Annotated in this window: 54 protein-coding genes (1 of these 54 only partly in view); 34 read left to right on the top strand and 20 right to left on the bottom strand. The window is 68.5% G+C overall.

Annotated features, from left to right (window positions below; all coding sequences use genetic code 11):
- The 8 genes from HUK68_RS13585 to HUK68_RS13550 form a co-directional block, all read left to right on the top strand.
- Positions 1-888, top strand: the 3' portion of a protein-coding gene (locus tag HUK68_RS13585; RefSeq protein ID WP_175504646.1) for a sterol desaturase family protein. Its footprint begins 90 nt before the window's first position; 888 of the gene's 978 nt are visible here — the last part of the coding sequence; its start codon lies off the left edge, out of view; it ends in the stop codon at positions 886-888.
- A 14-nt stretch (positions 889-902) separates the two neighbouring features.
- Positions 903-1,793, top strand: coding sequence for an EI24 domain-containing protein (locus HUK68_RS13580; RefSeq protein WP_175504645.1), 891 nt, complete (start codon positions 903-905; stop codon positions 1,791-1,793).
- 6 nt (positions 1,794-1,799) lie between these two features.
- Complete coding sequence (locus HUK68_RS13575; RefSeq protein ID WP_175504644.1) at positions 1,800-2,621, top strand: competence/damage-inducible protein A; 822 nt, start codon at positions 1,800-1,802, stop codon at positions 2,619-2,621.
- A gap of 183 nt (positions 2,622-2,804) precedes the next feature.
- Complete coding sequence (gene glnA / locus HUK68_RS13570) at positions 2,805-4,220, top strand: type I glutamate--ammonia ligase (RefSeq protein WP_175504643.1); 1,416 nt, start codon at positions 2,805-2,807, stop codon at positions 4,218-4,220.
- A gap of 184 nt (positions 4,221-4,404) precedes the next feature.
- Positions 4,405-4,917 carry a hypothetical protein gene (locus HUK68_RS13565; protein WP_175504642.1) on the top strand — a complete coding sequence of 171 codons (513 nt, stop codon included), beginning with the start codon at positions 4,405-4,407 and terminating at the stop codon, positions 4,915-4,917.
- Between the two features lie 8 nt (positions 4,918-4,925).
- Positions 4,926-6,005 (top strand): nitrogen regulation protein NR(II), encoded by a 1,080-nt coding sequence (glnL, locus tag HUK68_RS13560; protein ID WP_175504641.1) that lies wholly within the window; start codon positions 4,926-4,928, stop codon positions 6,003-6,005.
- Positions 6,006-6,044: 39 nt separating this feature from the next.
- Complete coding sequence (ntrC, locus tag HUK68_RS13555) at positions 6,045-7,616, top strand: nitrogen regulation protein NR(I) (protein WP_175504640.1); 1,572 nt, start codon at positions 6,045-6,047, stop codon at positions 7,614-7,616.
- Positions 7,617-7,799: 183 nt separating this feature from the next.
- The gene (locus tag HUK68_RS13550) at positions 7,800-8,645 is read left to right on the top strand and encodes a ferritin family protein (RefSeq protein ID WP_175504639.1); all 846 of its coding nucleotides are present in this window, start codon (positions 7,800-7,802) and stop codon (positions 8,643-8,645) included.
- A 36-nt stretch (positions 8,646-8,681) separates the two neighbouring features.
- Here the strand turns inward: HUK68_RS13550 and xth are convergent, their stop codons facing one another.
- The gene (xth, locus tag HUK68_RS13545; protein ID WP_175504638.1) at positions 8,682-9,458 is read right to left on the bottom strand and encodes an exodeoxyribonuclease III; all 777 of its coding nucleotides are present in this window, start codon (positions 9,456-9,458) and stop codon (positions 8,682-8,684) included.
- A gap of 226 nt (positions 9,459-9,684) precedes the next feature.
- On the opposite strand from xth, the gene HUK68_RS13540 reads away from it, so the two are divergent.
- Positions 9,685-10,320 carry a YbhB/YbcL family Raf kinase inhibitor-like protein gene (locus HUK68_RS13540; RefSeq protein WP_175504637.1) on the top strand — a complete coding sequence of 212 codons (636 nt, stop codon included), beginning with the start codon at positions 9,685-9,687 and terminating at the stop codon, positions 10,318-10,320.
- A gap of 95 nt (positions 10,321-10,415) precedes the next feature.
- Here HUK68_RS13540 and HUK68_RS13535 read toward each other — a convergent pair whose 3' ends face one another.
- Positions 10,416-10,976 carry a hypothetical protein gene (locus HUK68_RS13535; protein ID WP_175504636.1) on the bottom strand — a complete coding sequence of 187 codons (561 nt, stop codon included), beginning with the start codon at positions 10,974-10,976 and terminating at the stop codon, positions 10,416-10,418.
- Positions 10,977-11,284: 308 nt separating this feature from the next.
- Between HUK68_RS13535 and HUK68_RS13530 the strand changes: the two genes are divergently transcribed.
- Positions 11,285-12,727 carry an NAD-dependent succinate-semialdehyde dehydrogenase gene (locus tag HUK68_RS13530; RefSeq protein WP_175504635.1) on the top strand — a complete coding sequence of 481 codons (1,443 nt, stop codon included), beginning with the start codon at positions 11,285-11,287 and terminating at the stop codon, positions 12,725-12,727.
- Between the two features lie 74 nt (positions 12,728-12,801).
- Here HUK68_RS13530 and HUK68_RS13525 read toward each other — a convergent pair whose 3' ends face one another.
- Positions 12,802-13,536, bottom strand: coding sequence for an RDD family protein (locus HUK68_RS13525; RefSeq protein ID WP_175504634.1), 735 nt, complete (start codon positions 13,534-13,536; stop codon positions 12,802-12,804).
- A 333-nt stretch (positions 13,537-13,869) separates the two neighbouring features.
- On the opposite strand from HUK68_RS13525, the gene HUK68_RS13520 reads away from it, so the two are divergent.
- The 7 genes from HUK68_RS13520 (at position 13,870) to HUK68_RS13490 (ending at position 19,700) form a co-directional block, all read left to right on the top strand.
- On the top strand, positions 13,870-16,506 hold the full coding sequence (locus tag HUK68_RS13520) for a sensor domain-containing protein (protein WP_175504633.1): 2,637 nt from the start codon (positions 13,870-13,872) through the stop codon (positions 16,504-16,506).
- Positions 16,507-16,766: 260 nt separating this feature from the next.
- The gene (locus HUK68_RS13515; RefSeq protein WP_175504632.1) at positions 16,767-17,342 is read left to right on the top strand and encodes a hypothetical protein; all 576 of its coding nucleotides are present in this window, start codon (positions 16,767-16,769) and stop codon (positions 17,340-17,342) included.
- Between the two features lies 1 nt (position 17,343).
- Positions 17,344-18,288, top strand: coding sequence for a hypothetical protein (locus HUK68_RS13510; RefSeq protein ID WP_175504631.1), 945 nt, complete (start codon positions 17,344-17,346; stop codon positions 18,286-18,288).
- A gap of 122 nt (positions 18,289-18,410) precedes the next feature.
- Positions 18,411-18,656: a hypothetical protein gene (locus HUK68_RS13505; protein ID WP_175502331.1), complete on the top strand. Its 246-nt coding sequence runs from the start codon at positions 18,411-18,413 to the stop codon at positions 18,654-18,656.
- A gap of 32 nt (positions 18,657-18,688) precedes the next feature.
- Positions 18,689-18,847 (top strand): hypothetical protein, encoded by a 159-nt coding sequence (locus HUK68_RS13500; protein WP_175504630.1) that lies wholly within the window; start codon positions 18,689-18,691, stop codon positions 18,845-18,847.
- Between the two features lie 13 nt (positions 18,848-18,860).
- Positions 18,861-19,439 (top strand): NADPH-dependent FMN reductase, encoded by a 579-nt coding sequence (gene ssuE / locus HUK68_RS13495; protein WP_175504629.1) that lies wholly within the window; start codon positions 18,861-18,863, stop codon positions 19,437-19,439.
- Positions 19,440-19,484: 45 nt separating this feature from the next.
- A complete protein-coding gene (locus HUK68_RS13490) occupies positions 19,485-19,700 on the top strand; it encodes a TOBE domain-containing protein (protein WP_175504628.1) in 216 nt (71 codons plus the stop codon).
- Between the two features lie 219 nt (positions 19,701-19,919).
- Here the strand turns inward: HUK68_RS13490 and HUK68_RS13485 are convergent, their stop codons facing one another.
- Entirely contained in the window at positions 19,920-21,521 is a 1,602-nt protein-coding gene (locus HUK68_RS13485; RefSeq protein ID WP_175504627.1) for a rhodanese homology domain-containing protein, read from the bottom strand.
- Positions 21,522-21,550: 29 nt separating this feature from the next.
- The gene (locus tag HUK68_RS13480; protein ID WP_175504626.1) at positions 21,551-22,120 is read right to left on the bottom strand and encodes a cysteine dioxygenase family protein; all 570 of its coding nucleotides are present in this window, start codon (positions 22,118-22,120) and stop codon (positions 21,551-21,553) included.
- Positions 22,121-22,278: 158 nt separating this feature from the next.
- Here HUK68_RS13480 and HUK68_RS13475 point away from each other — a divergent pair, with 158 nt between their 5' ends.
- The 7 genes from HUK68_RS13475 to HUK68_RS13450 all read left to right on the top strand — a co-directional run bounded on the left by HUK68_RS13475 (position 22,279) and on the right by HUK68_RS13450 (position 28,800).
- The gene (locus HUK68_RS13475; RefSeq protein ID WP_175504625.1) at positions 22,279-23,307 is read left to right on the top strand and encodes an ABC transporter substrate-binding protein; all 1,029 of its coding nucleotides are present in this window, start codon (positions 22,279-22,281) and stop codon (positions 23,305-23,307) included.
- Positions 23,308-23,324: 17 nt separating this feature from the next.
- Positions 23,325-24,413, top strand: a complete 1,089-nt coding sequence (locus HUK68_RS13470; protein ID WP_175504624.1) for an ABC transporter permease — start codon at positions 23,325-23,327, stop codon at positions 24,411-24,413.
- Positions 24,407-25,264, top strand: coding sequence for an ABC transporter ATP-binding protein (locus HUK68_RS13465; protein ID WP_175504623.1), 858 nt, complete (start codon positions 24,407-24,409; stop codon positions 25,262-25,264). Before HUK68_RS13470 ends, HUK68_RS13465 begins: the two co-directional genes overlap by 7 nt.
- Positions 25,265-25,267: 3 nt before the next feature.
- A complete protein-coding gene (locus HUK68_RS13460; protein ID WP_244146170.1) occupies positions 25,268-26,326 on the top strand; it encodes a c-type cytochrome in 1,059 nt (352 codons plus the stop codon).
- A complete protein-coding gene (locus HUK68_RS23275) occupies positions 26,290-26,445 on the top strand; it encodes a hypothetical protein (RefSeq protein WP_244146169.1) in 156 nt (51 codons plus the stop codon). Before HUK68_RS13460 ends, HUK68_RS23275 begins: the two co-directional genes overlap by 37 nt.
- A 106-nt stretch (positions 26,446-26,551) precedes the next feature.
- A complete protein-coding gene (locus HUK68_RS13455; protein ID WP_175504622.1) occupies positions 26,552-27,652 on the top strand; it encodes an LLM class flavin-dependent oxidoreductase in 1,101 nt (366 codons plus the stop codon).
- Positions 27,653-27,654: 2 nt separating this feature from the next.
- Positions 27,655-28,800 (top strand): acyl-CoA dehydrogenase family protein, encoded by a 1,146-nt coding sequence (locus HUK68_RS13450; protein ID WP_175504621.1) that lies wholly within the window; start codon positions 27,655-27,657, stop codon positions 28,798-28,800.
- A gap of 126 nt (positions 28,801-28,926) precedes the next feature.
- Here the strand turns inward: HUK68_RS13450 and HUK68_RS13445 are convergent, their stop codons facing one another.
- From HUK68_RS13445 to HUK68_RS13425, 5 genes are read right to left on the bottom strand one after another with little or no spacing between them, the layout of a single operon-like run.
- Positions 28,927-29,703 carry an ABC transporter permease gene (locus HUK68_RS13445; RefSeq protein ID WP_175504620.1) on the bottom strand — a complete coding sequence of 259 codons (777 nt, stop codon included), beginning with the start codon at positions 29,701-29,703 and terminating at the stop codon, positions 28,927-28,929.
- Positions 29,700-30,941, bottom strand: a complete 1,242-nt coding sequence (locus tag HUK68_RS13440) for an ABC transporter substrate-binding protein (RefSeq protein ID WP_175504619.1) — start codon at positions 30,939-30,941, stop codon at positions 29,700-29,702. Before HUK68_RS13440 ends, HUK68_RS13445 begins: the two co-directional genes overlap by 4 nt.
- A gap of 33 nt (positions 30,942-30,974) precedes the next feature.
- A complete protein-coding gene (locus tag HUK68_RS13435) occupies positions 30,975-31,778 on the bottom strand; it encodes an ABC transporter ATP-binding protein (RefSeq protein WP_175504618.1) in 804 nt (267 codons plus the stop codon).
- Positions 31,775-32,851 (bottom strand): acyl-CoA dehydrogenase family protein, encoded by a 1,077-nt coding sequence (locus HUK68_RS13430; protein ID WP_175504617.1) that lies wholly within the window; start codon positions 32,849-32,851, stop codon positions 31,775-31,777. Before HUK68_RS13430 ends, HUK68_RS13435 begins: the two co-directional genes overlap by 4 nt.
- Positions 32,848-33,408 carry a carboxymuconolactone decarboxylase family protein gene (locus HUK68_RS13425; RefSeq protein WP_175504616.1) on the bottom strand — a complete coding sequence of 187 codons (561 nt, stop codon included), beginning with the start codon at positions 33,406-33,408 and terminating at the stop codon, positions 32,848-32,850. The genes HUK68_RS13430 and HUK68_RS13425 overlap by 4 nt, the downstream gene beginning before the upstream one ends.
- Positions 33,409-33,607: 199 nt before the next feature.
- Between HUK68_RS13425 and HUK68_RS13420 the strand changes: the two genes are divergently transcribed.
- The gene (locus HUK68_RS13420) at positions 33,608-34,513 is read left to right on the top strand and encodes an EamA family transporter (RefSeq protein ID WP_175504615.1); all 906 of its coding nucleotides are present in this window, start codon (positions 33,608-33,610) and stop codon (positions 34,511-34,513) included.
- Between the two features lie 122 nt (positions 34,514-34,635).
- Here HUK68_RS13420 and HUK68_RS13415 read toward each other — a convergent pair whose 3' ends face one another.
- Positions 34,636-35,340, bottom strand: a complete 705-nt coding sequence (locus tag HUK68_RS13415) for a helix-turn-helix transcriptional regulator (RefSeq protein ID WP_175504614.1) — start codon at positions 35,338-35,340, stop codon at positions 34,636-34,638.
- Between the two features lie 68 nt (positions 35,341-35,408).
- Here HUK68_RS13415 and HUK68_RS13410 point away from each other — a divergent pair, with 68 nt between their 5' ends.
- Together HUK68_RS13410 and HUK68_RS13405 are read left to right on the top strand one after the other, a co-directional pair.
- Complete coding sequence (locus HUK68_RS13410) at positions 35,409-36,830, top strand: MFS transporter (protein ID WP_175504613.1); 1,422 nt, start codon at positions 35,409-35,411, stop codon at positions 36,828-36,830.
- Between the two features lie 12 nt (positions 36,831-36,842).
- Positions 36,843-37,166: a tetratricopeptide repeat protein gene (locus tag HUK68_RS13405; protein WP_175504612.1), complete on the top strand. Its 324-nt coding sequence runs from the start codon at positions 36,843-36,845 to the stop codon at positions 37,164-37,166.
- A gap of 119 nt (positions 37,167-37,285) precedes the next feature.
- Here HUK68_RS13405 and HUK68_RS13400 read toward each other — a convergent pair whose 3' ends face one another.
- The 4 genes from HUK68_RS13400 to HUK68_RS13385 all read right to left on the bottom strand — a co-directional run bounded on the left by HUK68_RS13400 (position 37,286) and on the right by HUK68_RS13385 (position 41,097).
- Positions 37,286-38,353, bottom strand: coding sequence for a metallophosphoesterase (locus HUK68_RS13400; protein ID WP_175504611.1), 1,068 nt, complete (start codon positions 38,351-38,353; stop codon positions 37,286-37,288).
- A 105-nt stretch (positions 38,354-38,458) separates the two neighbouring features.
- Positions 38,459-38,968, bottom strand: coding sequence for a dihydrofolate reductase (locus tag HUK68_RS13395; protein ID WP_175504610.1), 510 nt, complete (start codon positions 38,966-38,968; stop codon positions 38,459-38,461).
- A 90-nt stretch (positions 38,969-39,058) separates the two neighbouring features.
- Entirely contained in the window at positions 39,059-40,090 is a 1,032-nt protein-coding gene (locus HUK68_RS13390) for an alpha-ketoacid dehydrogenase subunit beta (RefSeq protein ID WP_175504609.1), read from the bottom strand.
- Positions 40,087-41,097, bottom strand: coding sequence for a thiamine pyrophosphate-dependent dehydrogenase E1 component subunit alpha (locus HUK68_RS13385; protein WP_244146168.1), 1,011 nt, complete (start codon positions 41,095-41,097; stop codon positions 40,087-40,089). Before HUK68_RS13385 ends, HUK68_RS13390 begins: the two co-directional genes overlap by 4 nt.
- Before the next feature lie 314 nt (positions 41,098-41,411).
- Here HUK68_RS13385 and HUK68_RS23425 point away from each other — a divergent pair, with 314 nt between their 5' ends.
- From HUK68_RS23425 to HUK68_RS13350, 7 genes are all read left to right on the top strand, one after another.
- Positions 41,412-41,795, top strand: a complete 384-nt coding sequence (locus HUK68_RS23425) for a hypothetical protein (protein ID WP_279614229.1) — start codon at positions 41,412-41,414, stop codon at positions 41,793-41,795.
- 90 nt (positions 41,796-41,885) lie between these two features.
- Positions 41,886-43,142 carry a TolC family protein gene (locus HUK68_RS13375; protein ID WP_175504608.1) on the top strand — a complete coding sequence of 419 codons (1,257 nt, stop codon included), beginning with the start codon at positions 41,886-41,888 and terminating at the stop codon, positions 43,140-43,142.
- Between the two features lie 14 nt (positions 43,143-43,156).
- Complete coding sequence (locus HUK68_RS13370; RefSeq protein ID WP_175504607.1) at positions 43,157-43,693, top strand: hypothetical protein; 537 nt, start codon at positions 43,157-43,159, stop codon at positions 43,691-43,693.
- Entirely contained in the window at positions 43,690-44,787 is a 1,098-nt protein-coding gene (locus HUK68_RS13365; protein WP_208458668.1) for an efflux RND transporter periplasmic adaptor subunit, read from the top strand. The genes HUK68_RS13370 and HUK68_RS13365 overlap by 4 nt, the downstream gene beginning before the upstream one ends.
- Before the next feature lie 14 nt (positions 44,788-44,801).
- Complete coding sequence (locus tag HUK68_RS13360) at positions 44,802-47,921, top strand: efflux RND transporter permease subunit (RefSeq protein ID WP_175504605.1); 3,120 nt, start codon at positions 44,802-44,804, stop codon at positions 47,919-47,921.
- Between the two features lie 22 nt (positions 47,922-47,943).
- Positions 47,944-48,330, top strand: coding sequence for a hypothetical protein (locus HUK68_RS13355; RefSeq protein ID WP_175504604.1), 387 nt, complete (start codon positions 47,944-47,946; stop codon positions 48,328-48,330).
- Positions 48,331-48,614: 284 nt separating this feature from the next.
- Positions 48,615-49,358 (top strand): hypothetical protein, encoded by a 744-nt coding sequence (locus HUK68_RS13350; protein WP_175504603.1) that lies wholly within the window; start codon positions 48,615-48,617, stop codon positions 49,356-49,358.
- On the opposite strand, the gene HUK68_RS13345 is transcribed toward HUK68_RS13350, so the two are convergent.
- The 5 genes from HUK68_RS13345 to HUK68_RS13325 all read right to left on the bottom strand — a co-directional run bounded on the left by HUK68_RS13345 (position 49,345) and on the right by HUK68_RS13325 (position 54,158).
- Complete coding sequence (locus tag HUK68_RS13345; RefSeq protein ID WP_175504602.1) at positions 49,345-50,316, bottom strand: NAD-dependent epimerase/dehydratase family protein; 972 nt, start codon at positions 50,314-50,316, stop codon at positions 49,345-49,347. The genes HUK68_RS13350 and HUK68_RS13345 overlap by 14 nt on opposite strands.
- Complete coding sequence (locus HUK68_RS13340) at positions 50,313-51,299, bottom strand: fumarylacetoacetate hydrolase family protein (RefSeq protein WP_175504601.1); 987 nt, start codon at positions 51,297-51,299, stop codon at positions 50,313-50,315. The genes HUK68_RS13345 and HUK68_RS13340 overlap by 4 nt, the downstream gene beginning before the upstream one ends.
- Positions 51,300-51,308: 9 nt before the next feature.
- Entirely contained in the window at positions 51,309-52,085 is a 777-nt protein-coding gene (locus HUK68_RS13335; RefSeq protein ID WP_175504600.1) for an SDR family NAD(P)-dependent oxidoreductase, read from the bottom strand.
- A gap of 6 nt (positions 52,086-52,091) precedes the next feature.
- The gene (locus HUK68_RS13330; protein ID WP_175504599.1) at positions 52,092-53,087 is read right to left on the bottom strand and encodes a Bug family tripartite tricarboxylate transporter substrate binding protein; all 996 of its coding nucleotides are present in this window, start codon (positions 53,085-53,087) and stop codon (positions 52,092-52,094) included.
- A 138-nt stretch (positions 53,088-53,225) separates the two neighbouring features.
- Positions 53,226-54,158 (bottom strand): helix-turn-helix domain-containing protein, encoded by a 933-nt coding sequence (locus HUK68_RS13325; protein WP_175504598.1) that lies wholly within the window; start codon positions 54,156-54,158, stop codon positions 53,226-53,228.
- Positions 54,159-54,162: the final 4 nt, after the last annotated feature.

Genomic DNA, 54,162 nt, shown 5'->3' with positions numbered 1-54,162 from the left:
CATCTGCTCGAGGACGGCTATGCGGCCACGGGCTGGCTGCTGGTCGGGCTGATTCAGCTGATGGTCATGGTGCTGCTGATCGCGCCGCTGCAGCGGCTGTGGCCGGTCGAGGCCGTGACCGACCGGCGCGCGGTGCGCGTCGACATCCTCTACACGCTGGTGCACCGGCTGGGGCTGTTTCGCATCGCGCTGTTCTTCACGATCGATCCGCTGTGGGACCACCTGTTCGGCACGCTGCGCGTCTGGGGCCTGCCCACCTACCATCTCGACAACCTCTGGCCGGGTGTCACCGACCAGGCCTGGGTCAGCCTGCTGCTGTACCTGGTGGTGTTCGACCTGCTTGATTACTGGATCCACCGCGGCCAACACCAGTTCGGCTGGTGGTGGAAGCTGCATGCGCTGCACCATTCGCAGCGGCAGATGACGATGTGGAGCGACAACCGCAACCACCTGCTCGATGACTTGCTGCGCGACAGCATCATCGTGCTGGTGGCGCAGCTGATCGGACTGGCGCCGGGCCAGTTCGTGGCCATCGTCGCCATCACCCAGCTCAGCGAAAGCCTGCACCATGCGAACCTGCGCGTGTGGTTCGGCCGCATCGGCGAGCGGCTGTGGGTCAGCCCGCGCTTCCATCGGCGCCACCACACCATCGGCATCGGCCATGAGGCGCGGGCCGGCACGCGCGTGCGCCGCGGCGGCAACAATTTCGGCGTGCTGCTGCCGTGGTGGGACATGCTGTTCGGCACCGCCAATTTCGAGTTGCGCTATGACCCTACCGGTATCCGGGATCAGGTCGAACCCGATGCCCGGGGCCGCGTGCGCGACTATGGACAAGGGTTCTGGACCCAGCAATGGCGCGGGGTACTGCGTTTGCTCGGTCGCGCTTGAAGCCTGCAATCGGTATGCTAGGGGGTATGCGACTGCTTATCGACTCCTTCTGGCGTGCAGCAGCTTATTGCCTGCACAAACGGGTGATCCTCTGGTCGCTCGTCCCGCTGCTGTTCATGACACTGCTCTCGGCCGTGCTGGGCTACTTCTTCTGGGAGCCCGCGGTGCTGTGGGTGCAGGGCCTGCTCGATGGCACCCACTGGCTGCAGACCGTGTGGGGCTGGCTGCAGGCGCGCGGCGTCGGGTTCGGCTCGGCGGCGGTGGCGCCCGTGCTGGTGGTGCTGGTGGCCATGCCGATCATCGTCGTGCTGTCGCTGCTGCTGGTGGCGCTGTGCATGGCGCCAGCACTGGTGCGGCTGGTGGCCGAAAGGCGTTTTCCGCTGCTCGAGCGCAAGCATGGCGGGTCGCTTGCCGCCAGCCTGGCCTGGTCGCTGGGCTCGACGCTGATCGCGCTGATCGCGCTGGTGGTCTCCGTGCCGCTGTGGTTCGTGCCGCCGCTGGTCATGATCATCCCGCCGCTGATCTGGGGCTGGCTCACCTACCGCGTGATGGCCTTCGATGCCTTGTCGGAGCATGCGAGCAAGCGCGAACGCCGGGTGCTGTTCCTGCGCCACCGCTACAGCCTGATGGTGATGGGCGTGATCTGCGGCTACCTGGGCGCCGCGCCGGCCATCGTCTGGGCCTCGGGCATGCTGTTCCTGGCGGCCTTCTGGATCCTGATTCCGCTGGCCATCTGGATCTACGCGCTGGTGTTTGCCTTCTCCTCGCTGTGGTTTGCGCATTTCTGCCTGGCCGCGCTCGAAGGCATGCGCGCCAGCCCGCAGGCGGCAGAGCCCGAGGAAGTGGTGCCGCCGCTGGCGCCGCAGCCGTCCGGCATCCCTCCTTCCCTACCTCCCTCCAAGTGAGCCTTCATGGAATTGCAGTTTGGCGCCATCATCATTGGCGATGAGATTCTTTCGGGTAAACGGGCCGACAAGCACCTGGCCAAATTGATCGAGTTGCTGGCCGCGCGCGGCCTGTCGCTGTCATATGCCGAGTACATCGGCGACGACCGCCCGCGGCTCACGGCGGCGCTGGCACGCGCCTTCGACAGCGCCAGCGTGGTGTTTTCGTTCGGCGGCATCGGCGCCACGCCCGACGACCACACGCGCCAGTGCGCGGCGCAGGCGCTGGGCGTGCCGCTGGCCCTGCACCCCGAAGCCGTGGCGCTGATCGAGGAGCGCATGCGCGATGTGGCCGCGGAAAAGGGCGAGGTCTTCGAGCCCCGGCGCCCCGACAATGTGCATCGGCTGCAGATGGGCAACTTCCCGCAGGGCGCGCGCATCATTGCCAACCCCTACAACAAGATCCCGGGCTTTTCCTGCGCTGGCCGCGCGGGCGGGGCGGTGCATTTCGTGCCCGGTTTTCCGGTCATGGCCTGGCCGATGGTGGAAAGCGTGCTCGACCAGCACTATGCGCCGCTGTTCCACGGCCCCGCACGCCAGGAGCGCTCGGTGCTGGTGTTCGGCATTGGGGAAGCTACACTCACGCCGCTGATGCAGCAGCTCGAGTCGGCCCATGACGGCCTGCGCGTGTTCAGCCTGCCTAGCGTGGACCATCCAGTGCATGGCGCCCATGTGGAACTCGGGATCAAGGGCCTGGTTGCCACGGTGGACCAGGCCTGGCCCGCACTGATAGAGGGATTGCACTCTATTGGTGCAAAGTGGAGCACCGAAATGGTGCGTCAGGCGTGATTTTTTTCGGCATCTGCGGATTGCACCGTTTTGGTGAGATGCGCGGATGCTCCGGTACGGTGCTTCGTCCCGCCAGGGTGAAGGCCATGCGTGTAGGGCGAACAGGGGCGGGCCAAGTTGGCACGCAACCTGCTTGAAGTACCGCAACATTTTTTGTACAAGCCGTTTTTGCAGGAGACCCTGATGGCTAAGACCGTTGCAGATGTGATGAAGATGGTGAAGGAAAACGAAGTCAAGTTCGTTGACTTCCGTTTTACCGATACCCGCGGCAAGGAACAGCACGTGACCGTGCCCGTGTCGCACTTCGATGAAGACAAGTTCGCTTCGGGCCATGCATTCGACGGCTCTTCGGTGGCTGGCTGGAAGGGTATCGAAGCCTCGGACATGCAACTCATGCCCGATCCCAACACCGCGAACATCGACCCGTTCTTCGAGGAAACCACGCTGTTCCTGCAATGCGACGTGATCGAGCCCAGCGACGGCAAGGCCTATGACCGCGACCCGCGTTCGATCGCCAAGCGCGCAGAAGCCTATCTGAAGGCATCGGGCCTGGGCGACACCGCCTACTTCGGTCCCGAACCCGAATTCTTCATCTTCGACGGCGTGCGCTGGTCGAACGAGCCCGGCAACGTGAGCTACGAGATCGAAGAGTACGAAGCACCCTGGAACACCGGCACCAAATTCGACTCCGGCAACCGCGGCCACCGTCCCACGACCAAGGGCGGCTACTTCCCCGTGCCTCCGGTCGACAGCACGCAGGACATGCGCGCCGAAATGTCGCTGATCCTCGAATCGCTGGGCATTCCGGTCGAAGTGTTCCACCACGAAGTGGCGGGCGCAGGCCAGAACGAAATCGGCACGCGCTTCTCGACGCTGGTCGAGCGCGCCGACTGGACGCAGCAGCTGAAGTACGTGGTCTGGAACGTGGCCAACACCTACGGCAAGACCGCGACCTTCATGCCCAAGCCCTACGCCGGCGACAACGGCTCGGGCATGCACGTGCACCAGTCGATCTGGAAAGACGGCAAGAACCTGTTTGCCGGCGACGGCTATGCCGGCCTGTCCGACTTCGCGCTGTTCTACATCGGCGGCATCATCAAGCACGCCCGTGCGCTGAACGCCATCACCAACCCCGGCACCAACAGCTACAAGCGCCTGGTGCCCGGCTTCGAAGCCCCGGTGAAGCTGGCCTACTCGGCCAAGAACCGCTCGGCCTCGATCCGCATTCCCTACGTGGCGAACCCCAAGGGCCGCCGCATCGAAGCGCGCTTCCCCGATCCACTGGCCAACCCCTACCTGTGCTTCTCGGCGCTGATGATGGCCGGCCTGGACGGCGTGGAAAACAAGATTCATCCCGGCGAAGCCGCGACCAAGGATCTGTACCATCTGCCCCCGGAAGAAGACAAGCTGGTGCCCACCGTGTGCCACAGCCTCGACCAGGCGCTCGAAGCGCTGGACGCGGACCGCGGCTTCCTGACCAAGGGCGGCGTGTTCTCGGACTCGATGCTCGATGCCTACATCGAACTGAAGATGGGCGAAGTCACGCGCTTCCGCCAAGCCGTGCACCCCGTCGAGTACGACATGTATTACTCGCTGTGATCTCACGCCGGCCCGCAAGGGCTGGCGGCACGGAAAAGCGGCGCAAGCCGCTTTTTTTTCGCGTCCGTGGCCCAGGGGCAGGGCGCATGGCAACGGGTGAATTCACCGCTTTGCCATCGGATCAGGCGATACTGGAGGGCAGAGCGCCGGGCGGGTTGCAGGCGCCGCGAAATGAGGGAACGTCATGAAGAAACTGCTGGTACTGCTGTCGTTGCCGCTGCTGGGCTCGCTGGCCTGGTCGCAGAGCACCATCTACCGCTGTGGCAATGAATACACCAACAACGCAAGCCGCGCCAAGGAGCAGGGCTGCAAACCCGTCGATGGCGGCCATGTGACGGTAATCCATGGCGCGCCGCCGGCAACGGCCGTGCCTTCGGCGCCCGCGGCGCGCAGCAATGCACCTGCGCCGCGCGCCGACAACGCCGCGCAGCGCGCGCGCGATTCCGATGCGCGCGCCATCCTGCAGGGCGAGCTGGCCAAGTCGCAGGAGCGCATGGCCCAGCTGGAACTCGAATACAACAACGGCTACCCCGAACGCACGGCGCTGGAGCTGCGCAATCCGCAGGCGCATATCGAGCGCACCGCCAGCCTCAAAGCCCAGATCGCGCGCCACCAGAGCGATATCGACGGCCTGCGCCGCGAGATCGCGCGCCTGCCGGCCGAAGCCGCGCCCGCGGCGGGCGTTCCCGTCAATTGAAGAACTGCATGCTGGTCTCCCGCGAGAACGGGCGCGCCGAGAGCGCCTACCATGTGTTTGATTCGCTGTGCACGCTCACGGCGGTGCTGCTGCTCGACGGCTCGGTGCTGTTTGCCAATGCGGCGCTGGAGAATGCGCTCGGGCTGTCGCGGCGCATGCTCGAAGGCTGCGACTTCTCCGAGCACTTCGTCGACCCGGCGCTGCTGCACAAGGCCATGGACGGCGCGCGCGTGCAGGACTACGCGGCGCTGCGCTTCGAGGCCAGCCTGCGGCGCCAGGCCAAGGAGCCGATTCCGATGCAGGTCATCGTGTCGATTGCCGAAGGCTCGGGCCATGTGCTGCTCGAGATGTCGCCGCTGGAGCAGCAGGTGCGCCAGGACCGCGAGGAGCGTTTGCTCGAGCAAACGCAGGCGCACAAGGAACTGATCCGCAACCTCGCGCACGAGATCAAGAACCCGCTCGGAGGCATCCGCGGCGCGGCGCAACTGCTGGAGATGGACCTGGACTCGCCGGAGATGCGCGAGTACACGCAGGTCATCGTGCATGAGGCCGACCGGCTGCAAAGCCTGGTCGACCGGCTGCTTGCACCGCACCGCCATCCGCATCTGGTGGGCGATGTCAACATCCACGAAGTCTGCGAACGCGTGCGCTCGCTGGTGCTCGTCGAGTACCCGCAGGGGCTGAACGTGCAGCGCGACTACGACATCTCCATTCCCGAGTTCCGCGGCGACCGCGCGCAGCTGATCCAGGCGGTGCTGAACATCGTGCAGAACGCCGCGCAGGCGCTGTCGGGCCGCATTGCGCAGGGCGATGCCTGCATCACCTTGCGCACGCGCGTCGCGCGCCAGGTAACTTTTGGCAAGCAACGCTATCGCCTGGCATTGGAATTGCATGTGATCGACAACGGACCGGGCGTGCCAGAGACCATCAGGGACAGGATTTTCTATCCCCTGGTGTCTGGACGGGATGGCGGATCGGGTCTGGGGCTGACATTGGCCCAGACCTTTGTGCAGCGGCACGATGGCTTGATCGAATGCGACAGCCAGCCGGGATGCACCGATTTCCGCATTCTCATCCCCTTGCCCTGAGGTCCACGACACATTCACTGCGGAAGGAAGCAAGAAAGTATGAAGCCGATCTGGATAGTAGATGACGACCCCTCGATCCGCTTCGTCCTGGAAAAGGCGCTGGCCCGCGAAAACCTGCCGACCCGCAGCTTCACCAATCCGCGTGAGGTGCTGGATGCCCTGTCCGACATCGACAGCAGCGATGCCACGCGCCAGCCGCCGCAGGTGCTGGTCAGCGACATCCGCATGCCGGGCGGCTCGGGACTGCAGCTGCTCGAGCAGGTGCGCGCGCAGCAGCCCGGGCTGCCGGTCATCATCATGACCGCCTATTCCGATCTGGACAGCGCCGTGTCGGCGTTCCAGCGCGGCGCCTTCGAATACCTGGCCAAGCCCTTCGACCTGCCCAAGGCCGTGGAGTTGATCCGCCGCGCCGTCGAGGAAAGCCAGCGCGAGGAGATCATCGAGGACCAGGCGCCGCTCAACGCCGAGATGCTGGGCCAGGCGCCGGCCATGCAGGACGTGTTCCGCGCGATCGGCCGCCTGAGCCAGAGCCAGGTCACGGTGCTGATCACCGGGGAGTCGGGTTCGGGCAAGGAGCTGGTGGCGCGTGCGCTGCACAAGCACTCGCCGGTCGCGGGCGGCCCGTTCGTGGCCATCAATACCGCGGCCATCCCCAAGGACCTGCTGGAGAGCGAGCTGTTCGGCCATGAGCGCGGCGCGTTCACGGGCGCCCAGACCCAGCGCCGCGGCCGCTTCGAGCAGGCCGACGGCGGCACGCTGTTTCTCGACGAGATCGGCGACATGCCGTTCGACCTGCAGACACGGCTGCTGCGCGTGCTGTCCGACGGCCACTTCTACCGCGTCGGCGGCCACGCGCCGGTCAAGGCCCAGGTACGCGTGATTGCCGCGACGCACCAGGATCTCGAGCAACGCGTGCGCGAAGGCGGCTTTCGCGAGGATTTGTTCCACCGGCTGAACGTGATCCGGCTGCGCCTGCCCGCGCTGCGCGAGCGGCGCGAGGACGTGCGCATGCTGGCGCGGCACTTCCTGCAGCAGAGCGCGCGCCAGCTGGGCGTCGAGCCCAAGCGCATCGCCGAGGCGGCGCTGCAGCGGCTCGAGGCCTTCTCCTTTCCAGGCAACGTGCGCCAGCTGGAGAACATCTGCCACTGGCTCACGGTGATGGCTCCGGCGCAGCAGGTTTCGGTCAAGGACCTGCCGCCCGAAGTGCTGCAGGAGCCTGTGGACGCGGCCACGGCGGCGCCGGCACCGTTGCCGGACGCTGCGGTGGCCGCGCCGCGCGACGAAGCCGTGATGCCCGCCCTGGCTTTCGGCGCGCCGCCGGTCCCGGCAACGCCGGCGCAGCCCCCGGCGGTCGCCGAGGTCTCGGCCCAGGGCCACGCGCTGCCAGCCTGGGAGCCGCTGCTGGACACCCAGGCGCGCCAGTTGCTCGAAGGCGGGCAGGCGGACGTGTGGGACCTGCTGACCCGGCGCTTCGAGTCCCATCTGATCCGCACCGCCTTGCAGGTCACGCACGGGCGGCGCATGGAGGCGGCGCAGCGCCTGGGCATAGGCCGCAACACCATCACGCGCAAGATCCAGGAACTGGGTCTCGAGGCCGGCGAAGACCACTGAGCATGGCGCCAGCGTAGGAGGGCGGACGGGACGCAGGCGCGTGCGGATGCGAGGCGCAAGCCAGCGTCGACATCCGCGCCGGCGTCATCCAACTCCTACGGCCGCGCATGGGCCGCACTGACCTGATCGCTGGTGGAAACTGGCGACAATCGGGGAAAACAATTTCGTGTGCGGAGTGTGTTCATGCCAGCCCCCCAGATTGCCGATGCCCTTTTGTCCCGCCTCAATCCGCGCGCGCAGCGTTCCAATGAGGAAAAACAGCGCGAGCCAGTGAACGCGGCCAACGAAAGCCCGGATCTGCAGGCGCGCCAGGACGCACTTCAGGACGAGTTCTGGCACGACCACTACCACCTTGAATCGTATTACGTCAACGGCCGCGGCTATGACCAATACCGGCCTGCCTATGAACTCGGCTGGCGTGCGGCCATGCAGTACCCGGGCGACTTTGCTTCGGTCATGCCAGTGCTCGAGGCGCAGTGGCAGGGCCACAGCGGTGCGAGCCTGCTGGACTGGCGCCAGGTCTCGCGTGCCGTGCAAGCCGCGTGGGAGCGCATGCGCCATGCGGATCCGACCACCGGGCTGTCGCATGCCCAGCTGCTGTCGATGCTGCTGGCGCTGCAGCGGCTGAACGTCCAGACCGCGAAATGCCTGCGCGTGGCACTGGTGCAGGCGCCCACGGGACTGCTGCAGCAGATGCTCAAGCGCCATCTGCAGGATTTCGAGAACGCGTCCACCGAACTCACGCAGGAGTTTGCGCTGCCGGCCTTCGGCAAGAAGACCCGGCGTTTCTCCGGCAGCCTGCAGCGCGGCTGGGATTCGCTCAAGGCCGCCATCGGGCCACGGTCGACGCAAAGCCTGCTGGACGACAGCGAGGACGCGGAACGCATGCTGCTGCTGGGCTACCGCACCGCGCTGCGCGAAAGCCTGCCCGAAGCGGCGCGCGCGCTGCTGCTGCGCCACGCAATGGCCGTGCAGCGCGGCATCGAGGCGCTGCACTGGCTGCGCAGCATGCCCGCGCCCCAGGCTTGACGCACGGCCTGCCTGCTCAGGCCGGCTGCTCGAGGCTCAGCCCAGCGTGAGCACCACAGGCGTGTGGTCGCTGGGCTGCGGGTTCTTGCGCGGCGCGCGGTCGATCACGCAGGCGCTGACGCAAGGGCGCAATGCCTCGCTGACCAGGATGTGGTCGATGCGCAGTCCGCGGTTCTTCTGGAAGCCCAGCATCCGGTAATCCCACCACGAAAAGCTTTTCTCCGGCTGCTCGAACAGCCGGAACGCATCGCTCATGCCCAGTTCCAGCAGGTCGCGGAAATGCTGGCGTTCCTCGCTGGTGTGGTGGATGGTTTCACGCAGGCCCTCGGGGTCGAACGAGTCGCGGTCCTCGGGCGCGACATTGAAATCGCCGACCAGCACCAGCCGCTCGTTGGCCGCGAGTTCCTGGCGCACCCATTCGCGCAGCGCCTCGAGCCAGCGCATCTTGTAGGCGAATTTGTCCGTGCCCGGCGCCTGGCCGTTGACGAAGTAGCCGTTGATCAGGCGCAGCGGCCCGCTTTCGGTGTCGAGCGTGGCTGCAATGATGCGCGCCTGCGCGTCCTCGTGCTCGGGAATGTTGCGCACCACGTCGCGCACCGGCGTGCGGCTCAGGATCGCGACGCCGTTGTAGGTTTTCTGCCCATGGGTGACGGCGTGGTAACCCGCCTCCTGCAGGGCCTGCAGCGGAAACTTGTCATCGGTCAGCTTGAGTTCCTGCAGCCCGAGTGCGTCGACCGGATTGGCTTGCAGCCAGTCGAGCACCTGCGGCAGCCGCACGGTGAGGGAGTTGACGTTCCAGGTGGCAATTCGCATAGGGGGTTCTAACTTCAGGAAATCGGGAATGCCAAATCCTACGCCATAAGCCAGGCCAGCTCCTGCAATATCCGGCGGCGTCGCCGAGGCCATGCCGATGGGCCTGCGTGATGGAATTCGGCACTTCCTCCGACGGGATATGCCAGGCGGGCGCGGCGTGCAGCGCTTAGGATGCAGGCAGAGGTACAGGGGCCTGTACCTTGCTGTTTTCCAAGCTCACACTCCCATGCAACTCATCAGCCAAAGCTTCCTCGACGGCCACGCCATTCCCGGTGAATTCGCGTTTGCCGTGCCCGATGCGCGCGCCCAGGTAGCGCTGTCCTCGAACCGCAATCCGCACCTCGCGTGGAGCGATGTGCCCGAAGGCACGCAGTCTTTCGTCGTGGTCTGCCACGATCCCGACGTGCCCAGCCGCGGCGACGATGTGAACCAGGAAGGGCGCGAAGTGCCGGCTGACCTGCCGCGCGTCGATTTCTTCCATTGGCTGCTGCTGGACATTCCTGCGGACATGCTGTTCATTGCCGCTGGCGGCCAGTCGAGCGAGGTGACGCCGCGCGGCAAGCCGGGGCCCGACGCACCCGGCGGGCTGCGCCATGGCATCAACGACTACACCGGCTGGTTTGCGGGCGACGACGCGATGAAGGGCCAATACTTTGGCTACGACGGCCCCTGCCCACCCTGGAACGACAGCCTGGTGCACCACTATGTGTTCACCGTGTATGCACTGGGCACGCCCACGCTGGCGGTGGAGGGTGAACTGACGGGCGCCAATGTGCTCGCGGCATTGGCCAAGGCGCCGGTGCTGGGCAAGGCGAGCCTGACCGGCTTGTACAGCCTCAACCCGCGCGTCAAGGTGGACTGAGGCGCTGCAAAAGCGCAAGCCCGCAGCCACCAATGCAGTGGCTGCGGGCTTGCGGCGTGCCTGGTGGCGTGCCTTGCGGCACGGCGCCGAGGGGATCAGCCGGCGGTCTTGTTGCAGGCGTCGTCGCGGCTGGTGGCGTCGGGCAGGCGCAGCACGCCGGAGATTTCCACGGTGTTGTTGCTGCCGTCGCGAGCAACCAGGTTGTTGAAGGTGATCGTGCCCAGCGACAGGTTGACCGAAGCGCGCGAGAAGTTGGCGGTTTCCTTGACGAAGTTGTAGGTGCTTTCGCCGATCTTGATGCTTTGGCCGTTGAGCGGCGGCGTGTTGCTGCCGTTGGAGTAGGCGTAGCGGATATCGCCCAGCATGCCCAGCGTGCGGTCGCCCGAGACCTTGTTGATGTTCTGGAACGAGAACGCGCATTCGTTCGGGCCGACGCGGCCGTCGCCGGTGTCCTTGACGCCGGTCAGGGCCAGATTGGTGGTGCCGTACCAGCCGTTGAGCGCGGTGTTGGTGGCGTTGGTGATGTTCAGCGCGCCGACTTCGCCGCTGGGTTGCGGATCGTCATCGTTGCCGCCGCCGCAACCGGCCAGTGCGAGGGCCAGGCTGGCCGTGGCGACGTAGAAGAATTTTTTCCGCAGGGGAGTGATGGGGCTCATTTTGTCGTCCTTGGCAGATTTGAAAGGGGTTGCGTCATTGGCGAGAGTGCTTGAAGCAACTGAGCACCGATGCTCGCAAAATCCAGTGGGTCTGGATGGGGTCGAAAGCGCCTGTTTCATGACGGAGCGGAGAGCGCATGCGCGTAGGCTTGCTCTTACGGGTTAACGCGCATGTGCCACTGTTGCCGGCAGCGGCAAAAATGCCGGGTTGGCCGATGCCGGGCTTTCTGCGTTACAAACGATGGTGGATGCCGCCCTTCGCATGCCGCGCGACGGTTCCACGACCCATTTTTCCGAAGAGGATTTTCATGAGTTCCAACTACGCAGACACCCGTCTCCTGATCAACAACGAGTGGCAGGACGCAGCCGACGGCCGCACCCTGGCAGTCATCAATCCGGCGACGGACAAGGAAATCGGCAGGGTCGCGCGCGCCAGCATCAAGGACCTGGACCAGGCACTGGCTGCGGCGCAAAAGGGCTTCGAGATCTGGCGCGCGACGCCGGCCGTCGAGCGCCAGCGCATCATGCGCGCGGCCGCCGCCCTGGTGCGCGAGCGTGCCGACGCGATTGCCAACCTCATGACGCTGGAGCAGGGCAAGCCGCTGGCCGAAGCCCGCGCCGAAGCCCTGGCCTGCGCGGCCATGACCGAATGGTTTGCCGATGAAGGCCGCCGCGTGCATGGCCGCATCGTGCCGGGCGCGAACCTGGCAAGCCACCAGATGGTGCTCAAGCAGCCCATCGGCCCGGTGGCGGCGTTCACGCCCTGGAATTTCCCGCTGAACCAGGTCTCGCGCAAGATCGGCCCGGCGCTGGCTGCGGGCTGCTCCTTCCTGTGCAAGGCACCCGAGGAGACCCCGGCGTCGCCCGCTGCCTTCCTGCAGTGTTTCGTCGACGCGGGCCTGCCGCCGGGCGTGGTCGGACTGGTCTATGGCGATCCGGCCGAGATCTCGGACTACCTGATTGCCCATCCGGTCATCCGCTTCGTGACCTTCACCGGCTCGACGGCCGTGGGCAAGCAGCTCGCGGCCAAGGCCGGCGCGCACATGAAGAAGGTGGTCATGGAACTGGGCGGCCACGCGCCGGTGATCGTTGCCGAGGATGCCGACGTCGAGGTCGCGGTCAAGTCCATCGGCGCGGCCAAGTACCGCAATGCGGGCCAGGTCTGCATCGCCCCCACGCGCTATCTGGTGCATGAGTCGCTGGCCAACGACTTCCAGAAGGCCTATGTGGCCTTCTCCGAAAACCTCAAGGTCGGCGACGGGCTGGCAAGCGAGACCAAGATCGGACCGCTGGTCAACGAGCGCCGCCTGCAGTCGATGCAGAAGATCATGGCGGACATCGAAGCCAAGGGCGGCGACGTCGTGACCGGCGGCAAGCGCATTGGCGACGTCGGCAATTTCTTTGCCCCGACGCTGGTGGTCAATCCCTCGATGGATTCGATGCTGTTCAACGAGGAGCCGTTTGGCCCGATCGCCGGCATGCGCACTTTCGCCAAGCTCGACGATGCCATTGCCGAGGCCAACCGCCTGAGCTATGGCCTGTCGGCCTATGCGTTCACGCGCTCCTTCAAGAACGTGCAGTTGCTGTCGGAGCGGGTCGAGACCGGCATGCTGTGGATCAACCAGCCGGCGGCGCCCACGGCCGAGCTGCCTTTCGGCGGCGTCAAGGATTCGGGCCTGGGCACCGAAGGCGGCCACGAAGCCCTGGAAGAGCACCTGATCAGCAAGGTCGTGGCGGTCACCGGGATCTGAGCGCCAGGGGCCTGTGCCGGCCCGCCGCCGCTGGCTGCCGACAGGCTCCGGCAGCGGCCCGCGCACTGCCAGCCTCAGCGCCGCAGCCCGGTCAGCACCAGGCTCGCGGCGATGGCGGCGCAGGCGGCGGCGATGCACCACAGCCAGCGCTTGCGCTCCATGCGGCGCGCGAGAACCTGGTATTTCCCGGCATCGTATGCGGCTGGGTCGCCGTTTCGCAGTCCCAGGCCCTGCGATGCCATGGCAAGCAGGAAGATGACCGGCAGCCCCATCGCAAAGCCATAGAAAAAGACGCCCCACTGGCGGCGGAGGTATTGGCTGGCGGTGAGGCGCTGGCCGTCGAGCGTGGCCACTTCGAGCGCCAGCAGCGCCTTGCCCGGCGTGTTGCCAAAACGCGCGAAGATGCCCGCTTCGAGCAGCAGCAGCCACGGAAACAGCAGCCAGCCCAGGAGATTGGGTGCGAAGGGCTGTGACATCCAGCCATGGAACCCCGGCCACAGCCGCGGCAATACGGCCCAGGCCAGCACCATGCCCGGCAGCGAAAGCCAGCACAGGTCAAGCATGCGGGCGATGAAGCGCCGCCACGTCCCTGCCGTGGCCCGATCGGCGGGGGTGCGCGGAGCTTGCGGTGCCTCGGAATGCTGGCTCAGGGGCGGCAGTTCCGCCACGCAGATCCAGTGGGACAGGCCTTCCGCCCACACCAGGCTTTCCGGCGTGAGGATGCCTTCGATCAGCATGGCGTCCACCCATTCCCTGGATACCGGGCCTTGGGGGCTGTCGCCCACCAGATACCACCATACGTTGTGCATGTTTCTTCCTTTGTGCAGCTGGTATGCAGGCGGCACAAGGAATGCCACGAGAAGCCTCGCCGACTGATTGATAGCTATTAAATAACAAAGTTATTTGTTTGATAGTTTATTTAAATTGCTTCGCGTTTGCAATCAGGTTTGATGTTTGCGCCCCACATCCAGGCCCTTGGTCCGAGGCGGGTGCCATGCAGCAAGACGGCCTTCCTGTTTCCCCGGCCGCGACGCAAGCAATGCGGCTAGCTAAGAAACATCGTGAAACAATATGCGGCAAGCGTGGTTGAGCCGGATGGCTGGCAAGCGGAGCGGACGCTGTGTTCCGCAGAGGAAAAGAAGATGTGGGAAAGCCCGGGAGACGAGAATCTGGTCGCACTGCAGCTGGCGCAGTTGAGCGCATTGGACCGCGTGATGGCAATTGCCGAGTTCGACCTCGGCGGCGTGCTGATCCGGGCCAACGACAATTTCCTTGCGCTGCTGGGCTTCAGCCGTGCGCAGGCAGTGGGACGGCACCACAGCAGTTTTTGCACGCCGGCCTTCGCCGCAAGCGCCGAGTACCAGGAATTCTGGCCGCGGCTGCGGGGCGGCCAGGCCAGCGGCGGCGTGGCCGAGCGCGTGCGCAGCGACGGCAGCAGTTGCTGGCTGCAAGCCACCTACACGCCGGTGTTCGATGCCCGGGGGGAGATACGGCACATCCTCAAGATCGCCACCGACATCACCGGGCGGCTGCGCCGCGAGCAGGCGCAAAGAGAGCATCTGCGCCGCCTGTCGCTGGTGGCCGATGCCAGCAGCACCGCCGTCGTCATCAGCGACAGCGAATCGCGCATCGTCTATGTCAACGATGGTTTCAGCCGGATGTTCGGCTGGCAGCTCGATGAGATCCGCGGGCGCGCACCCATCGAGTTGCTGGCGCCGCACACGCCGCAGGACTTCACCGAGAAGTACCGCGCAGCACTGCGCGCGGGCAGGCTCGTGGAGCGCGAGGAGATCGTCGCCAGCAAGGAAGGCCGGCGCTATTGGGTCAAGGTTTTCAGCAATCCCGTGGCGGGCACTCCCGTGGCGGGCACTCCGGTGACGGGCACTTCCGTGGACGGCGGCAGCCGCACGGATTGGGGCCATACCGTGACCACGCTGACGGATATCACGCGCGCCAAGATGCATGAGGTGCTGCAGCACCGCGTGCTCGAGGCGATGGTGCGCGAAAGCCCGCTGTCGGAGGTGCTGGAACTGATCTGCAATGAGGTCGAGCGCATCGCGCCGGAGATCACCGCATCGATTCTCGGGGTCAGCGAGGAAGGCCGGCTTCAGTCACTGGTGGGGCCGCACCTGCCTGCGGACTACGCGCGCCAGCTCGACGGCATTCCCATCGGCCCGGCCGTCGGCTCGTGCGGCACGGCCGCCTGGCGCAACGAAACCGTGCGCGTCGACGATATCGCCACCGATGCGCTGTGGAAGGACCATGCGCACCTGGTCCTGCCCCTGGGCTTCGTCGCCTGCTGGTCCACGCCGATACGCAACAGCCAGGGCCGCGTGGTCGGCACCTTTGCGTTCTACTTCAAGCGGCCGCGCGTGCCGGCGGCGGAGCTTTTCCACCAGCTGATGGTGGACGCATGCGTGCACCTGTGCGCACTGGCGCTCGAACGCGAGCACACGCGCCAGCGCATCCGCCAGCTGGCCTTCTACGACGGCCTCACGGGCCTGCCCAACCGCAGCCTGCTGCAAGCCAAGGCCGACCAGGCGATTGCCGCGGCCAGCCGCAGCCATGACAGCCTGGCCGTGATGTTCATCGACCTGGACCGCTTCAAGCAGGTCAATGATTCCCTGGGCCATCCTGCGGGCGACGAGTTGCTGCGCCAGATCGCCCACCGGCTGCGCCAGGATCTGCGCGCCACCGATATTGCCGGCCGGCTGTCGGGCGACGAATTCGTGCTGGTGCTGCCGCAGTGCAATGCGGACCAGGCCACCGACCGGGTGGAGCGCCTGCTGGAGCTGTTGTCCAGCCCGGTCACGGTCGCCGGGGTGGCGCTGGCGGCTTCCGCCAGCGTGGGCATTGCCATGTTCCCCGACGACGGCCGCGACATGGAGACGCTGCTGCACCGCGCCGACATGGCGATGTACCAGGCCAAGAGCAGCGGCCGGGGCTGCTTCAGCTTCTTCAGCGCCGAGATGAACCAGTTGGCGCAGGAGCGGCTCGCGCTGGAGACCGCGTTGCGGCGCGCGATCCAGACGCGGCAGCTGCACCTGCACTACCAGCCCCAGATAGACCTCGAGACCGGGCAGCTGTGCGGCGTCGAGGCGCTCGCGCGCTGGACCCACCCCGAACTGGGCGAGATCTCGCCCGCGCGCTTCATCCCGCTGGCCGAGGAGTGCGGCCTGGTCGCGGATCTGGGCCACTGGGCCTTGCGCGAGGCCTGCGGCCAGCTCTCGGCCTGGCGTGCCCAGGGCCTGGCCGTGCCCTCGGTGTCGGTGAACCTCTCGCCGACCAGCTTCCACAACCTCGACCTGCCGCGCATGATTGCCGCGACGCTGGAGTCGAATGCACTCGCGCCGCAGGACCTGACGCTGGAGCTGACCGAAAGCGTGCTGCTCGACACCAACCCCAGCACCATGAAGACCATCGCCGAAGTGCATGCGCGCGGCATACGCCTGGCAATGGACGACTTCGGCACCGGCTACTCCAGCCTGAGCTATCTGCGCCGCCTGCCGGTCAATGAGCTCAAGCTCGACCGCAGCTTCGTCGCCGACCTTGAAAACGACGCCACCGCGCGCGCGCTCAGCGCCGCGATCCTGGGCATAGGCAAGAGCCTGCACCTGACGGTGGTGGCCGAGGGCGTGGAAACCGACGCCCAGAACCTGCTGCTGCGCGAACAGGGCTATCCCGTGGCGCAGGGCTATCTGTTCTCGCGCCCGCTCGATCCGCAGGCGTTTGCGCGCTGGCTGGAGGGGGCGACGGCGCAATCAACCCCTGCTTGCTGAGCCAGGTTGCCGACATGCAGGCGCCGTGCCTGGTGCGGCGGTGAGACATGCCGCAAACGGCCCGTCGCCAGCGCAGCCGATGCGGTTGGCTGATCGCCATGGCGTCCGTGCGGCAATGTTTACGGCTTGCCCATTTGTGCTGACCGGTTGGGTAGAGCGCTGGAATGTGCTGTAGGAAATTCCGCGTATGAAAATTGCATTTGCTCTTATCCGTTCTAACCATCAAATTTTTTGTAATTGGTGGAAAAGATGGAGGGTTTATGGATTTAATTTCTGCTTGCCGGAATATCAGTCATTTGAAAATTTCACGATTTCAATTGCATATATTGCTTGGGATGTTAAGCATGGGATTCAAATGCGGACTACATGCTCAACCTTTGCCGGAGGTCACGGTCGCTAGTAGCTTCGGCGGTTTTTCCAGCTTTTCCTCAGGAACAGGTTTGGATTTCTCCTCCGGCGCGCAACCATTCAGCGGTTATGCGAAAATGATGGGGCTATTGAGGTCAATCGAGCTGGCGGAAGATGTACGCTGTGTTGGAAAGAGCTTTGAGAACACAACTTCACACACAGAAGTGGCAGAAAGGTGGATGGCAGCAGAGGCTGTGTATAGACGAGTGACCAGCGGCAGAAATCTATTCGAAAAAATATTTGGATCCAGCCCTATCGATCCCAAGGCGGCTAAATTCCTGAACGTTACTTGCGCTGATGGCGGAACCGAGACTTGGTGGGTGGAAAATCCTACATTTTCGACAGCCCTTTCTCCACTGCCAGTTGCAAATTCGTTGAAGAAGGGCAATGGCATACCGCAGCCGCACCCTGTTTGCCGGAATTCCTGAAATGAAGAAATACTTGAAATCTGCTTTTCTTGGTGTGATCGTGATAACAGCCGTGATTTTTCTCTTGCATTTCTCGCAGGACGCAGAAATCCAGGCGGTAGTCAATAATCCGGAGGCCAGTACAAAGCTCGATGAAAAAGCGCTGGAGGCCGCTCTAACGGCGCAAGCTTTGCAGCCGTTGGCCGCGAAGGAGCACGCGGCGTCTTTGTCCAGATCGCAGGATGCAGCCGATATGCTGCGAGGCTCGCGCGACTATCGCGTTGTCCATGAGGCATTGACCCAGGCTGGAACCACCGAAGCGCGGTTCTATGCCAAGGATATCCTGCGGCGCTGTTTGGCAATGAGAAAACTCGGTTTCCAGCCAATTGCAGTCGTATCTGCGCAGCAAGAGTTTGCGAGGGAGCTTTTGCAGGCACGCTGCAGCTCATTCAGCGATGAAGAATTGTCTTTGGACGCTTTAAGACAGGTAGATTCGGACCCGCGCTATCCGCGAGGATTGTTTGAGCTTAGCCAGGAATGGACTGAGGCTGCAGATGCGGGCAACGAAACCAGGCAGAAAGACGTGTTCAGCAGGATCTTGCAAGCCGACGATGCGTTGCTCTTGCAGCATGTTGGGCTCTCATTGCTCGGCCAGTATCGTGACGCAGTCAGTCTGGGAGACGTGGAGTTCATTGGAAATGCGGCCTTGAACTCCATGCGTTGGGCCTGGATTGCTGCTGTATGCGAAGGCACGGGCACCGATTGTGGCGTGGGCGATGCCTACCTGGTGGAGATCTGCGCAAACATGGACATCTGCGAAAGCTCGCGCATACGTGCCTTGCGCGCACTGGTGGCGCGTGACGAAGGGGAAAAGCAGTTGGCGAAGTTTGACGCGGCGCATGCGATGTTCGTCAAAGCGATTCAATCCCGGGATGTCCGGCTGTTCTTCCCGCAGCATACGCAGTAGGCGCAACGTGATGCGGCCAAAGGCAGCGGCTTAGTTGGAAAACGTGTTTCCATAGTCCCAAACATTCGTGGCTGCAGCGCGGATGAATTCCTAGACTTGCCCTCGATAGCAACCTTCTGGGAATGGGCCATGTCTGGATCAGCAAACATCTTTCGCCGCCGCATCTGCTGGCCGCCAGCGCAGGCCTGGGTGCGTCGTGGGCGGCCGAAGGCAGCTGGCCGAACAACCCCATCATCCTGGTCGTACCCTATCCGGCGGGCGGCACCATGGACACCGCCAAGCTGCATGCGCTGGAGCATGCGGGCAAGTATTTCCAGGTCAAGGGGCCGCTGAATGCCATGCGTAGCCCGCAGGGCGAGCCGTGCTGATCCAGGCCGGCTCGTCGGTATCGGGCTAGCAGTTGGACGCGCGCTACGTCGAAGTGATCTTTCCGGGTGGCTTCGAGGAATTCACGCGCGGGATGGTTCTCATCCTGCAAGAGCGCGGCCGTTTTCGCCGCGAGTACCGCGGCAGCACGCTGCGCGCCCATCCAGGCCCCACGATCCCGTCCGACGTTTGAACCAAGGAGCCCCATGTCCGTCTTGTTGATCGCCGGCAGTCCCTCGCCGGTTTCCCGCTCCGCGGCCCTGCTTGATTCCGTGGGCAAGCGCCTTGCCAGGCAGCAGGTGGAGGTGGCGCAGCTGCAGATCCGCGACCTGGATGCGCAGGCGCTGATCCACGCCGATTTTGCCGATGCGTCGATCGCGCGCGCGCAGCAGCAGGTGGCCGATGCGCAGGTCGTGGTCATTGCCACGCCGGTCTACAAGGCGGCCTACAGCGGCGTGCTCAAGGCCTTTCTCGACCTGCTGCCGCAGACCGGCCTCAAGGGCAAGACCGTGCTGCCGCTGGCCACGGGCGGCAGCCCGCACCACATGCTGGCGCTGGACTATGCGCTGCGCCCGGTGCTGCAGGCACTGGGGGCCAAGCAGATCCTGCCTGGCATCTATGCCACCGATGCGCAGGTCTTCGTGCTGCCCGAGGGCGCGAGCACGCTGGCGCCCGAGCTGGCCCTGCGCATCGACGATGCGGTGCAGGTGCTGGTGTCCGAAGCCCTGCAACGGCCGGCGGCGTTTGCGCCGGTGCATTTTTCCCAGGTGCGCTGCAGCGTCTGAGCGCCACCATTTTTTCTTTCGACGGATTTCTATCAGGAGCGAGCCATGACGATTCAAGCCATCAATGTACGCAACCAGTTCAAGGGCAAGGTACGCGAGATCATCCGCGGGGATGTGGTCTCGGAGGTCGATGTGGAGACCCCCTGGGGCATCGTGACCTCGGTGATCACCACACGCTCGGTCAACGACCTGGGACTGGAGGTCGGGTCGGAGGTCGTGGCGCTGGTGAAGTCCACCGAGGTGTCTATCGCGAAGCTTTGAGGGGGGCACGCCGGTAGTTGGCGGGCAGGACCGCTACCCTTCGACAAGCTCAGGGCGAACGGGCAGGGGGCGTTCGCCCCGGGCCGGGCGCGGCGCGACCGCTCATTCCGTTCGTCCTGAGCTTGCCTGCGCGGCCCGGTCGAAGGATGTCAGGCCAGCCCTCCAGATAAAAAAACGCAGTGTCCTTGCGGGCACTGCGTTTTTCATTGGGGGGCGCGATCAGAGGGTGTTGAATCCGTGCGTTCCATCGGCCTTCAACTGGTCCACCAGGCCAAATTCCCAGTCCAGGTACGCCTGCATCGCGCTGCGCGGCGCCTGCGTGCCTTCATAGGGGCGGCGGTAGCGGTCGATGCGCGGCGAGGCGAGGCGGGTCTCGCCTTCTTCGAGCGGCAGGCCCGCGGCAATCCAGGCCTGGGTGCCGCCGGCCAGCGCGTAGACCGGCGCGCCCGTGGCCTCGGCCACGGCCCGCGCGGCGTAGCGCGCGAGCAGGCTGGTGCCGCAGGTCACGACATAGCGCTCGGCCTTGGGAATGGCTTCAAGCGCCTGCGCGAGCTGCGAGCGCAGCACGAACCAGGCGCCGGGAATGTGGCGCTGCACGTAGCTGGCGCTGCCGGTGAAGTCGAGCACCGCGGTGCGGCCGCTGCTGCCGTCGGCGTCGAGCCATCCCGCCAGCGTCTGCACCGTGATGTCCTGCACCGCGCCCGCGGGTTCGGGATAGGTCGTGGCGGCGGCGCCGGTCTCGTTCCAGTCCCCGGCATCGACGCCGTCCAGCACCCAGGCCTCCCAGCCCATCTGCGCGAGCCACGAGGCGCTCATGTTGGCGCGCACGCCATCGTCGTCGACGAGCACGATGCGCGCGCCGCGCACGGGGGCGGCATGGTCGGTTTCCTGAACCAGCTGGCCGCCGGGGTAGTTGCGGAAGCCGGCCAGATGCCCGGCCAGGTATTCCTCGGCGCTGCGCACGTCGAAGCGGTAGGTGGTGCGGGTGCTTTCCTCGCCGAACCGGTCCAGCTGCGCGCGCGTCGCGCGGCGCACGCCGGCGCGGTCGGCCACCGCGCGTGCGCGTTCGGCGGCCTCGCTGCGCGCGAGTTCGTCGACCACGGGCGCGCGGCGGTCGGCGCCATGGTCGAGCTGCTGGCCAGCCAGCAGCCAGCCTATCGTGCCATTGCGTAGCGCGCTGATACGGTTGGGCAGGCCGGCGTTGATCAGCGACTGCGTGCCGATCAGGCTGCGCGTGCGGCCCGCGCAGTTGACGACGATATGCGTCTTGGGATCGGGCGCCAGCGCCTGCGCGCGCAGCACCAGTTCGGCGCCGGGCACGCTCACGCCGCCCGGGATGCTCATGGTCTGGTACTCATCGAAGCGGCGCGCGTCGAGCACCACGACATCGGCGTTCGCGTCCAGCAGCTGCTGCACTTCCTCGGCGGCCAGCGACGGCGTGTGGCGCTCGGCCTCGAGCCATTCGCCAAACGACTTGCTCGGCACGTTCACGTCGATGAACAGCTCATAGCCGGCGTTCTGCCAGCCGGCGAGCCCGCCTTCGAGCACATGCACCTGGGTGTAGCCCAGCGCATGCAGGCGCTGCACCGCGGCTTCGACCAGGCCTTCGCCATTGTCATAGACCGCGATGCGCACGTCGCGCCGCGGCAGGCGCTGCCAGGCCTCGATCTCGATGCGGCCCGCGGGAAGGTTGGCAGCCCACAGGGGGTGGCCTTGCGCAAACGGCGCTTCCTCGCGCACGTCCAGCAGCGCGATTTCCTCGCCGGCCATCAGGGCCTGGCGGATGTCTTGGGGCGTCAATTGGGGAGTGGCGTTGCTCATGGGGAATTGCGGAGAGTGGAGAAAGGGGGTCACTGCGCGGCATTGGCGTAGCCGGAGACAAAGGGCTTGACGCCGCCGTCTTCGGTGAACACATGGCGCTGCACCTTGCCGATGTCGGCGCCGTAGACATGGATGCTGATCGACACCTGGTCGGGCAGCAGGTTGCGCACGCGGTGCACGTCGCCGATCGACGGCGACACGGCTTCGACCTGTCCCGGCCGCAGTGCCTGCGCCGGGCCGTCGGGCAGCCAGCGGCCTTGCGCGTCGCGCGCGTAGCGCTGGCCTTCCTCGGCGCCGCGCAGCATGCCGATCAGGCCCCATACGGTGTGGTCGTGGATGGGCGTGCCCTGGCCCGGACCCCAGACGAAGCTCACCACCGAGAAGCGGCCCGCGGGGTCGGCATGCAGCAGGAACTGCTGGTAATGCTGGGGGTGGGGCTGGGCAAACGCGTCGGGCAGCCAGTCGTCGTGCGCGACCAGCGCGCGCAGCAGCGGCGTGGCGCCGGCGAGCAGCGCGGCCTCGTCGGCGCTGTGCTCCAGGGTCTGCGACAGCTGCTGCACGAAGTGCTGCAGGCGGGGCGTGGGGGTGGATGAGGACATGCGTGGATTACAGCGTGGCGGGGGGGTGGGCGTAAACGGTAATTTCCGCATATGGAATTGCGTTTTTGTTCGTTCCCGCGGCGCGCGCTATTGACTTCAATCAGGGCTTGCCTGGTCGCCTGGACCAGCTTCGGATCGCCACGAAAGGACACTTCGGTATGCACAGCCTACAGAACCGGGACGGGTTGGAGAGTAAGACATGGTCGCGTCGCAAGCTGCTGCGCGCCGCCGGTGCCGCGGGCCTGGCCGGGGCCGCCGGCATCGCGGCGCAGCGGGCCACGGCGGCCGGGCCGCTGCGTCCGATCAAGCTGGCCTGGAATGCGAATGCGATCTGCCTGTCGGCCGCGCCCGTGGCCATCGAGCGCGGCATCTTCGAGAAGCACGGACTCAAGGTGGAGCTGGTCAACTTCGCCGGCTCCACCGACCAGTTGCTGGAAATCATCGCCACCTCCAAGGCCGATGCCGGGCTGGGCATGATCCACCGCTGGATCAAGCCGCTGGAGTCGGGGTTCGATGTGAAGCTGGTCGGCAGCTCGCACGGCGGCTGCTCGCGCCTGGTCGGCTATGCGCCCGCGGGCGTCAAGGAGCTCAAGCACCTCAAGGGCAAGACGATTGCGGTGTCGGACCTGAACTCGCCGGGCAAGAACTTCTTCTCGGTGCTGCTGACCAAGGCCGGCATCGACCCCGAGCGCGACGTGAGCTGGCGCCAGTTCCCCGGCGACATGCTGGGCCTGGCGGTGGAAAAGGGCGAGGCGCAGGCCATTGCCGATGGCGACCCGAACCTGCTGCTGGTGCAGCGCCGCACCCAGGGCCTGGTCGATCTGGCCAGCAACCTGTCCGGCGAGTACGCGGCCAAGACCTGCTGCGTGCTGGGCGTGAGCGGCGCGATGGTGCGCAACGACCGCCCGGCCGCGGCGGCGCTCACGCGCGCCATCGTCGAGGCCTCGGACTTCATCTCGGACAACCCGGCCGAGACCGCGCGCATCTTCAGCCCCTTTTCCAAGGTGCCCGAAAGCGAGCTGCGCGCGGTGCTGGCCACGCTCACGCACCGCAGCCACCCGGTGGGCAAGCCGCTGCGCGACGAGATCGAGTTCTATGCGCGCGACTTCAAGCAGGTCAAGGTGCTCAAGCCCAGCACCGACCCGGCGCGCTTCGCCGCCCATGTCTACGCCGACGTGCTGTCCTGAACCACGGGAGAAATGCCATGAGCACCCTTGCCGAACATATCCTGCCGGGGCACCCGCAGCGGCGGCGCCCGGATGCCGGGCTGCTTGATACCGACGCCGTGCCACTGGTGCCGGCGCCGGCCCACGTTGCCGCGCCGCGCACGCCCTTCTGGTGGCAGGGCACGCTGGCCGCGCTGGCCTGGGCGCTGCTGGCGCTGCTGACCCATCTGTGGCCCAACCTGCCCGCGGGCTTCACCGAATGGGCCTACACCACCGAGTTCGCGCTGGGCGCGGCCGGGATGTCGGGGCTGCTGTGGCTGCTGGTGCTGGCGCCCGAAAGCCTGCAGCCGCTGGCGCAGCTGCGGCGCAGGCTGCGGCCCGCGGGACCGTGGCTGGTGGCGCTGGCGCTGGGGTTGGCGGTCTGGGAGGTGCTCACCGCCAAGCTGGGCCGGCTGCCGACGCCGTTCTTCGCGCCGCCGCAGGCGCTGGTCGAGGTCTATGCCACCGATGCCGAACGCCTGGCCGAGAGCGCGGCCAACTCGCTGCGCCTGCTGGCCATCGGCATCGGCATCGGCGCGCTGGTCGGGTTTGCCACCGGCGTGCTGATCGGTTGGTCGCGCGCCGCGAGCTACTGGATCCATCCGGTGCTGCGCGTGCTGGGCCCGGTGCCGACCACGGCGCTGCTGCCGGTGAGCTTCTACTTCTTCCCGTCGAGCTGGTCGACGGCGGTGTTCCTGATCGCACTCGGCATGGCGTTTCCCGTCGCCATCCTGACCTGGTCGGGCGTGGCCGGCGTGCACAAGAACTTCTATGACGTGGCGCGCACGCTGGGCGCGTCGCAGTGGTTCCTGGTGTTGCGCGTGGCGATTCCCGCGGCATTGCCGCAGGTGTTCGTCGGCCTGTTCATGGGCCTGGGCGCGGCCTTCTCGACGCTGGTCGTGGCCGAGATGCTGGGCGTGAAATCGGGCCTGGGCTGGTATCTGACCTGGGCCCAGGGCTGGGCCGCGTATCCCAACATGTACGCCGCGCTGATCCTGATGGCGCTGCTGTTCTCGGGCGTGATCAGCCTGCTGTTCGCGTTGCGCGACCGCGTGCTGTCGTGGCAGAAAGGAACCCTCAAATGGTGAACACCGCCACCGCCGCGCGCGTGCCGCCGGCCACGCCGCAGCGCTTTCCCCCCGCCGCCAATGACGGTGCAGGCGCGCGCATCGAGGTCCAGGGCGTGAGCCACTGGTTCGCGCAGCGCGGCCAGGGCGGCGCGGGGGCAAGCGAAGCCGCGCGGCTGCAGGTCATCGAGGCGCTGGATCTGGAGATCGCTGCGGGCGAGTTCGTCGCGCTGCTGGGGCCGAGCGGCTGCGGCAAGAGCAGCTTGCTGCGGCTGGTCGCCGGGCTGGAGCCGGCCAGTGCCGGCCAGCTGCTGCAAGACGGCAAGCCGATCACCGACCCCGATCCCTCGCGCATCGTGGTCTTCCAGGACCCGACGCTGTTTCCCTGGCGCTCGGTCCGGGACAACGTGGCGCTGGGCTTGCAGGCGCGCGGCCTGCTCAAGACGCAGGGCCACCGCGTCGACGAGGCGCTGGCGCTGGTCGGGCTCGAGGCGTTTGCGCGCGCGCTGCCGCATGAGCTCTCGGGCGGCATGGCGCAGCGCGTGGCGCTGGCGCGCGCGCTGGTCAACGACCCGCGGCTGCTGGTGCTCGACGAACCGCTGGGCAAGCTCGATTCGCTCACCCGCCTGACGATGCAGACCGAGCTGGTGGCGCTGTGGCAGCGCCAGGGCTTCTCGGCCTTGCTGGTGACGCACGATGTCGAGGAGGCGCTGTTCATGGCGCAGCGCGTGGTGGTGTTCTCCGAGCGCCCGGCGCGCATCCGCGAGGTGCTGGTCAACGACCTGCCGTATCCGCGCCACCGCGGCGACCCGCGGCTGGCCGAGCTGCGGCGCCAGGCGCTGGCCTTGCTCGGCCTGGGAGACAGCTGGTAATCCATGGCCCTGCCGACGGAGATCGTCAACGGCGTTCTGGAAGCGCTGTACGCGGCGCAGCTCGCGCTGCGCGATGCCTGGCATGCGCTGGGACTGTCGGGCACGGTGGCGCAGCAGCCGGCCTGGCCGTTCGCGCAGCGCCTGGCCGCCGAGCGGCTGCTGCAGGAACCCGGCCACGCGCGCCGGGTCATCGCCACGCTGGCGTGCATTGCCGCCGCGGCGGCGTTGGTGCTGACCGCCTTGCTGCTGGCGGTGCTGCGGCGCCGCTCGGCGCGGCGCTGGCCGCTGGCCCTGGCGGCCGGCGCGGCGGCGCTGCTGGCTTTTGCGCCCTGGCCCAGCGCCATGCTGCTCTGGGCGCCCGCCGTGCCCACCAGCCTGCACCGCGCGCCGCAGGCGTTTTCCGCGCAAAGCATCGTCCAGGGCCAGGCCGTCTTCACGCAGCATTGCGCGCAATGCCATGGCGCGGATGCGCGCGGCGAAGGGCCGCTGGCCAGCCAGTTGAGCCGGTGGCCGCCCAATCTCGCGGGCGGCTTGCTTTGGAAGCGGCTTGAAGGCGAGCTGTTCTGGCGCGTGCGCCATGGCCTGCGCGATGCGCGCTCGGGCACGCAGACCATGCCCGGTGCGCCCGCGCTGTCGGATGCGCAGATCTGGTCGGTGCTCGATTTCCTGCAGGCCCGCGCCTCGGGCCAGATGCTGCGCGACATGGGTGCATGGGAGCGGCCGGTGCGGCTGCCGCAAAGCCTGCTCGATTGCCGCTACGGCGGGCGGCGCAGCAGCGACAGCCTGCGCGGCCAGCGGCTGCAGCTGGTGCTCGCCGCAGGGGACGCGGCGGCGCCGCCCGAGGACCCGCGCTGGGTCACGGTGGTGCTGGGCGCCTCGGGCGGGGCGGCCGCGCAGGCCGCGCCCGAATGCCTGTCCCGGGACCCGGCGCTGCTGCCCGCGCTGGCACTGCTGCTGGGCGTGGCGCCCGGGCAGGCAGCCGGCCACCGGCTGTTTGTCGACCGCGATGGCTGGCTGCGCGCTCGGTGCCGGGGCAGGCGGCCTGGTCGGAGGGCGACCTGATCTGCCGTACCGAGGCCGCGCCTGCGCCGGCGGCCAATGCCGCGCCCGGCGTCGACGGCCTGCTGCGGCGCATGGACGCGGACCGCATGCGCCTGGTGCGCGCCGGCTATCCCCACTGAGCCGCGCGGCGCGACGAATTCCGCGCTAGCAAACGCGTTTTTCTTCGTTGGCGGCGGCGCCCGGCGCGTCCGATCATGGGGTTTTGCAGCCTTCAAGGAGAACGCGATGTCCGTGCAGATCATTGGCCTGATTGCCCCCCAGGAAGCTTCCGAGACCATCGGCCGCAAGGGGCCGGCGGTGGACACCGACTACGTGCGCCTGCTGGCCCAGGCCCATGAGCATGCGGGCTTCGACCGCATCCTGGTGCCGGCCAGCGCCACCAGCCCCGATCCGCTGCTCACCGTCACCTATGCCGCGGCCCACACCCAGCGCATCCAGTTCCTGCTCGCGCACCGCCCGGGCTTCGTGGCGCCGACCCTCGCGGCGCGGCAGTTCGCGACCCTCGACCACTACACGGGCGGGCGCGTCGCGGTGCACTACATCAGCGGCGGCTCGGATGCCGACCAGCAGCGCGATGGCGATTTCCTGGACCATGACGAGCGCTATGCGCGCACCGATGAATACCTCGGCCTGCTGCGCCGCGTCTGGACCGAAACCCAGCCGTTCGACCACGAGGGCCGCTTCTACCGCGCCAAGGGCGTGAGTTCGGAAGTCAAGCCGCTGCAGCAGCCCCATGTGCCGATCTTCTTTGGCGGCGCCTCGGAGGCCGCGCTCAAGGTCGCGGGCAAGCATGCCGACGTCTATGCGCTGTGGGGCGAGTCGCTGGCGCAGGCCGGCGAGCTGGTGCGCCGCGTGCGCGCCGAGGCCGCAAGCCATGGCCGCGAAGTCGCATTCAGCATTTCCTTCCGCCCGATCATTGCGCCCACCGAGGAGCAGGCCTGGGCCAAGGCCGAGCAGATCCTGGCCGACACGCGCAGCCGCCAGGTGCCGATCTCGCACGCGCGCGGCACCGGCCCGCAGCAAAGCGAAGGCGCGCGCCGCCTGCTCGCCGATGCGGCCAAGGGCGACCGCGTCGATGAACGGCTGTGGACCGCGGTGGCGCGCGAGACCGGCGGCCGCAGCAACTCGACCTCGCTGGTCGGCACGCCGGAACAGGTGGCCGAAGCGCTGCTCAAGTACTACGACCTGGGCATCACCACGCTGCTGCTGCGCGGTTTCGATCCGCTGCTCGATGCCATCGAGTACGGCCGCGAGCTGATTCCGCTGATCCGCGAGAAGGTCGCGCAGCGCGAGGCCGCACGCACGCTCGAACGCAAGGCGGCCTGAGCATGAAACTCGAGATGAGCCCGGGCGATGCCGCGCGCACGCTGGCCGCGGAGTTCGGCCAGCGCGCGGTGGCGCATGACCGCGACGGCAGCTTTCCCCATGCGAACTTCGCCGATCTGCAGCGTGCCGGCTTGCTGGCGCTGGCCGCGCCGCGCGCCTGGGGCGGCCAGCAGGTCTCGGTGGCGGAACTCGGCGAGGTGATCGGCGCGCTGGGCTATGGCTGCCCGGCGACCGCGCTGGTGCTGAGCATGCAATACCTGCAGCAGCGCCAGATGGCGCGCCCGGGCACGTTCTGGCCCGAACACCTCGCGCGCCAGCTGGTGCAGGAGGCGGCCGCCGGCGTGTCGCTGGCGAACGCGCTGCGCGTCGAGCCCGAACTCGGCACGCCCGCGCGCGGCGGCCTGCCGGCCACGGTGGCGCGGCGCACGCCCGAAGGCTGGCGCCTGAGCGGGCGCAAGATCTATTCGACCGGCGCGCCGATCCTGCGCTGGTATGCGGTCTGGGCGCGCACCGACGATGCCGAGCCGCAGGTGGGCACGTTCCTGGTGCGCGCGGACAGCCCGGGCGTGCAGATCGAAGCCAGCTGGGACCACCTGGGCCTGCGCGCCAGCGGCAGCCACGACGTGATCCTCGACGCGGTGCTCACGCCGCTGGACCATGGCATGGGGCTCGTACCTGCGGGCGCGCAGCCGCGCGACACCAGCATGCAAGCCGAGATGACGGTGCTGCTGGGCGCGCTCTACTCCGGCGTGGCACTCGCGGCGCGCGACTGGCTGCTCAGCTTCCTGCGCGAGCGCACGCCCGCCAGCCTGGGCGCGCCGCTGGCGACCTTGCCCAGGGTGCAGGAAGCCGTGGGGCGGATCGAAGCGCTGCGGCTGTCGAACCAGCGGCTGCTGGCCAGCCTGGCGCGCGATCTCGATGCCGGCGCGCAGGTGCCGCTGGCCGACAGCGGCCTGATCAAGACCCTGGTGATGCGCCAGGCGGTGGAGCTGGTGCAGGAAGCGCTGGCGCTGACCAGCAACCATGGCTTGTCGCGGCGCAACCCGCTCGAGCGCCACCTGCGCGACGTGCTCTGCGGGCGCGTGCACACGCCGCAGGAGGACAGCGCGTTGGTATTGGCGGGGCGGGGGGTGCTGGGAGCCGTCTGAGGGCGGGATGTTCATCCTTCGACGGGACAGCCCAGGCAGACGCACCGCGAGCGGCGGCTCACGTTCGTCCTGAGTCCGTCGAAGGATGAACGTCCTCCCTCCAGTGGTCCCCTGGACCTTGGCGTTCTACCCCCGGTTCTTGCCCACCCACCTGGCCGTCACCGCCCGCGCCGCCACATCCAGCGCAAACCCCAGGCAGCCGATCACCACGATGCCCGCCATCAGCTCGTCATAGGCGAGCCGGTCGCGCGTGTCGAGGATGAAATAGCCCATGCCGGCCGATACGCCGAGCATTTCGGCCGGCACCAGCACGATCCAGGCGATGCCCAGCGCGAGCCGAAAGCCGGTGAGCACATGCGTGACGATGCCGGGCAGCACGATATGCCGCACGACCTCGCTGCGCGTGGCCGACAGGCTGTGCGCGAGCTGCAGCCAGCTCCTGTCGAGCGCGGCCACGCCGGCGGCGGTGTTGAGCAGGATGGGCCAGACCGCGGCAAAGGTCAGCAGGAACACCACCGGCGCCTCGCCCACGCCCAGCGCCATCACGGCCAGCGGCATCCATGACAGCGGCGAGACCATGCGCAGGAACTGGAACAGCGTGCCCGTGAGCTTGGCGAACAGCGGCGACAGCCCGACCCAGACGCCCAGCGGAACCGCGATCAGCAGCGCCAGCAGCAGCGAGATGCCGATGCGCTGCAGGCTCAGCAGGATATGCTCCCAGAGCGCGCCTTCGGCCAGCAGCCGGCCCAGCGCGGCAAAGCCGGCCGTGGGGGCGAACGCGCTGCGTATCGCCTCGACATCCGACAGCTGGCGCGCGCCCAGCGACCACAGCGCGACGGCCAGCGCCAGGCCGACCACGGGCCAGACCACGCGGTCCACGGCCCGCCTGATGCCCCGGCTCATGCCTCGATGACTTCGCGGCGCGTGAAGCTTTCGGCGTGGCCGAAGGCCTTGAGGCCGCCGACCTGCTTGAGCGCGTTCTTCACGAAGCGGTCATCGACCAGGTCGCGCGCGACGAACTTCGGATCGAGCTTCTCCAGGAAGGCGGCATTGCCTTCGACATGCGTGACCTGCAGCGCCTTGACCAGTTCCTCGGTGTACGAGGGATAGGGATAGGGCTGGAAGTCGATGCGCCGCTGGTTCCACTGCGGGTGCTTGATGATGCCGCCCTGCGTGTACTGCGCCATCTCGGTCGCGGCCAGCACCTTGGTCAGCACCGGCAGGCCGTGCGGCGTGTACTTGCCTTCGCCGCTGGCGGCCAGCAGCTTGGCGGTGTCGAGCTGGTTGTTGCGCGTCCAGAGCTGGGCCTTGACGATGGCGTTGGTGACCTTCTGCGCCCATTCGGGGCGCTCGGTGATGTCGCGCTCGGCCAGCGTCAGCAGGCAGCACGCATGGTTTTGCCAGACGTCGCCGACGAAGCGCAGCACCTTGCCCACGCCCGAGACCTCGGCCGCGGCGACGAAGGGCTCGGCCACGATGTAGCCCGACACCGCCTTCGAGGCCAGCGCCGATACCATTTCCGCGGGTGCCATCACGATCAGGTTGACCTCGTCGGAGGCCAGGCCCGCGCTGCGCGCGCGGCTCACGGCCTTGAGGCCGTTGGCGCGCAGCAGCTGCTGCAGCACCACGTTGTGGATCGAGTACCAGAACGGAATCGCGACCTGCGTGCCGCCCAGGTCCTTGACCGAATTGATGTGGCGCGCGACCGCCAGCGCCGAGCCGTTCATGTGGTTCCAGGCCACGACCTTGGCGCCGAACTGCGAGCCGTAGCGCACGAACATGGTGGTCGGCGACAGCAGGTGCACCACGTTGACCTGGCCCGCGACAAAGGCTTCGGTGATCTGCGCCCAGGAGCGAAACAGCCGCGGCTTCTCGGTGCGCAGGCCCTCGGCCTCGAACAGCTGGCGGCTGTGCGCCACCAGCAGCGGCGTGGCATCGGTGATCGGCAGGTAGCCGATGCGCACCGGCACGTCGTCGCCGCGCTGGGCCTGGGCGGCGGCGTCGCCCGCGCGCAGCAGCGGCGCGGCCGCGGCGCCGGTCAGCGCCGTGAGGCGCAGCCAGTCGCGGCGGCTGATGCCGCAGTCGCAGGCCGAGGAGGCGCAAAGGTGTTGGTAACTCGGGCGTTGGTCAGGTTGGTCCATGGTGCGGCTTGGGAAAGGTAAAGGGGTCGGGGTTCAGGCGGGCTGCGCGCCATGCCGGCGCGCATGCAGTTCGGCAAGGATCTCGAGCCGCAGCGCGGTGAGTTCCGCGGGGTGCGCGTGGCGCGGGTGCGGCAGATCGACGCGCCATTCGCGCACGATGCTGCCGCCCTGGTCGCCGGGCTGGCGCCCCATCAGCAGGATGCGGTCGGCCACCAGCAGGGCTTCATCGATGTCATGCGTGACGACCAGCGCCGCGGTGTGCCACTGGTGCACGACATCGACCAGCAGTTCCTGCATCTCGCTGCGTGTGATCGCATCGAGCGCGGAGAACGGTTCGTCGGCGAGCAGCAGCCGCGGCTCGCGCGCCAACGCGCGCGCCAGCGCCACGCGCTGCGCCATCCCGCCCGACAGCTGCGCCGGGTGCAGGTGTTCCTTGCCGGCCAGGCCCACGGCGGCAATCGCCTGCCGCACGCGCGCCTGCAGGCGCTCGGCATCAATGCGCGGCTGGTGCTTGAAATCCAGACCGAAGGCCACGTTCCTGGCCACGCTGAGCCAGGGCAGCAGGCTGGCCTGCTGGAACACCACGGCCGCGCGCGGGTGCGGCTGGGTCAGCGGCGCGCCCAGGAAGCGCACGCTGCCTTCGGTGGGTGCCTGCAGGCCGGCGAGCGCGCGCAGCAGCGTCGATTTGCCGCAGCCGCTGCCGCCGAGCAGGCAGACGATCTCCTGCGCACGGATCGCGATGTCGATGCCGCTGAAGATGCGGGGACCCAGGCCGTAGGCGCAGGCCAGGCCCTGGCCCTGCAGCGCGAACTCCGCATCGGCGCCGGCGGCGTTCATTGCGCCCCGCCCGCCAGCTTGCTGAGTTCGCCCTGCAGTTGCGTGAGGCTGGGGGTGACCACGGGAATGAACGCGCTTTCCTGCAGCCGGCGGCCGAAGTCGGGCAAGTGGTCGCCCAGATAGGCGCGGCCGCCCGAACCCTGGAGTTCGAGCTGCACGCTCTCCTGCACCACGGCCGCCAGTTCCAGGCGCACGCGGAACAGCGCCGGGGCATCGGTGACGAAGCGGCCCGATTCCAGGCCCGCGCGGATCGCTTCGCGCAGCGTCTCGAGCTGGGCGCGCGCGCGCACGATGCGCGGCTGCAAGACATCGCGCGCCGAGCCCACCTGCTCGGCCGCCAGCAGGCTCGCTCGCGCCAGGCCCAGCGACATGCCGCACTGCAGGCTCAGGAACATCGGCCGCGCGCGCTTGAGAAAGGACAGGCCGTCGCGCCCCAGCACGGCTTCGGGGCCGACCTTCACGGAATCGAGCTGGATGGCCGCGGTATTGCTGGCGCGCAATGCCAGCAGGTCGAGGTCGGCGCTGCGCGCGACGCCATCGAGCCGGCCGTCGATGGCCAGCACCATCGGCATGGGCTGCTGCAGCGTCTGCACGGCCGCGGCCACCACGAAGGGCGAACGCAGGTTGGTGACCCAGGGCAGGCGGCCCGACACGCGCCAGCCATCCTGGCCCTCGGGCGTGGCCTCGACCTGCAGGGGTTCGAGCTGCGACAGGAACTTCATCGCGTTCGACAGGCCGGTGGCGCCCGCGATGCGTCCTTGCAGCAGATCGGGCAGCCAGGTCTCGCGCGCCGCGGGGTTGTCCGAAACGCACAGGTAGTCGATGAACGCGCGGTGGCTCCAGAGCACGAAGGCGCAGGTCAGAGAATGTTCGGCCACGTGGGCAATGGCGTCGACCGCATCGATGGCTTCGCCGCCGTCGCCGCCCAAGGCCTGGGGCACGCCGATGCGGTGCAGGCCCGCGGCCACCAGCTGCGGCAGCACCTGCTGCGCGGCATCGGCCGACTGGTTGAGGCTTTGCGCGTGGGACTGCAGCCAGGTCAGCAGCGCGGGCGCCAGCTGGGCGCCGCTCATGCCTGGAACACGCCGGGCGAGAACGGCTTGAGTTCGGGGTTGATCTCGGGCTTGGCCAGGTTGTTGGCGAAGTTGCACAGCGTGGCCAGGCTCACCCCCAGCACCACTTCGAGCGCCTGCTGGTCGTTGAAACCCGCGGCCTTGAAGGCCGCCAGCGCCGCATCGGAGGCCGCACCCCGCGTGGCGATGACTTCCTTGGTGAAGGCCTGGACCGCATCGAGCCGGGCATCGCCCGTGGGCTGGCCGGTCTGCAGTTTCAAGGCCGTGGCCGCGCCGAGCTGGGTCTTCTTGCTGACGATGGCGGTGTGGCCCGAGAGACAGAAATCGCAGCCATGCACCGACGCTGCCGTGAGCTGCACCACCTCGCGCTCGGCCAGCGTGAGCGAGGCGCGGGCATTGATGCCCGAGACCGTGAGGTAGGTTTCCAGCGCCACGGGCGCATTGGCCAGCACGCCGATCAGGTTGGGCAGGAAGCCGTTGTTGGCCAGCGCCTTTTCCACGAAGGGCTTGCTGTCGGCGGGGGCGGAGTCCACGGTCTGTAGAGGAAGACGGGGCATGGGAGGGCCTTTCTGGGCAAAGCGGCAAGGCTCTGCACGGTGTTGCGCGCTGGGATGAAAATGGCATCCCACGATGCCAGTGATTTCGGTGATCCACTAGTATCCCTTCACTGGGTGTGGTCTACAAACAATAAATCGTAATGTGCAAATCCATTGGTCGGAACCCCAGGGCGCGCGCCCGTCTTGTCGAGGAGTCCGCATGAGCCACGCGCACTTTTCCGGCCGCGATCTGCTGGCCGCGCTGTCCGTGGTGGTGATCTGGGGACTGAACTTCGTGGTCATGAAATGGGCGCTGGCCGACTTCACGCCGTTCCAGCTCGGCGCCTGGCGCTATGTGTTCGCGGTACTGCCGCTGGTGCTGATCGTGCGCCGGCCGGCCGTGCCCTGGCGCTGGATCATTGCCTACGGGCTGTGCCAGGGCGTGGGGCAGTTCGGCGTGCTGTTCATCGCGCTGCAGGTCGGCATGACGGCGGCACTGGCCTCGGTGCTGATGCAGACCCAGGTGTTCTTCACCGCCTTGCTCGGCGTGCTGCTGCTGGGCGAGCAGCTGTCGCGCCCGCTCAAGTGGGGGCTGGTCTGCGCGGCCATCGGCCTGGGCTGTTTTGCCATGAACTATGTGGGCGGCGCGGCGGCCGCGGGCACGACCTTGCTGGGCTTCGTGCTGAACCTGGCTGCGGCCGCGATGTGGGCCGCCTCGAACATCGTCGCGCGGCGCATGCAGCAGGTGGCGCACAGCTATGACGCGCTGGGTTTCGTGGTCTGGAGCGCGCTGGTGCCCATCGTGCCCTTCGTGCTGCTGAGCCTGGCGTTCGATCCGCCGGCGCAGCGCTGGCGCTGGCTCGACGCGCCGCTGTCGAGCTGGCTGTCGGTGGCTTACCTGGGCTGGTGCGCCACGGTCATGGGCTATGCGCTGTGGACCAGCCTGCTCAAGCGCCATGCCGCCAGCCGGGTGGCGCCGTTCAGCCTGGGCGTGCCGGTCATCGGCCTGGGCGCGGGCATCGTGCTGCTGGGCGAGCGCGTCACGCCCTGGCAGTGGGCGGGTGGCGCCTGCATCGTCATGGCGCTGGTCGTGGTGCTGCTCGGCGCGCGCAGAAGACCGCGCTGAACTGCTGCCTGTTTTTTGGGCATGCCCCGCAAACCCAGCGCTGGCGCCGTTTGCGCCAGTTGTTCCGGCAGTTATGCACAAGCTTGGGCACGGTTTTCGGGATAACTCCGCGGGCCATGGCTTCAGCCATTTGCGCGCGTGATGCGGTAGGCGCAGCGCGTCGCGCCGGCCAGCAGATGCTGCTCGCGCGTGACCTGTGCGCCCGGCCCGACGATCTCCTGGAACAGCTGCAGCTCGGAGCGGCAAAAGCCCTGGCAACTGCGCGCCGCCACGCAAATGGGGCAGTGGTCCTCGATCAGCAGCCAGTCCGCGCCATCGGCCTCGGCACGCGCCATATAGCCTTCGGCGCTGCGCACGGCGGCCAGCTGCGCGAGGCGTTCGGGCAGGGCGGGCGCGTCGCAGGCCTGCTGGTAGAGCTGGCGCGCCTCGGCTTCGCGCTGCGCGATCAAGCGCTCCAGCCCGTCCTCGCCAAACAACTGGCGCACCGAGCCCAGCAATTGCGCCGTGAGCTGCGCATGGGTGTCGGGAAAGCGCGCGTAGCCGGCGTCGGTCAGCGCCCAGCACTGGCGCGGCCGGCCGAGGCGCGGCCGGCCGGGGCGTGGAGTTTGCTTGTCGTCAGCGGGCTCCTGCCGGGCTTCGATCAGCCCCGCCGACACCAGCTTCTGCACCTGCAGGCGCGCGGCCTCGGCGCTGGTGTCGAGCCATTGTGCGAGCGCGCTGGTCGAGGCCGGACCGCGGGACTTGAGCAGGAACAGCAGGCGGTCGGCCGTGGCGGCAGGCGCGGCCACGGGCGCTGGAAATGCAAAGCCCTTGCTTGCGTATTGCATGGTGGCCTTATTATCCAAAGAATTTCTTGGATAATAATCCAGGCCTGCCTGTCTGTCGAGAGCGCTTCATGTCTGATATCTCCCTGTCCTCCCCGGCCACCGCGTCGTGGGCCAGCCTGTTCCAGGGCCGCAACGGCTTGCTGGCCGTTGCCCTGACGGGCGGCGTCGCATTGCATGCGGTCAACGTGCATATCGTGACCACGGTGCTGCCCTCGGTGGTGCAGGACATTGGCGGGCTGGACTGGTATGCGTGGAGCACCACGCTGTTTGTCGTGGCGTCGATCATCGGCGCGGCGCTGTCGGTGCGGCTGCTCGCGGTGCTGGGCCCGCGCGCGGCGTGCATCGCGGCGCTGGCGGTATTCGCGCTGGGATCGGCGGCATGCGCGTCGGCGCTGTCGATGCCCTGGCTGCTGGCCGGGCGCAGCGTGCAGGGCCTGGGCGGCGGCGTGCTGGCCGCGCTGAGCTATGCGCTGATCCAGGTGGTGTTCGTGCCCGCGCTGTGGCCACGCGCCGTGGCGCTGGTGTCGGGCATGTGGGGCATTGCCACGCTGTGCGGGCCGGCCGTGGGCGGGCTCTATGCGCAAGCCGGACACTGGCGCTGGGCGTTCTGGACGCTGCTGCCGCTGGCGCTGGCGCAGGCCGCGCTGGTCGCGGTGCAGCTGCGCCCCGCGCCGGGCGCAAGGCCTGCCGCCGGTGGCCGGCCGCTGATTCCGGTGGCGCAGATAGTGCTGCTGGCCAGCTCGGTGCTGGCCGTGGCGGCGGGCAGCCTGTCTGCCGGGCTTGGGGGCCAGGCCCTGGGCGTGGCCTGCGGATTGGCGCTCGGCGCGGCCGCGCTGGCCATCGACCGGCGCGCCGCGGTGCGCATGCTGCCGTCGGGCGCGGCGCGCTGGGGCTCGCCGCTGGGCGCGATCTATGCGGCCGTCGCGCTGCTGCTGGTCGGCACCACGACCGAAATCTACATTCCCTATTTCCTTCAGACGCTGCATGGCTATACGCCGCTGGCCGCGGGCTACCTGACGGCCGCGATGGCCGCGGGCTGGAGCTGCGGCTCGCTGCTGTCCTCGGGCCGCGAAGGCGCGGCGGCCACGCGCCTGCTGCGCGGCGCGCCGGTGCTGGGCTTCGCGAGCCTGCTGGTGCTGGCGCTGCTGCTGCCGACCACGCTGCTGTCCGCCGGCCTGCACATGCTGCTGTGCGGCCTGGCGCTGGCTGGCGTGGGCGCGGGCGTGGGCGTGGGCTGGCCGCATCTGCTGGTGCGCGTGCTGACGCTGGCGCCTGCGGGTGAGGGCGGCATGGCATCGGCGGCGATCACCACGGTGCAGCTGTATGGCATGGCGATAGGCGCGGCCATTGCCGGCCTGGTGGCCAATGCCGCCGGGCTGATCGCGCCGGGCGGCGTGGCGGGCGCGCAGTCGGCAGCCATCTGGCTGTTTGCCGGGTTTGCACTGGCCCCACTGGGTGCGGCGCTGCTGCTGCGCGGCATTCGCAACTGACCAGGAGACGCCATGACACAGCGTGAAGAATTGGAAAAGCTGCTGGCCGCGGGCCGCGACAGCGCGCTGCTGCGCTTCGGGCTGGGCAATGCCTGCCTGCAAGAGGGCGATGCGGCCGCGGCCGCCGAACACCTCGCGCAGGCGACGCGCCAGCAAGCCAGTTATTCGGCGGCGTGGAAGTTGCTCGGCAAGGCCTTGCTCCAACTCGACCGCGTCGATGCAGCGCAGGCCGCGTGGACCACGGGCCTGGCCGTTGCCGAGCAGCAGGGCGACCAGCAATCGGCCAAGGAAATGGCGGTGTTCCTGCGCCGCCTGCAGCGCCCGTCGGCGGAATGAAGCGCGCCTTGCCTGTTTTTTGGGCAACTGCCGCAAACCCAGCACTGGCGCGGCTTGCGCGGGTTGTTGTGGCAGTTATGCACAAGCTTGGGCACGGCCAGCAGGGATAACCGGCTGCGCTATCCGCCCCAGTCCTGCGTGGGCATCTCGCGGCCGTCTTCGAACATCAGCGTGCGTTCGGGCCAGCGCAGCGCGGCCAGGTTGAAACGCTCGTCACGGGGTTCGCCCGCGCGCCGTGCGACCCAGCGCCCGCCGACCGAATAGTCGACGCAGAACACATTGCCGCGCGGACCGTGCCAGGCCAGCGGCGCGGTCTGGCCAAACAGGTTTTCCTCCTGCTTGCCATGCACCGGCACGCGCGGCGGGTGCAGCCGGCGCCAGTAATGGCCGATCACCACGGCCTGCGCATCGCGGTAGTCGTTCCACCAGGCCATGCGCTCGACAAAGCGCCATTTGCCGCCCGCATAGAACGGCTCTGTGCAGCGCCGCTCCAGGCCCGTGGTCAGCACCTTGAGCGGATTGAACACCGCCTTGTTGAGCTCGCTTTCGGAATGCGCGGGCAGGAAGGGCGGGCGCTCGCGCGCATCTTCGAGGCTGTGCGGCCAGGCGCGCGCCTCGGCTTCGCGGCGTTCCTTGAGCTGGCTGGCCCGGGCCTGGCTTTCGGCAACCGCCTCCCAGTGGTCGTATTGCGCGCGCAGGCTGCCCAGCGGCATCGCGCGCGCGGCCGTGATCTGTGGCTCGACCCAGGCGGCATGCACGATGCGCAGGTCGGAGCGCTCCAGCGCCACCGGCAAGCCGGCCGTGAAATCGGCAATGGCCTGGCGCTCGGCCGCGCTTTCGGGCTGCGCGAACGGCGCGTACTTGGGTTCGTCGGACACCGTGCGGCTATCGAAGTACCAGCCAGACCCGTCCTTGGCGTCCTCGCGCAGCAGATTGATCTCGTGGTTGCCGGCCACCGCCAGCGCGCGCCCGCTGCCCAGCAGCCGGCGCGCCAGGGCCAGCACGGCGGGACTGTCGGGGCCGCGGTCCACGAAATCGCCAACGAACACCAGCCGGCGCTGCGCGGGATGCCGGCCCTCGGCGTCGTAGCCCAGATGCGACAGCAGCGACAGCAGGGCGTCGTATTCCCCATGGACATCGCCAACGATGTCCAGGGGGCCGGGAGGCAGCGGTTGGATCAGGCTCATGCGCAGAGGGGAGAAGAAAGGCGGAACGGGGCTTGTGGCCCCCGCCGCATTATTTCGGGGAATCGCGGTGGCTGGGCGCGGTCGGCATGTCGCAATAGCGACAGATTACAGGGTGGTCGGCGCCTGCGGACGGCGGACATAGCGCACGAAGGCATAGCGCAGGCCGGTGCGGCTCTCGCCTTCGCTGCGCGTGGCGGGCACCCACTCGTCGCCCAGCTCGGGCGCGAAGGCATCGCCTGCGAAGTCCTGCGCGATCTCGGTGACTTCGACGGCATCGGCCAGCGGCAGGGCCTGGGCGTAGATCTGCGCGCCGCCCATCACCCAGACATCGGCGCTGTGCTGCGCGGCCAGTGCCAGCGCTTCATCGAGGCTGCCCGCGCGCAGCGCGCCCGGCGCCTGCCAGTCGCTCTGGCGCGTGACGACGATGTTGCTGCGCCCGGGCAGCGGGCGAAAGCGCTCGGGCAGCGAGTCCCAGGTCTTGCGGCCCATGACGACGGCGCTGCCGCCCGTGAGCTGCTTGAAATGCGCGAGGTCTTCGGGCAGGTGCCAGGGCATGGCATTGTCGAGGCCGATGGTGCCGTTGGCGGCGCGGGCGTAGATGAGTTGAACGGACATGGGCGCGGTGGCAGCAGGAACAGCCGCCCATTGTCCGCCAAACACCGCCATCCCTGCAGCCGCAGGGGCGCAGCGTTCAGCGCCCCGCGCTCAGCGCTGCAGCAGCTTCAGCGCCGCGGCCACCACCTGCGCGGCGCCGATGCGCGCGACGCTCTCGAGCGTCGGCGCGTAGCCCACGGGAATGCGCGGCGCGCCCAGCCGCGCCACGCGTGCCGCCGTGTGCTCGGCCACGGTGGCCGCGATCTCGCCGCCAAAGCCCGCGGCCTGGATGGACTCGTGCACCACCAGCAGCCGGCCGGTGCGCCCGGCCGACTCCAGCACCGCCGCGCGGTCCCAGGGCCAGATGCTGCGCAGGTCGATGACGTCGGCGCCCACGCCCTGGGCCGCCAGTGCATCGGCCGCTTCCGTGACCGCATGCACCTGGCGCGACCACGACACCAGCGTGATGTCGTTGCCGGAACGCAGCTGGCGCGCCTTGCCCAGCGGCTGGTGCACGCCGGGCGTGACCGGACCCTGCATCGACCACAGCTCCTTGTGCTCCATGAAGACCACCGGATCGCCCGAGGCCAGCGCCGCGTGCAGCAGCCCGTAGCTGTCGGCCGGCGTCGCGGGCGCCACCACCGTGAGGCCGGGCACGTGCGCGAACCAGGCCTCGAAGGATTGGGAATGCTGCGCCGCCGAGGCCGTCCAGATGCCGATCGGCAGCCGCGCCACCAGCGGCACGCGGCCCTGGCCGCCAAACATGAAGCGGTTCTTCGCGGCCTGGTTGACGAGTTCGTCGATGGCGCACAGCGCGAAGTCGGCCACGCGCAATTCGACCACGGGGCGCATGCCCGCCAGCGCCAGGCCCACGCCCGCGCCCATGATGGTCGACTCGGAGATCGGCGTGTCGATGATGCGCTCGGGCCCGAAGCGTTCGACCAGCGCCCGGCCGTCGGCGCCGCGGTACTGGCCGAACACGCCGCCGCGGCCCAGGTCCTCGCCCAGCGCCACCACATGCCGGTCGGCCTGCATGGCCTCGGACAGCGCCAGCGCCGCGGCCTGGGCATAGCTCAGCGTCAGCGCGCTGGTATCGGGCGTGGCATCGGCCACGGCGGGTGGATTCACGACGGCGCTGCTCATGCCCAGGCTCCTTCGCCGGTGGTGGCGATGTCTTCGAAGGCCTCATGGGCTTCGGGAAACGGCGCGGCCTTGGCAAAGGCCACGGCGGCCGCGATCTCGGCCTGGGCCTGCGCCAACACATCGGCCGCGGCATCGGCCTGGCCGCGCGCCGCGAGCAGTTCGCGCGCGCGCGTGACCGGGTCGGTCAGCAGCGCGGCCGCGACCTCGGCCGGGTCGCGGTAATGCGCCGGATCGACCGATACATGGCCCTTGTGGCGATAGGTCAGCGCATGCAGCAGGCGCGGCCCGCTGCCCGCGCGGATACCCGCGACGAGCTGCGCCGCGGCCTCGCTCACGGCCAGCACATCGTTGCCATCGACCTGCGTCGCGGCAATGCCCAGCGCCTCGGCGCGCGCGCTCGCGGCCTGCGTGCCCGCGGTCATGGGGGCCGAGCGCGTGGTCGCGGAGATCTGGTTGTCCTCGCAGACGAACAGCACCGGCAGCCGGTAGATCTGCGCCCAGTTCAGCGCCTCGAGAAACGGCCCGCGGTTGATCGCGCCGTCGCCGAAGAAGCACACCGCGATCGCCTCTTCGCCGCGCAGCTTGAGCGCATGCGCCGCGCCCACGGCAATCGGCAGTCCGGCGGTGACGACGCCGTTGGCGCCCAGCATGCCGACCGAGAAATCGGCAATGTGCATCGAGCCGCCCTTGCCCTTGTTGTAGCCGTGCGCGCGGCCGAACAGCTCGCACATCATGCGCGTGCTGTCGGCGCCCTTGGCCAGCGTATGGCCGTGGCCGCGGTGGGTGGACGTCAGCAGGTCACGCGCGTGCAGATGGGCGCAGACGCCCGCGGCCACGGCCTCCTGGCCCGTGGACAGGTGCAGCGGCCCCTTGACCAGCGCCGGCTCGGCATCGGCCGCGGCGCTCTGGCCCCAGATCTGCACGCCGCCCTGGCTGGCGCGCTCGGCCGCATCTTCAAAGGCACGGATCCGGACCATGGTCCGGTAGAGGGATAGCAGGTCGGTCATGTGGCAATCAGGCAGCCGGGCCGACGCGCTCAGGCACGGCCGGCTTGGAAAGGATGGACGGGGACCGCCAGCCACCTGCTTGGGGTGGCTGTTGCGCCGGGTGCGATGAAGGCGCGGCACGGGTGCGGACGCTGCCTGCGGTCGGTCCATTGTGCGGACCGGCCGCGGGTTTGCATCCTGGGAATGTCACCTAGTCGGGCCGCCTGGCGCAGACGCAATGCAATGCCTCGAGCAGGGCGCCGCGGCAAAGGGCCTGCGCCGCGAAGGCATTGCCGAGAACTATTGCTGCCAGTAGCCGTTAGACTTCGACCTCGATGCGCCGCTTCCTCCTGATCTTCATGCTGTGCCTGCTGCCCCTGCAATGGAGCTGGGCGGCCGCGGCGCGCGTGTGCGAGCACGAGCGGGCCGCCGCGCATTTCGGCCACCATGAGCATCAGCATGGTGCGGGCGCCGCGCTGGAGAGCGCCTCGCTGGAGAGCGCCGCGCTGGAGAGCGATGCGGATGCATCGGCGCATGCGGCATTGCAGCCCCATCCCGATTGCCATACCTGCCATGGCATGGGCGCCGGCTTCCTGACCGGGCTGGATGCGCCCGCTGCGCAATGGTCGGGTGCTTCCCTGCGGCCCTACCACGGCGCCGCGTTGCCCGAGCCGCCGCCCGGCAGCCTGCTGCGTCCGCCTTCCTCCTTCGTCGCCTGACGCCGGCGAAGCTGCGCCCCTGCGTAGGGGGACCGCCTTCGTCGACCTTTGGATCCGCGGGCAACTGCCTGCATTCACGACGAACATTCCATGAAACGCAAGCGCTGGGTCTACCCCGGCATTTTGGCGGCCGCCTTGTTGGCGGCCCTGCCGGGCCATGCCCAAACCTCTGTCTCCCTGACGCCGCTGCGCCAGGGCTTTGAAACCGCCTGGGCTAGGCAACCGGAACAGCGTGCCGCCGCACTGCGCCGCGATGCCGCCGCCGCAGGTCTGCGGGCCGCGCAGCGCTGGACGCCCGAGACTGCGGCACTCGATCTCGCAGCGCGCACCGACCGCTGGCACCGCAACGACGGCACGCGCGAGTACGAAGCCGCCGTGTCCGTGCCGCTGTGGTCGCCAGGCGAGCGCGCGAAGTCGCAGGCCGTGGCGCAGTCGCTGGCGCAAGCCGCGGATGCGCTGCTCGACGCCGCGCAGTGGCGCGTGGCCGAAGAAGTGCGTGAAACCTACTGGGCGCATCAGCGCGCGCGCATCGAGCAGGAGGTCGCGCAGCAAAGGCGCGCCAGCGCCGAAGGCATTGCTCGGGACGTGCTGCGCCGCGTGGCCGCGGGCGATCTGGCGCGCGCCGATGCGCACCAGGCGCAGGCCGCGCTGGCGCTGGCCGACAGCATGCTGGCCGAAGCCGCCGTGGCCGAGGCGCAGACCGCGCAGGCATGGGCCGCGCTGACGGGGCAGGCGCCCGCCGGCGCGGCGCCCGCCGGCGAGACCTGCTTGCACGAGGCCCTGCCGGAACCGCTACCCGCAGATGCGCCGCCTGCCGCCCATCCCCTGCTGCATGACTTGCAGGCCAGGGTCGATGTGGCGCGGCGCCAGCAGGACCTGGCCGGCGCGCAGATGCGCGCCAATCCCGAGGTGTTGCTGGGCACGACGCGCGAGCGCGATGCACGCGGCGAGCGCTATGCGCAGAGCATCAACGTGGGCGTGCGTATTCCGCTGGGACGCTCGAGCGCCAGCGAGGCGCGCCTGGCCAATGCCGGCGCCGACCTGCTGGAGGCGCAAAGCCAGCTCGCGCTGGAGACCGAACGCATCGGCGCCCGGATTGCGGCCGCGCGCCGGCGCGTGGAGCTGCTGACGCAGGCCGACAGCGCGGCGCGCCGGCGCGCCACGTTGGCCAGCGAATCGCGCGGCTTCTTCGACAAGGCCTTCCGCCTGGGCGAAAGCGATCTGCCCACGCGCCTGCGCGTCGAGCTCGAAGCCTTCGAGGCCGAACGCCAGGCCGCCCGCAGCCGGCTTGAAGTCGGCGCCGCCATTTCTCAACTTCGTCAGGCACTCGGGCTGCTGCCCCAGTGACCGCAGGAATCTCCATGTTCAATGCAATCCTTGCAGGCGCGAGCCTGCTTGCGGGCCTGTACGGCCCCCCGGCCCTGGCCGATGAAGGCCATAGCCACGACGCGGCGCCCGCTCCTGCAGCCGCGCCCGCGATACCGCGCTTCGCGGCGGCGTCCGAGCTGTTTGAAATCGTCGGCACGGCCGACGGCACGCAGCTGGCGCTCTATCTCGACCGATTTGCCGACAATGCGCCCGCCGCCGGTGCCACGCTGGAAGTCAGCGTCGGCAGCACGCCGGTGGCGGTGAAGGAGGTCGCCGCGGGCGAATTCGCCGGCACGCTGGCGCAGCCGCTGCCCGCGGGCGTGACGTCGGTCACGGTCATGGTCGACGCCGGCAATGAAACCGATCTGCTGGCCGGCGACTTCGATGTGCATGAGGAAGCACACGGCGCGCACCCGCCACGCGACGGGCGCGCACTGTGGCCCTGGGCCGCTGCCGGGCTGGCGCTCGCCGCCACGGCGCTGAGCCTGCTGCGCCGCGCCCATGCGCGCCGTGCGGGAGGTGCGGCATGATGCGCGCGCTTCCCCTCGCACTGATGCTTTGCCTGGCCGCGCCCGCCTGGGCCGATGCGGGCCATGAGCATGGCGCTGAGCCTGCCGCGGGCAACACCAACGGTCCGGCGCGCCAGCCCGATGGCAGCGTGTTCCTGCCCAAACCCGCGCAGCGCCAACTGGGGCTGCGCACGCTGGTCGTGCAGCCGGCCGAATTGCCGCGGGCCATCGAGCTCGCGGGCCGCGTGGTGATGGACCCAAATGCGGGCGGCAAGGTGCAGCCCATGAGCGCCGGGCGCATCGAAGCCGGCCCGAGCGGCTTGCCAGTGGTCGGCCAGCGCGTGCGCAAGGGCCAGGTGCTGGCGCATGTCGTGGCGGCCACCGCGGCCATCGAGCGCTCCAGCCAGGCGGCGCAGATCGCCGAGCTGCGCGCTGCGCGGACGCTGGCCGAGAAGCGCCTGGCGCGGCTGCGCGATCTGAGCGATACCGTGCCGCGCAAGGAAATCGAGGCCGTGGAGTCGGAGTTGGCGAGCCTGTCGGCGCGCATCGCCGCCTTGTCCGCTGCCGTGGGCGCGCGCGAGGCGCTGGTGGCGCCGGTCTCGGGCGTGATTGCCGCGGCCTATGCCGTGGCCGGCCAGGTGGTCGATGCGCGCGAACTGGTCTACGAAGTCGTCGATCCGGCGCAACTCAATGTCGAGGCGCTGGCCTTCGATGCGGCGCTGGCGGCCGATGTGGCCAGCGCCAGCCTGCTGGTGGGCGAGGCGCGCGTGCCGCTGCGCTTTGTCGGCGCGGCGCGCGCGCTGCGCGAGCAGGCTCTGCCGATGCTGTTCCGCGCGCAGGGCGAGGCGCTGGCCGCGCTGGCGCTGGGCCAGCCGGTCAAGGTGTTCGTGCAGAGCCGGTCGACCGTGACCGGCATGGCCGTGCCGGCCGCCGCGCTGATGCGCAATCCCGCCAACCAGGACATCGTGTGGGTCAAGACCGCGCCTGAACGCCTCGAGCCGCGCGTGGTCGCCACGGTGGCGCTCGATGGCGCGCGCGTGGCCGTGGTCTCGGGCCTGCAGCCCGGCGACCGCGTGGCCACGCAGGGCGCGGCGCTGGTCAACCAGATCCGCTGAAGGGAGCCATCGCAATGTTCAAATGGCTTCTCGTCAACAGCCTGGCCAACCGGCTGCTGGTCATCATCGCCAGCATGGTGCTGATGTTCTATGGCGCGTGGACCTTGTCGCGCACGCCGGTCGATGTGTTTCCCGATCTCAACAAGCCCACCGTGACGGTGATGACCGAGGCCGGCGGCATGGCCGCCGAGGAGGTCGAGCAGCTGATCACCTTCCCGCTGGAAACCGCCATGAACGGCCTGCCCGGCGTCGAGACGGTGCGCTCGGTGTCGTCGGCTGGCCTGTCCTTCGTCTACGTCACCTTCGACTGGAGCACCGAGATCTTCCGCGCGCGGCAGATGGTCTCGGAGCGGCTCGCGTCGATGGAGGAGGGCGTCGCGCCCGGCGTCGTGCCGCGCATGGGACCGGTCAGCTCCATCATGGGCGAGATCATGCAGATCGCGATTCCCGTCGACACCGCCAAGGTCTCGCAGATGGCGGTGCGCGAATATGCCGACTGGGTGCTGCGTCCGCGCCTGATGGCCGTGCCCGGCGTGGCGCAGGTGATTCCGATCGGCGGCGAGGTGCGCCAGTTCCAGGTGCAGCCCGACACGCAGCGCATGGCGCAGCTGGGCATCTCGCACGAGCAGCTGGCGGCCGCGCTCAAAGGCTATTCGGCCAATACCTCGGGCGGGTTTCTCGAACTCAACGGGCGTGAATACCTGATCCGCCACCTGGGCCGGACTTCGCGCCTGGAGGACCTGCAAAACCTCGCGCTCACGGCCAGGAACGGCCAGCCCATCGTGCTGCGCCAGATAGCGCAGGTCAGCTTTGCCGCGGCGCTCAAGCGCGGCGATGCGGGCTTCGAGGGCAAGCCCGCGGTGATCCTGGGCATCCAGAAGCAGCCCACGGCCGACACCATTGCGCTGACGCGCGCCATCGAGCAGGCGCTGGCCGGCATGCAGGCCTCGCTGCCCGCGGGCATGGACGCGCCGCGCGTGACCTTCCGCCAGGCCAGCTTCATCGAGGCCTCGATCGACAACCTGAAGTGGAAGCTGATCGGCGCCTCGGTGTTTGTCGCCGCGATCCTGTTCTTCTTCCTGGGAACGATTCGGCCGACCCTCATTGCGCTGACGGCCATCCCGGTGTCGATCTTTCTCACGGCGCTGGTCTTCAGGTACTTCGGCCTGTCGATCAACACCATGACGCTGGGCGGCCTGGCCATCGCGATTGGCGGACTGGTGGACGATGCGGTGGTCGACGTGGAGAACATCCTGCGCCGCCTCAAGGAAGACCGCGCGCGGCCTCCCGACCAGCGCAGCCCGGTGCTGGCGCTGGTGGCGCGCGCCTCGATGGAAGTGCGCTCGGCGATTCTCTATGCGACGGTGATCATCGTGCTGGTGTTCGTGCCGCTGTTCGCGCTGCCGGGCATCGAGGGCCGGCTGTTCATTCCGCTGGGCATTGCCTTCATCGTCTCGACGCTGGCCAGCCTGATGGTGTCGGTGACGGTGACGCCGGTGCTGTCGTACTACCTGCTGCCGCGCATGAAGTCGCTCGAGCATGGCGACACGCGGCTGCTGGCCTGGCTCAAGCGCCACTATGCGCAGGGGCTGCAGCGGGTGCTGAACCGGCCCCGCGCCACGCTTGCGGCCGCCGCCGTGGCGGTGCTGCTGGCCGTGGCCTCGGTGCCGTTCTTCCCGACCACCTTCCTGCCGCCGTTCAACGAGGGCACGCTGATGATAGGCATCCGCCTCAACCCGGGCGTGACGCTGTCCGAAAGCTCGGCGCTCGCGCGCCAGGCCGAGCTGCTGGTCAAGAACGTGCCGGAAGTCACGCATGTGGGCCGGCGCAGCGGCCGCGCCGAGCTCGACGAGCATGCCGAAGGCGTGCATGTGAGCGAACTCGACGTGGGCCTCAAGCCCGCGGGTGAACTGACGCGCCCGATGGCCGAGATCGCGGCCGATATCCGCGCGCGGCTGGCGAACCTGCCGGCGGCGGTCTCCATCGGCCAGCCGATCTCGCACCGTATCGACCACATGCTGTCCGGCGTGCGCTCGCAGATCGCGATCAAGATCTTCGGCGAGGACCTGGACACGCTGCGCGGCCAGGCCGACGCGCTGCGCGCGCGCCTGGCGCGGATTCCCGGCATGGCCGATCTGGAGGTCGAAAAGCAGGTGCTTGCGCCGCAGATCACGGTGCGCATCGACTACGCCGCCGCGGCGCAGTACGGCGTGCCCGCGCCGCAGGTGCTGGCGACGCTGCAAAGCCTGGTCGAGGGCGAGCGCATCACGCAGATCGTCGAGGGCGGGCGCCGCTTTGCGCTGGTTTTGAAGCTGCCCGAGGACACGCGCTCGGCCGAGGGCCTGAGGAACCTGCTGATCGAGACCCCTTCGGGGCGCGTGCCGCTGTCGAAGATCGCCAGCATCGAGCACGGCGACGGGCCGAACCAGATCAGCCGCGACGATGGCAAGCGCCGCATCGTGCTCTCGGCCAACGCCCAGGGTCGGCCGCTGTCCGACATCGTCGCCGACATGCGCCAGGCGATTGCCGAGATGCCGCTGCCCGAGGGCTATTTCATCACGCTGGGCGGGCAGTTCCAGGCGCAGGAGGAGGCCGCGCGGCTGGTCGGCCTGCTGTCGCTGGTCTCGCTGACGCTGATGTTCATCGTGCTCTACAGCCGCTACCAGTCGACGCGGCTGTCGCTGCTGATCATGGCCAACATCCCGCTGGCGCTGGTCGGTGCGGTGCTGGGCCTGTGGCTGTCGGGCCAGCCGCTGTCGATCGCGGCGCTGGTCGGCTTCATCACGCTGGCCGGCATCTCGGTGCGCAACGGCATCCTGAAGGTCAGCCACTACATCAATCTGATGCGCTTCGAGGGCGAGAACTTCGACCACCGCATGATCGTGCGCGGCTCGCTGGAGCGCCTGGCGCCGGTGCTGATGACGGCGCTGGTCACGGCGTTCGCGCTCGCGCCGCTGCTGTTCGAAGCCGAGCAGCCCGGCACCGAGGTGCTGCACCCGGTGGCCGTGGTGATCTTCTGCGGCCTGATCAGCGCCACGCTGCTCGACACCTTTGTCACCCCCGCCATGTTCTGGCTCTTCGGCCGTGCCGACGCCGAGCGTCTCATGGACGCCAAGGACGCCGAAGCCCTGTGATTCCCCCAACGAAAGGACTTTCATGAAAACCGCGATTGCCATGCTTTCCCTTGCCGCCCTGGTGGCTGCGACTCCCGCCCTTGCCGCGGGCAACCACGCCCATGAGCCCGCGCATGGCGGCGTCGTGGCCGCGGCCAAGGAGGCCGACTATGAACTGGTCGCCAAGGCCGACCGGCTGCAGCTCTATGTCTCCGACCATGGCAAGGCGCGCGACCTGTCGCGCGCCAGCGCCAGGCTGACCCTGCTGTCGGGCAAGGAAAAGCAGGAAGCCATGCTGCATCCGGCCGGCGACAAGCTCGAAGCCACGGGTGCGTTTCAGATCGCGCCCGGCACCAAGGTGGTGGCCGTCGTGACCGATGGCGGCAAGGTGCTGGGCACGGCGCGCTTTACCCTGAAGCAAGCGCGTTGATGCATTGCACCCGCGTCTGCCGACACCAGATGCGGGTGCGTTGCCATAGGGGGGTGGAGTAGTTAATGTCGTCTACTCGACATATCTGTCGCGTAGATGTGTGTTTTTGCATCCATTGTTCGGAATTGTGCGAATCGCTTCCCATGGTTGCGCGGAAAATATGCCGGCATTGGAGACCGTCCAGCGGTTGAGTAGGTTGAAATTCTCCGGAAATGTTTTGCCAGCCTTTGCGTCGGGTTTTTTGGATCCCGAATTTTGAAAACAGTGTGTCAAGGGTTGGTGAGATGTCGGAAGTTTTGAAGAGATTGCTTGCAACGACGGTGTTTGCAACGTGTGCCGTGGCGGCCAACGCCCAGGAAAACAATGGGATGGGGGCGGTGGCCGAGATGCCTGCGCAGTCCGGCCAGGCGCTGGAAGTGCCGCCAGGAACGTCCGTGCGCTATTCGGCGGGCCAGTCGATCGTGCTGGGCGCAGCCGCCCAGCCCGTGCCAGAGCCGTTGCCCCTGCCTGCCGTCGCCGTCCAGCCGCAGGCCGCCAGCGTGCGCTATTCGGCGGGCGATTCCATCGTGCTGGGAGCGCCCGCGCCAGCCACGCCTGTGCAGTCCACCAAGGCCGCGGCGCCGCAGAGGACCTTTGGCTTCTCGCAGGGCGCCGTCATTCCCCTGGCGGGCGCGTTTGGCGACAGCGTGTCCACGCATATCGGCATCAACCACGGCAGCCTGGTCGAGCGCAACGGCCTGGTGAACACGTCCCCGGCGGGCCTGGTGGGCCTGTTCGTCATCAAGGCCGGCATCATCTATTACTTCGATCACCAGCCCAGGAAGATCCGCGAAGCGGGGCTCAAGGCCACGGCCGGCGTCTGGAGCGGCGTCACCATGAACAACCTGCTGCTGATCGCGGGGGCGACAAACCCGATCAGCCTGGTGGGCGGCCTGGCGTTTGGCGCCTACATGTACCACCGCGAGGGACTCGCGCTGGCCAAGGAAGCCGCGGCCCAGGCCGCGTCCCGCAGCGCTACGGCGCCGTGATGGCCGCCGGCGCGGCCGCGCCCAGCGCATGCGCGATCAGCGCTGCGACGTTGCCGTCATGGCGCAGTCCGAGCTGCTCGGCCCGGGGCGTGGCCAGTGGCGGATAGCGTGCATAGATGCGGTCGATGACCGGGTCGGGCGCGAAGCGCACCAGCTGCGCCGCATCCACGCCAAAGCGCTGCGCCAGCGCCGCGACGACTTCGGCGATGTCCAGGTGCAGCACCGGCATCTGGTAGCTGCGGCGCGCGTCCCAGCGGCTTGAATCCATGCTGCCCAGATGCAGCAGATTGTCCACGCAGGTCTTGGCCGACATCCACCAGCAGCTGCCCGAGGGCGAGACCGGCAGCACGATAGTCTGGCCCTGCGCCAGGCGCCAGAACAGCTGGCTCATGAAGCCCGAGGCCAGGCCCGCGTTCTCGCCCTGGCGCGCGACGATGCCCGGCAGCCGCACCGAGCAGCCATCGACCCAGCCGCGCCGGCTGGCATCGGCCAGCAGGATTTCACATGCCAGCTTGTGCGCGCCATAGCTGATCGCGGGCTGCGGCAGCTGGTCCTCGCTGGCGCCGCTTTCGGGCTGGTCGCCATACACGGCAATCGAGCTCGCATAGACCAGCCGCGGCGGCTTGGCGAGCGCCTGGCAGGCTTCGATCAGCGCCAGCGTGGCATCGAGATTCACGCGGCGGCCCAGCGCCGGGTCGCGCTCGGAAGCGCCGCCGGGCACGCTGGCCAGGTGGAAGATGGTGGCGGGCTGCTCGTGCATCGCGGCGGCCAGCACGGCGGGATCGGCAAGGCTGCCGCTGATGCGTTGCACGCGCGCATCGCCGTGCGGGTCGTCAAACGCCAGGTCGACCAGCACCAGCTTGTCGATGGCCCGGCCCGACAGGCCCTCGCACAGCAGCCGCTGCACCAGTACCTGTCCAATGAAGCCCTGCGCGCCGGTGACCAGTACGCAGTTCATGGCCGGGCCTGCACGACGCGCTGCGCGATGCGGCCGAACGGCGTCTCGCCGCTGCCCTCGCACTGCGCCTGCATCTGCACGCTGTCGCCAAAGCGCATGAAGGCGGTGCGCGGCGCGCCGTGGTCGAGGATTTCCAGCACGCGGCGCTCGGCAATGCAGGCCGAACCCGCGGCGCGGTCGATGTTGGATACCGTGCCCGAACCGATCACGGTGCCCGCCGACAGGCGGCGCGTGCGCGCCGCATGCGCGATCAGTTCGCCAAAGCCGAAATCCATCTCGCCGCCATGGGGCGCGCCGAAGTGCGCGCCGTTCCACTGCACCTGCAGGCGCAGATGCACGCGGCCGTCGCGCCACGCCGGGCCCAGCTCGTCGGGCGTGAGCGCGATCGGCGCAAAGCTGCTCGACGGCTTGGCCTGCAGGAAACCAAAGCCGCTGCGCATCTCGCGCGGCCCCAGCGTGCGCAGGCTCCAGTCATTGATCTGCACCAGCAGCCGCACCGCGGCGAGCGCCTCGGCGGGCGCCACGGCCATCGGCACCGGCCCGACGATCACGCCGAACTCGCCCTCGAAGTCGATGCCGTCGGCCTCGCTGGGCAGCGGCACATCGGCATGCGGGCCGAGAAAATCGTCGCTCGCGCCCTGGTACATCAGTGGCACCGACTGCGCATCGGGCGCGGGCTCGATGTTGAAGGCCTTTTCCATGAGCCGGCCATGGTTCAGGAACGCCGAGCCATCGCACCACTGCGGCGCGCGCGGCAGGGGCGCGGCACACAGCAAGGAATCGAAGGCCTGCGCGCCGCCATGCCGGCCCGCGTTGAGCTCGGCATACAGCGCCTGCAATGCGGGCGCTGCCGTGTCCCAGGCTTCGATGGCGGCGCGCAGATGCGGTGCGATCGCCGCGGCATCGGCCATGCGCGACAGGTCGCGCGACACCACCACCAGGCGGCCGTCGGGATGTTCGGTTCGGAGAGTGGCAAGTTTCATGCTGCTGTTTCAGTTGCCGTCGCCGATGGTCGTGCCGCCATCGATGACGAGGTTGTGTCCGGTGATGAAGGCGCCGGCCGCGCTGGCCAGCATGACAGCGGCGCCCGCGATCTCGTGCGGTTCGCCGACGCGGCGCAGCGGGGTCTGGGCGAGGCGGCGCTGCATGAAGGCCGCATCGCCAAGCAGCGGCGTGGCCAGTGGCGTGCGGATCAGGCCCGGGGAGATCGCGTTGGCGCGAATGCCCTGCGGCCCCCATTCGACGGCCAGGTTGCGCGCCAGCTGCGCCAGCGCGGCCTTGGACAAGCCATACAGGCCGATGGCCTTGTTGCCGCGCAGCCCGGCAATGCTGGACATCAGGATCACGCTGCCGCCGCCGCGTGCGGCCATCGCCGGCAGCAGCTGCGTGCTGAGCTCGAGCACCGAGCGCAGATTGATGTCCATGACCTGCTGCCAGTCGGCCGTGCCGATCTCGGCCAGCGGCCCGGCCGGGCCTTGCACCCCGGCGTTGCACACCAGGATGTCGATGCCGCCTTTCCAGGCCAGCGCGCGCGCGGCCTGCGCGGCAATGCCGCCGATGTCGGCCAGGTCCATGCACAGCGGCGCGGCGTCGATGCCGGCCGCCCCCAGGCGTGCCGCGCGCCGCGCGCAGGCGCCGGCATCGTGGTCCGATACCAGCACGCTGGCGCCATGGGCGCCCAGCGCCTCGCACAGCGCCACGCCCAGGCCGCCCGTCGCGCCGGTCACCAGCGCCACCTTGCCGCCCAGATCAAACAGGGAGCCTGCCATGCGGCCTCACTCCAGCACCACGCCGGCGCCGCGGATGGCCGCGCCCCAGCGCTCGGTCTCGGACTGGATGAAGCGGCCGAAATCCGCGGGCGCCTGCGGCGCGGGCGTCACGCCCAGGTCGCCGAAGCGGCGCTTGATCTCCTCCGACTGCACGGCCAGCACCACGGCCTGGCGCAGCTGCTCGGCGATCTCGGGCGGCGTGCCGGCGCGGGCGACGACACCCGTCCAGCCCGGCGCATTGAGGCCCGGGTAGCCGAGTTCGGCGACCGTGGGCACCTGGGGCAGGCGCTCCAGGCGCTTGTCGCTGCCGACCACGGCCAGCGCGCGCAGCTTGCCTTCCTGCACATAGGGCAGGCTGTTCGCGGCCACGTCCAGCATGGCCTCGATATGGCCGCCCATCAGGTCCTGGATCGCGGGCGCGCCGCCCTTGTAGGCGACATGCTGGAACTGTCCCCTGGTTTCCCGCTTGAGCATTTCCATCCAGATATGCGGCTGGCTGCCGATGCCGTACGAGCCATAGGACAGCGCTACGTCCGGCTTGCGCGACTTCGCCGCCTGCACCAGGTCGTCAAACGTCTTGAACGGGCTGCCCGGCGGCACCACCAGCAGCAGGCTGGAGCTGAGCAGGCGCGTGATCGGCAGGAAATCGCGCTGCATGTGGTAGTTGAGCTTGGGATAGAGCGCCGCATTCATCGCGAACGGGCCGATGTCGCCGTACAGCAGCGTGTGGCCGTCGGCCGGCTGCTGCTTGACATGTGCGGCCGCGATCTGCCCGCCCGCGCCGGGCTTGTTCTCGACGACCACCGGCTGCTTGAGCGTGCCGCTCATGTGCTGCGCCAGCACGCGCGAGACCGCATCGCCGAAGCCGCCCGCGGGATAGGGCACGACCCACATCACCGGGCGGCGTGGAAACGGCTGCGCGGCCTGCGCGCGCGCCAGCGGGGCGAGCGTGGCGCAGGGCAGGGCCGCACCGCTCAGGATCAGGGAACGCCGTGAAATCATGTCTGTCTCCATCTTGCTTGGGATATGCCGCCGGTGGCGCAGCGCGGCCCGACGGTCAGGGACGCAGTATGGAGAACCCCGGCGGCGCGAATGTCGCCGGCTTGCGCCGATTGTCGAAATCCTGCGGCGCGCGTCCGCTCAGTGCTGCTGGCGCAGCCGCAGCGGCGACAGTCCCCAGTGGCGTGCGAAGGCCTGCGAGAAATGCGGCGCCGAGGCAAAACCCAGCTGGCGCGCGATCTCGCCCACCGGCAGGCGCGACTCCAGCAGCAGCGTGCGCGCGCGCTGCAGGCGCTGCTGCAGCACGAACCGGTGCGGCGTGAGGCCGCAGCTGGCCTTGAAGCAGCGCGCGAAATGCCAGGCGCTGAACTGCACTTCGGCGGCCAGTTGCTCGACGCTCAGCGGCTGGTCTAGATGGTCGAGAACATAGGCCTGCAGATGGCGCAGCTGCCGCGCCGTGAGTCCGGGCGCGGACTTGGCAGCCTGGCCCGGCAGACGGTAATGCTCGAGCAGATGGATGGCCACGCTGGCCGCGATGCCGTCGGCGAAGGCGGGCTGCAGCCCGCTGTGGTCGTCCAGCGCCAGCAGCAGCACCTGCACCAGCTGCGTCAACACCGGATCGGATTTGCCGAAGCAGCTGCGCAGTCCCAGGCTTGCGGCCTCCTGGCCGCTGACCTTTTCGAGCCAGTGCGGCGACAGGTCGAGGTGCAGGTTGTCGCGCGGCAGCTCGGTGCGCCAGAAGCTGGGCGTGTGCGCGGGCAGCAGCACCACCTCGCCGGTTTTCCAGCGCACGTCATGGGTCTCGTTGCCATGGCGCTGCAGCAGCCCGGTGTCGGGCCCGCGGCGCACGATGATGCAGTGCTTGCCCGCGGGCGGGATATAGAGGTCCTGCGCATCGGCGCGCTGGTGCCACAGCGAGATGCCATGCCAGGGCCGGCCCGCGCTCGAGCACTGGACCTGCTCGCGCGGCACCGCCTCCAGCGGCTCGTCGATGTAGTCGCGCTGCGCGCGGCGCCAGCGGCGGCCGTCCACCTGCGCGGCGGCGCGGTCGGGCAGGGCGTGTTCGGTGGGCATCCGG

The organism is Comamonas antarctica, from assembly GCF_013363755.1.
Taxonomy (GTDB): Bacteria; Pseudomonadota; Gammaproteobacteria; order Burkholderiales; family Burkholderiaceae_C; genus Comamonas; species Comamonas antarctica.
This window is presented reverse-complemented; position numbering and strand designations above follow the sequence as displayed.

Excerpts from the sequence above, each read along its gene's own strand:
- HUK68_RS13410 (WP_175504613.1), top strand. The coding sequence starts at position 35,409 with ATGTCTGATATCTCCCTGTCCTCCCCGGCCACCGCGTCGTGGGCCAGC.
- HUK68_RS23425 (WP_279614229.1), top strand. The coding sequence starts at position 41,412 with ATGCGCCGCTTCCTCCTGATCTTCATGCTGTGCCTGCTGCCCCTGCAA.
- HUK68_RS13450 (WP_175504621.1), top strand. The coding sequence starts at position 27,655 with ATGAAACTCGAGATGAGCCCGGGCGATGCCGCGCGCACGCTGGCCGCG.
- HUK68_RS13580 (WP_175504645.1), top strand. The coding sequence starts at position 903 with ATGCTAGGGGGTATGCGACTGCTTATCGACTCCTTCTGGCGTGCAGCA.
- HUK68_RS13565 (WP_175504642.1), top strand. The coding sequence starts at position 4,405 with ATGAAGAAACTGCTGGTACTGCTGTCGTTGCCGCTGCTGGGCTCGCTG.
- HUK68_RS13425 (WP_175504616.1), bottom strand. The coding sequence starts at position 33,408 with ATGCCCCGTCTTCCTCTACAGACCGTGGACTCCGCCCCCGCCGACAGC.
- HUK68_RS13480 (WP_175504626.1), bottom strand. The coding sequence starts at position 22,120 with ATGTCCTCATCCACCCCCACGCCCCGCCTGCAGCACTTCGTGCAGCAG.
- HUK68_RS13400 (WP_175504611.1), bottom strand. The coding sequence starts at position 38,353 with ATGAGCCTGATCCAACCGCTGCCTCCCGGCCCCCTGGACATCGTTGGC.
- HUK68_RS13415 (WP_175504614.1), bottom strand. The coding sequence starts at position 35,340 with ATGCAATACGCAAGCAAGGGCTTTGCATTTCCAGCGCCCGTGGCCGCG.
- HUK68_RS13515 (WP_175504632.1), top strand. The coding sequence starts at position 16,767 with ATGGATTTAATTTCTGCTTGCCGGAATATCAGTCATTTGAAAATTTCA.
- HUK68_RS13370 (WP_175504607.1), top strand. The coding sequence starts at position 43,157 with ATGTTCAATGCAATCCTTGCAGGCGCGAGCCTGCTTGCGGGCCTGTAC.
- HUK68_RS13460 (WP_244146170.1), top strand. The coding sequence starts at position 25,268 with ATGGCCCTGCCGACGGAGATCGTCAACGGCGTTCTGGAAGCGCTGTAC.
- HUK68_RS13395 (WP_175504610.1), bottom strand. The coding sequence starts at position 38,968 with ATGTCCGTTCAACTCATCTACGCCCGCGCCGCCAACGGCACCATCGGC.
- glnL (WP_175504641.1), top strand. The coding sequence starts at position 4,926 with ATGCTGGTCTCCCGCGAGAACGGGCGCGCCGAGAGCGCCTACCATGTG.
- HUK68_RS13440 (WP_175504619.1), bottom strand. The coding sequence starts at position 30,941 with ATGGACCAACCTGACCAACGCCCGAGTTACCAACACCTTTGCGCCTCC.
- xth (WP_175504638.1), bottom strand. The coding sequence starts at position 9,458 with ATGCGAATTGCCACCTGGAACGTCAACTCCCTCACCGTGCGGCTGCCG.
- HUK68_RS13340 (WP_175504601.1), bottom strand. The coding sequence starts at position 51,299 with ATGAAACTTGCCACTCTCCGAACCGAACATCCCGACGGCCGCCTGGTG.
- HUK68_RS13420 (WP_175504615.1), top strand. The coding sequence starts at position 33,608 with ATGAGCCACGCGCACTTTTCCGGCCGCGATCTGCTGGCCGCGCTGTCC.
- HUK68_RS13520 (WP_175504633.1), top strand. The coding sequence starts at position 13,870 with ATGTGGGAAAGCCCGGGAGACGAGAATCTGGTCGCACTGCAGCTGGCG.
- HUK68_RS13330 (WP_175504599.1), bottom strand. The coding sequence starts at position 53,087 with ATGATTTCACGGCGTTCCCTGATCCTGAGCGGTGCGGCCCTGCCCTGC.
- HUK68_RS13465 (WP_175504623.1), top strand. The coding sequence starts at position 24,407 with ATGGTGAACACCGCCACCGCCGCGCGCGTGCCGCCGGCCACGCCGCAG.
- HUK68_RS13360 (WP_175504605.1), top strand. The coding sequence starts at position 44,802 with ATGTTCAAATGGCTTCTCGTCAACAGCCTGGCCAACCGGCTGCTGGTC.
- HUK68_RS13470 (WP_175504624.1), top strand. The coding sequence starts at position 23,325 with ATGAGCACCCTTGCCGAACATATCCTGCCGGGGCACCCGCAGCGGCGG.
- HUK68_RS13540 (WP_175504637.1), top strand. The coding sequence starts at position 9,685 with ATGCAACTCATCAGCCAAAGCTTCCTCGACGGCCACGCCATTCCCGGT.
- HUK68_RS13575 (WP_175504644.1), top strand. The coding sequence starts at position 1,800 with ATGGAATTGCAGTTTGGCGCCATCATCATTGGCGATGAGATTCTTTCG.
- HUK68_RS13375 (WP_175504608.1), top strand. The coding sequence starts at position 41,886 with ATGAAACGCAAGCGCTGGGTCTACCCCGGCATTTTGGCGGCCGCCTTG.
- HUK68_RS13365 (WP_208458668.1), top strand. The coding sequence starts at position 43,690 with ATGATGCGCGCGCTTCCCCTCGCACTGATGCTTTGCCTGGCCGCGCCC.
- HUK68_RS13455 (WP_175504622.1), top strand. The coding sequence starts at position 26,552 with ATGTCCGTGCAGATCATTGGCCTGATTGCCCCCCAGGAAGCTTCCGAG.
- HUK68_RS13335 (WP_175504600.1), bottom strand. The coding sequence starts at position 52,085 with ATGGCAGGCTCCCTGTTTGATCTGGGCGGCAAGGTGGCGCTGGTGACC.
- HUK68_RS13535 (WP_175504636.1), bottom strand. The coding sequence starts at position 10,976 with ATGAGCCCCATCACTCCCCTGCGGAAAAAATTCTTCTACGTCGCCACG.
- glnA (WP_175504643.1), top strand. The coding sequence starts at position 2,805 with ATGGCTAAGACCGTTGCAGATGTGATGAAGATGGTGAAGGAAAACGAA.
- HUK68_RS13550 (WP_175504639.1), top strand. The coding sequence starts at position 7,800 with ATGCCAGCCCCCCAGATTGCCGATGCCCTTTTGTCCCGCCTCAATCCG.
- HUK68_RS13490 (WP_175504628.1), top strand. The coding sequence starts at position 19,485 with ATGACGATTCAAGCCATCAATGTACGCAACCAGTTCAAGGGCAAGGTA.
- HUK68_RS13485 (WP_175504627.1), bottom strand. The coding sequence starts at position 21,521 with ATGAGCAACGCCACTCCCCAATTGACGCCCCAAGACATCCGCCAGGCC.
- HUK68_RS13385 (WP_244146168.1), bottom strand. The coding sequence starts at position 41,097 with ATGACCGACCTGCTATCCCTCTACCGGACCATGGTCCGGATCCGTGCC.
- HUK68_RS13525 (WP_175504634.1), bottom strand. The coding sequence starts at position 13,536 with ATGCACAACGTATGGTGGTATCTGGTGGGCGACAGCCCCCAAGGCCCG.
- HUK68_RS13405 (WP_175504612.1), top strand. The coding sequence starts at position 36,843 with ATGACACAGCGTGAAGAATTGGAAAAGCTGCTGGCCGCGGGCCGCGAC.
- HUK68_RS13390 (WP_175504609.1), bottom strand. The coding sequence starts at position 40,090 with ATGAGCAGCGCCGTCGTGAATCCACCCGCCGTGGCCGATGCCACGCCC.
- HUK68_RS13530 (WP_175504635.1), top strand. The coding sequence starts at position 11,285 with ATGAGTTCCAACTACGCAGACACCCGTCTCCTGATCAACAACGAGTGG.
- HUK68_RS13350 (WP_175504603.1), top strand. The coding sequence starts at position 48,615 with ATGTCGGAAGTTTTGAAGAGATTGCTTGCAACGACGGTGTTTGCAACG.
- HUK68_RS13510 (WP_175504631.1), top strand. The coding sequence starts at position 17,344 with ATGAAGAAATACTTGAAATCTGCTTTTCTTGGTGTGATCGTGATAACA.
- HUK68_RS13505 (WP_175502331.1), top strand. The coding sequence starts at position 18,411 with ATGGGCCATGTCTGGATCAGCAAACATCTTTCGCCGCCGCATCTGCTG.
- ssuE (WP_175504629.1), top strand. The coding sequence starts at position 18,861 with ATGTCCGTCTTGTTGATCGCCGGCAGTCCCTCGCCGGTTTCCCGCTCC.
- HUK68_RS13475 (WP_175504625.1), top strand. The coding sequence starts at position 22,279 with ATGCACAGCCTACAGAACCGGGACGGGTTGGAGAGTAAGACATGGTCG.
- HUK68_RS13355 (WP_175504604.1), top strand. The coding sequence starts at position 47,944 with ATGAAAACCGCGATTGCCATGCTTTCCCTTGCCGCCCTGGTGGCTGCG.
- HUK68_RS13430 (WP_175504617.1), bottom strand. The coding sequence starts at position 32,851 with ATGAGCGGCGCCCAGCTGGCGCCCGCGCTGCTGACCTGGCTGCAGTCC.
- HUK68_RS13345 (WP_175504602.1), bottom strand. The coding sequence starts at position 50,316 with ATGAACTGCGTACTGGTCACCGGCGCGCAGGGCTTCATTGGACAGGTA.
- ntrC (WP_175504640.1), top strand. The coding sequence starts at position 6,045 with ATGAAGCCGATCTGGATAGTAGATGACGACCCCTCGATCCGCTTCGTC.
- HUK68_RS13445 (WP_175504620.1), bottom strand. The coding sequence starts at position 29,703 with ATGAGCCGGGGCATCAGGCGGGCCGTGGACCGCGTGGTCTGGCCCGTG.
- HUK68_RS13435 (WP_175504618.1), bottom strand. The coding sequence starts at position 31,778 with ATGAACGCCGCCGGCGCCGATGCGGAGTTCGCGCTGCAGGGCCAGGGC.
- HUK68_RS13325 (WP_175504598.1), bottom strand. The coding sequence starts at position 54,158 with ATGCCCACCGAACACGCCCTGCCCGACCGCGCCGCCGCGCAGGTGGAC.